The sequence below is a fragment of the Billgrantia antri genome, from assembly GCF_017868935.1.
Lineage (GTDB): Bacteria > Pseudomonadota > Gammaproteobacteria > Pseudomonadales > Halomonadaceae > Halomonas > Halomonas antri.
On the sequence record NZ_CP053383.1, the window covers coordinates 1,129,419 to 1,187,089 of the forward strand.

The 57,671-nt window shown below is 60.0% G+C and carries 52 protein-coding genes (2 of these 52 cut by a window edge); 46 read left to right on the top strand and 6 right to left on the bottom strand.

Annotated features, from left to right (window positions below):
- The 4 genes from HNO53_RS05465 to HNO53_RS05480 all read left to right on the top strand — a co-directional run.
- Nucleotides 1–64 carry the 3' end of a cation diffusion facilitator family transporter gene (locus HNO53_RS05465; RefSeq protein WP_209476834.1) on the top strand. Its footprint begins 851 nt before the window's first position, so only the last 64 of its 915 coding nucleotides appear in the window; its start codon lies off the left edge, out of view; it ends in the stop codon at nt 62–64.
- 101 nt (nt 65–165) lie between these two features.
- A complete protein-coding gene (locus HNO53_RS05470; protein ID WP_209476835.1) occupies nt 166–843 on the top strand; it encodes a DsbA family protein in 678 nt (225 codons plus the stop codon).
- A complete protein-coding gene (locus tag HNO53_RS05475) occupies nt 840–2,099 on the top strand; it encodes a M23 family metallopeptidase (protein WP_209476837.1) in 1,260 nt (419 codons plus the stop codon). The genes HNO53_RS05470 and HNO53_RS05475 overlap by 4 nt, the downstream gene beginning before the upstream one ends.
- Nucleotides 2,100–2,206: 107 nt before the next feature.
- Complete coding sequence (locus HNO53_RS05480) at nt 2,207–2,989, top strand: ZIP family metal transporter (protein ID WP_095622746.1); 783 nt, start codon at nt 2,207–2,209, stop codon at nt 2,987–2,989.
- A 21-nt stretch (nt 2,990–3,010) separates the two neighbouring features.
- On the opposite strand, the gene HNO53_RS05485 is transcribed toward HNO53_RS05480, so the two are convergent.
- Complete coding sequence (locus HNO53_RS05485) at nt 3,011–3,469, bottom strand: MerR family transcriptional regulator (RefSeq protein WP_089680911.1); 459 nt, start codon at nt 3,467–3,469, stop codon at nt 3,011–3,013.
- Between the two features lie 84 nt (nt 3,470–3,553).
- On the opposite strand from HNO53_RS05485, the gene HNO53_RS05490 reads away from it, so the two are divergent.
- From HNO53_RS05490 to HNO53_RS05660, 34 genes are all read left to right on the top strand, one after another.
- Nucleotides 3,554–5,749 (top strand): heavy metal translocating P-type ATPase, encoded by a 2,196-nt coding sequence (locus HNO53_RS05490; protein ID WP_095622745.1) that lies wholly within the window; start codon nt 3,554–3,556, stop codon nt 5,747–5,749.
- On the top strand, nt 5,746–6,249 hold the full coding sequence (gene lspA, locus HNO53_RS05495) for a signal peptidase II (protein WP_095622744.1): 504 nt from the start codon (nt 5,746–5,748) through the stop codon (nt 6,247–6,249). The genes HNO53_RS05490 and lspA overlap by 4 nt, the downstream gene beginning before the upstream one ends.
- Nucleotides 6,250–6,253: 4 nt before the next feature.
- Nucleotides 6,254–7,756: an apolipoprotein N-acyltransferase gene (gene lnt / locus HNO53_RS05500; protein ID WP_229359160.1), complete on the top strand. Its 1,503-nt coding sequence runs from the start codon at nt 6,254–6,256 to the stop codon at nt 7,754–7,756.
- A gap of 101 nt (nt 7,757–7,857) precedes the next feature.
- Nucleotides 7,858–8,859, top strand: a complete 1,002-nt coding sequence (locus HNO53_RS05505) for a L,D-transpeptidase family protein (protein WP_242597548.1) — start codon at nt 7,858–7,860, stop codon at nt 8,857–8,859.
- A gap of 147 nt (nt 8,860–9,006) precedes the next feature.
- Nucleotides 9,007–9,891 carry a cytochrome c oxidase assembly protein gene (locus tag HNO53_RS05510; RefSeq protein ID WP_229359159.1) on the top strand — a complete coding sequence of 295 codons (885 nt, stop codon included), beginning with the start codon at nt 9,007–9,009 and terminating at the stop codon, nt 9,889–9,891.
- A complete protein-coding gene (locus HNO53_RS05515; RefSeq protein WP_023007123.1) occupies nt 9,869–10,333 on the top strand; it encodes a copper chaperone PCu(A)C in 465 nt (154 codons plus the stop codon). Before HNO53_RS05510 ends, HNO53_RS05515 begins: the two co-directional genes overlap by 23 nt.
- Before the next feature lie 25 nt (nt 10,334–10,358).
- Nucleotides 10,359–10,922, top strand: coding sequence for an SCO family protein (locus HNO53_RS05520; protein ID WP_229359158.1), 564 nt, complete (start codon nt 10,359–10,361; stop codon nt 10,920–10,922).
- 56 nt (nt 10,923–10,978) lie between these two features.
- Nucleotides 10,979–11,929 carry an arsenic resistance protein gene (locus HNO53_RS05525; RefSeq protein ID WP_095622741.1) on the top strand — a complete coding sequence of 317 codons (951 nt, stop codon included), beginning with the start codon at nt 10,979–10,981 and terminating at the stop codon, nt 11,927–11,929.
- A 391-nt stretch (nt 11,930–12,320) separates the two neighbouring features.
- The gene (locus HNO53_RS05530; RefSeq protein ID WP_095622740.1) at nt 12,321–12,686 is read left to right on the top strand and encodes a hypothetical protein; all 366 of its coding nucleotides are present in this window, start codon (nt 12,321–12,323) and stop codon (nt 12,684–12,686) included.
- Between the two features lie 77 nt (nt 12,687–12,763).
- Nucleotides 12,764–13,303: a RadC family protein gene (gene radC, locus HNO53_RS05535; protein WP_095622739.1), complete on the top strand. Its 540-nt coding sequence runs from the start codon at nt 12,764–12,766 to the stop codon at nt 13,301–13,303.
- 92 nt (nt 13,304–13,395) lie between these two features.
- The gene (locus tag HNO53_RS05540) at nt 13,396–14,010 is read left to right on the top strand and encodes a DUF3275 family protein (RefSeq protein WP_095622738.1); all 615 of its coding nucleotides are present in this window, start codon (nt 13,396–13,398) and stop codon (nt 14,008–14,010) included.
- An 82-nt stretch (nt 14,011–14,092) separates the two neighbouring features.
- Entirely contained in the window at nt 14,093–14,686 is a 594-nt protein-coding gene (locus HNO53_RS05545; RefSeq protein WP_095622737.1) for a hypothetical protein, read from the top strand.
- Nucleotides 14,687–14,703: 17 nt separating this feature from the next.
- Nucleotides 14,704–16,257: a DUF6094 domain-containing protein gene (locus HNO53_RS05550; RefSeq protein ID WP_476695655.1), complete on the top strand. Its 1,554-nt coding sequence runs from the start codon at nt 14,704–14,706 to the stop codon at nt 16,255–16,257.
- A 93-nt stretch (nt 16,258–16,350) separates the two neighbouring features.
- Nucleotides 16,351–18,615 (top strand): DEAD/DEAH box helicase, encoded by a 2,265-nt coding sequence (locus HNO53_RS05560; RefSeq protein ID WP_209476839.1) that lies wholly within the window; start codon nt 16,351–16,353, stop codon nt 18,613–18,615.
- A gap of 320 nt (nt 18,616–18,935) precedes the next feature.
- Nucleotides 18,936–20,708, top strand: a complete 1,773-nt coding sequence (gene mobH / locus HNO53_RS05565) for a MobH family relaxase (RefSeq protein ID WP_209476840.1) — start codon at nt 18,936–18,938, stop codon at nt 20,706–20,708.
- Between the two features lie 211 nt (nt 20,709–20,919).
- On the top strand, nt 20,920–21,861 hold the full coding sequence (locus tag HNO53_RS05570) for a tyrosine-type recombinase/integrase (RefSeq protein WP_209476841.1): 942 nt from the start codon (nt 20,920–20,922) through the stop codon (nt 21,859–21,861).
- Between the two features lie 145 nt (nt 21,862–22,006).
- The gene (locus tag HNO53_RS05575) at nt 22,007–22,303 is read left to right on the top strand and encodes a hypothetical protein (RefSeq protein ID WP_209476842.1); all 297 of its coding nucleotides are present in this window, start codon (nt 22,007–22,009) and stop codon (nt 22,301–22,303) included.
- Nucleotides 22,304–22,310: 7 nt separating this feature from the next.
- Nucleotides 22,311–23,203 (top strand): IS5 family transposase gene (locus HNO53_RS05580; protein WP_242597549.1). Its coding sequence is split into 2 segments (ribosomal slippage): nt 22,311–22,664 and nt 22,667–23,203, totalling 891 coding nucleotides; the frame shifts between segments, so codons are not numbered across the junction.
- A 569-nt stretch (nt 23,204–23,772) separates the two neighbouring features.
- On the top strand, nt 23,773–25,050 hold the full coding sequence (ltrA, locus tag HNO53_RS05585; RefSeq protein WP_209476844.1) for a group II intron reverse transcriptase/maturase: 1,278 nt from the start codon (nt 23,773–23,775) through the stop codon (nt 25,048–25,050).
- Between the two features lie 247 nt (nt 25,051–25,297).
- Nucleotides 25,298–25,504 (top strand): cell envelope integrity TolA family protein, encoded by a 207-nt coding sequence (locus HNO53_RS21660; RefSeq protein ID WP_209476845.1) that lies wholly within the window; start codon nt 25,298–25,300, stop codon nt 25,502–25,504.
- A 618-nt stretch (nt 25,505–26,122) separates the two neighbouring features.
- Nucleotides 26,123–27,175: a tyrosine-type recombinase/integrase gene (locus HNO53_RS05595; RefSeq protein WP_209476847.1), complete on the top strand. Its 1,053-nt coding sequence runs from the start codon at nt 26,123–26,125 to the stop codon at nt 27,173–27,175.
- Between the two features lie 1,033 nt (nt 27,176–28,208).
- Nucleotides 28,209–28,643 (top strand): hypothetical protein, encoded by a 435-nt coding sequence (locus HNO53_RS05600; protein ID WP_209476849.1) that lies wholly within the window; start codon nt 28,209–28,211, stop codon nt 28,641–28,643.
- A 73-nt stretch (nt 28,644–28,716) separates the two neighbouring features.
- Entirely contained in the window at nt 28,717–29,040 is a 324-nt protein-coding gene (locus HNO53_RS05605) for a hypothetical protein (protein WP_209476851.1), read from the top strand.
- 2 nt (nt 29,041–29,042) lie between these two features.
- The gene (locus HNO53_RS05610) at nt 29,043–29,690 is read left to right on the top strand and encodes a TrbJ/VirB5 family protein (protein ID WP_209476853.1); all 648 of its coding nucleotides are present in this window, start codon (nt 29,043–29,045) and stop codon (nt 29,688–29,690) included.
- 9 nt (nt 29,691–29,699) lie between these two features.
- A complete protein-coding gene (locus HNO53_RS05615) occupies nt 29,700–29,963 on the top strand; it encodes an EexN family lipoprotein (RefSeq protein ID WP_209476854.1) in 264 nt (87 codons plus the stop codon).
- A gap of 9 nt (nt 29,964–29,972) precedes the next feature.
- Nucleotides 29,973–30,980 carry a TrbL/VirB6 family protein gene (locus tag HNO53_RS05620; protein WP_209476856.1) on the top strand — a complete coding sequence of 336 codons (1,008 nt, stop codon included), beginning with the start codon at nt 29,973–29,975 and terminating at the stop codon, nt 30,978–30,980.
- Nucleotides 30,981–31,268: 288 nt separating this feature from the next.
- Nucleotides 31,269–31,490, top strand: a complete 222-nt coding sequence (locus HNO53_RS05625; protein ID WP_209476858.1) for a hypothetical protein — start codon at nt 31,269–31,271, stop codon at nt 31,488–31,490.
- A gap of 310 nt (nt 31,491–31,800) precedes the next feature.
- Nucleotides 31,801–32,319 (top strand): plasmid mobilization relaxosome protein MobC, encoded by a 519-nt coding sequence (mobC, locus tag HNO53_RS05630; RefSeq protein ID WP_209476860.1) that lies wholly within the window; start codon nt 31,801–31,803, stop codon nt 32,317–32,319.
- Nucleotides 32,312–32,821, top strand: coding sequence for a relaxase/mobilization nuclease domain-containing protein (locus tag HNO53_RS05635; protein ID WP_209476862.1), 510 nt, complete (start codon nt 32,312–32,314; stop codon nt 32,819–32,821). The genes mobC and HNO53_RS05635 overlap by 8 nt, the downstream gene beginning before the upstream one ends.
- A complete protein-coding gene (locus HNO53_RS05640) occupies nt 32,814–33,812 on the top strand; it encodes a relaxase/mobilization nuclease domain-containing protein (RefSeq protein ID WP_209476864.1) in 999 nt (332 codons plus the stop codon). Before HNO53_RS05635 ends, HNO53_RS05640 begins: the two co-directional genes overlap by 8 nt.
- A 377-nt stretch (nt 33,813–34,189) precedes the next feature.
- Nucleotides 34,190–35,662, top strand: coding sequence for an RNA-binding domain-containing protein (locus HNO53_RS05645; RefSeq protein WP_209478529.1), 1,473 nt, complete (start codon nt 34,190–34,192; stop codon nt 35,660–35,662).
- A 25-nt stretch (nt 35,663–35,687) separates the two neighbouring features.
- Nucleotides 35,688–37,808: a site-specific DNA-methyltransferase gene (locus tag HNO53_RS05650; RefSeq protein WP_209476866.1), complete on the top strand. Its 2,121-nt coding sequence runs from the start codon at nt 35,688–35,690 to the stop codon at nt 37,806–37,808.
- A 3-nt stretch (nt 37,809–37,811) separates the two neighbouring features.
- Nucleotides 37,812–40,409, top strand: a complete 2,598-nt coding sequence (locus tag HNO53_RS05655; RefSeq protein WP_209476868.1) for a DEAD/DEAH box helicase — start codon at nt 37,812–37,814, stop codon at nt 40,407–40,409.
- 119 nt (nt 40,410–40,528) lie between these two features.
- Complete coding sequence (locus HNO53_RS05660; protein WP_209476870.1) at nt 40,529–43,135, top strand: AAA family ATPase; 2,607 nt, start codon at nt 40,529–40,531, stop codon at nt 43,133–43,135.
- 557 nt (nt 43,136–43,692) lie between these two features.
- Here HNO53_RS05660 and HNO53_RS05665 read toward each other — a convergent pair.
- A complete protein-coding gene (locus HNO53_RS05665; RefSeq protein WP_209476872.1) occupies nt 43,693–44,688 on the bottom strand; it encodes a bile acid:sodium symporter family protein in 996 nt (331 codons plus the stop codon).
- A gap of 77 nt (nt 44,689–44,765) precedes the next feature.
- Here HNO53_RS05665 and HNO53_RS05670 point away from each other — a divergent pair, with 77 nt between their 5' ends.
- On the top strand, nt 44,766–45,584 hold the full coding sequence (locus HNO53_RS05670) for an AraC family transcriptional regulator (protein WP_209476874.1): 819 nt from the start codon (nt 44,766–44,768) through the stop codon (nt 45,582–45,584).
- 103 nt (nt 45,585–45,687) lie between these two features.
- Here HNO53_RS05670 and HNO53_RS05675 read toward each other — a convergent pair whose 3' ends face one another.
- The 4 genes from HNO53_RS05675 to HNO53_RS05690 form a co-directional block, all read right to left on the bottom strand.
- Entirely contained in the window at nt 45,688–47,142 is a 1,455-nt protein-coding gene (locus HNO53_RS05675; RefSeq protein ID WP_209476876.1) for an aldehyde dehydrogenase family protein, read from the bottom strand.
- Complete coding sequence (locus tag HNO53_RS05680; RefSeq protein ID WP_209476878.1) at nt 47,139–48,770, bottom strand: 5-guanidino-2-oxopentanoate decarboxylase; 1,632 nt, start codon at nt 48,768–48,770, stop codon at nt 47,139–47,141. The genes HNO53_RS05675 and HNO53_RS05680 overlap by 4 nt, the downstream gene beginning before the upstream one ends.
- 35 nt (nt 48,771–48,805) lie before the next feature.
- Complete coding sequence (locus HNO53_RS05685) at nt 48,806–50,539, bottom strand: amidohydrolase (RefSeq protein WP_209476880.1); 1,734 nt, start codon at nt 50,537–50,539, stop codon at nt 48,806–48,808.
- A 107-nt stretch (nt 50,540–50,646) separates the two neighbouring features.
- Entirely contained in the window at nt 50,647–51,570 is a 924-nt protein-coding gene (locus HNO53_RS05690) for a LysR substrate-binding domain-containing protein (RefSeq protein WP_209476882.1), read from the bottom strand.
- A 93-nt stretch (nt 51,571–51,663) separates the two neighbouring features.
- Here HNO53_RS05690 and HNO53_RS05695 point away from each other — a divergent pair, with 93 nt between their 5' ends.
- The 7 genes in view from HNO53_RS05695 to HNO53_RS05725 are tightly spaced (at most 32 nt apart) and all read left to right on the top strand, a layout consistent with a single transcriptional unit that may run on beyond the window.
- Nucleotides 51,664–53,268 carry a zinc-binding metallopeptidase family protein gene (locus HNO53_RS05695; RefSeq protein ID WP_209476884.1) on the top strand — a complete coding sequence of 535 codons (1,605 nt, stop codon included), beginning with the start codon at nt 51,664–51,666 and terminating at the stop codon, nt 53,266–53,268.
- 32 nt (nt 53,269–53,300) lie between these two features.
- Nucleotides 53,301–54,344, top strand: coding sequence for a TRAP transporter substrate-binding protein DctP (gene dctP, locus HNO53_RS05700; protein WP_209476886.1), 1,044 nt, complete (start codon nt 53,301–53,303; stop codon nt 54,342–54,344).
- 14 nt (nt 54,345–54,358) lie between these two features.
- A complete protein-coding gene (locus tag HNO53_RS05705; protein WP_209476888.1) occupies nt 54,359–54,928 on the top strand; it encodes a TRAP transporter small permease subunit in 570 nt (189 codons plus the stop codon).
- On the top strand, nt 54,915–56,237 hold the full coding sequence (locus HNO53_RS05710) for a TRAP transporter large permease (RefSeq protein ID WP_240549096.1): 1,323 nt from the start codon (nt 54,915–54,917) through the stop codon (nt 56,235–56,237). Before HNO53_RS05705 ends, HNO53_RS05710 begins: the two co-directional genes overlap by 14 nt.
- Nucleotides 56,238–56,245: 8 nt before the next feature.
- Nucleotides 56,246–56,554, top strand: a complete 309-nt coding sequence (locus HNO53_RS05715) for a cupin domain-containing protein (protein WP_209476890.1) — start codon at nt 56,246–56,248, stop codon at nt 56,552–56,554.
- Nucleotide 56,555: 1 nt separating this feature from the next.
- Complete coding sequence (gene speB / locus HNO53_RS05720) at nt 56,556–57,506, top strand: agmatinase (RefSeq protein WP_209476892.1); 951 nt, start codon at nt 56,556–56,558, stop codon at nt 57,504–57,506.
- Nucleotides 57,507–57,522: 16 nt separating this feature from the next.
- Nucleotides 57,523–57,671 carry the 5' end (the start) of a CobW family GTP-binding protein gene (locus HNO53_RS05725; protein ID WP_209476894.1) on the top strand. It continues 784 nt past the right edge of the window, so 149 of the gene's 933 nt are visible here — the first part of the coding sequence; the start codon lies at nt 57,523–57,525; its stop codon lies off the right edge, out of view.

The window sequence follows — 57,671 nt, forward strand, 5'->3', positions numbered from 1 at the left end:
CAGCTTGGAATTCGAGCATATTGATCATGCGCACCAGGGAGCCAATCTTTATGGGCATGGATAACACGCCACTATTCGCCGACTTAGGCACCCAACAGCGGTTGAGATCCACTCAGCAGTCCTCTGGTCGTGCTTTCCGCTTAACCACTTGAATTGGAAAAGTAAATGTACAAAAAAGCGACGTTTATCCTGGCCGGTGCGTTGATGCTGATCGCCGTCATCGTGATCGTAGCGAGACCCTCGTTGTTGGGCATGGGCGCCGAGGCGGCCAACCAGGGTGGCGCTCAGGCCGAAAACTCTCTGGTGCGCTCACACTCGCCGATTCTGGGGCCGGAAGAAGCACCGGTGACCATCGTGGAGTTCTTCGACCCGGCCTGTGAGGCCTGCCGTGCCTTCTATCCGCTGACCAAGCGCATCCTGGAAGAGTACCCCGACCAGGTGCGGTTGGTGGTGCGCTACACGCCCTTCCACGGAGACGTGTCTGATACCGCCATTCGCGTGCTGGAAGTCGCCAGGCGCCAGGATGTCTTCCAGCCGGTGCTGGAGGCGTTGCTGGCCCGGCAGAGCCAATGGGCGGCTCATGGCAGCTTCGATGAGGCCGCTATTCTGGATATCGCCAGCGAGGCCGGTCTAGACAGGGCTTCAGCAGAGGAACAACTTGATTCCCCCGAGGTACAAGCGGTCATTGACCAGGACAAGGAAGACGTCAAGGCCAACCAGATCCGCCAGACGCCAACCTTTTTCGTCAATGGTGAGCTGTTGGCCCCCTTCGGCGTGCAGGAGCTAGTCGACGCCGTCAACCGTGAGGTGACCGAGGTCTCGGGCGAGGACGATGCGTCATGACACGGCACTGGTTGCTGCTAGGGTTGATGGGGTTGGGCCCTCTGCTGGCCGAAGCCCATTGGCAAGGGAGCGCCTCGCTATCACCGAGCGAACCGGCATCGGCCAGGGCACAAGCTCTCGCGCAGAAGGGGGCATCGCCCTTGGCCGTTCAGCCTCCCAAGAGCGTCGCCCAAGAGCTAACCGTGGCACCCGGGGATACCCTGAACGCACTGCTGCGGCAGCTTGGCGTGAATGCCGAGACGCGCACCCAAGCGTTGACATCGCTGGCGGAGAGGTTCGACCCAAGACGCTTGCGGCCTGGAGACCGTCTCACTGTCACCTCTCTGACGACCGGACAGCCGGTGTCGGTGGCCATCGAGCGTGACTCGGGTATTCAATACGTCGTTACGCTGGGGGAGCGGCCGTCGACGCGGATTGTCCCGCCTCGTCTCGACACCCTGACGCTGGGCCGTGAAGTGGACATCGAAACGTCACTCTATGCCGCCTTGGCGGCAGAGGGGATACCCACGCGTTTCGCCATGGACCTCGAGGTGCTGCTAGGCGGACTCATGGACACAGCCCGAGATATCTCGGGCGCGGAGCGCCTGCAGTTACTGTGGGAAGAGGATCGCCGAGAGGATGGCACGCGAGTCGGGCCTCCCCGTCTGACCTATATGGGATTGGCTGACCCGTCGGCACGACTGGAGATGGTATGGCCGACGGACCAGAGAGCCACCGTGATGCTCTTCAAGGACGGTAGCCTTGTGGAGACGAAGCGGTTCCCGGTGCTCGGCGCACGCCTGACGTCCGCCTTCGGCAATCGACGCCATCCCGTTTACGGTGGGGTACGTCGTCATGACGGCGTCGACCTTGCCGCCCCTCGCGGCACCCCAGTCATGGCGACGGCGCCGGGGCGGGTCTCCTTCGTCGGTCGCCGGGGAGGTTATGGTCGTGTCGTGGAGGTAGAGCACGAGATGGGCACTCTCAGTCGCTATACGCATCTCAGTCGCTTCGCCTCCGGCCTGTCGGTCGGGGACGCCATCAATGCCGGCGACACGCTGGGTGAAGTCGGGGCCTCCGGACTCACCACGGGGCCCAACCTGCACTACGAAGTGAGAGTGGGTGACCGTCCTGTCGATCCCCTGGAGGAGGGGCAGCGCATCATTCTGGGGGAGTCACCGACACCCCAGGATTATCGAAGCGTGCTCTTCGAGGCTCGTGGGCGTCTGCAAAAAGCCATCGGTACGTCCGGTCTGGTCGCCTTGGATAATCGATAGGCCGCCAGGCTGACTTGTTGTATGACACGCATCGGTGGCCATGTGATGGCTATCGTCGTGTGACTCAACATTCCCTGCAGTACCCATCCTCCAAAGTGGAAGGGTCTATGGACGGTGTCTCTCCAGTCACGCTGGGGTTTTTGGGTAGTCTTGCCGCCGGTTCGATGACCGCGATCGGAGCGCTTCCTATCCTGATCAGCAAGGCGCCCGATCGTGCCGTTCGCGACCTGGCACTCGGGTTCGCCGCCGGTGTCATGCTGGCAGCGTCCTTCTTTTCACTGATCATTCCCTCCCTGGAAGCTTCTGGACTGCGCTATGGCGGTAGCGTCTTGCCTGCCGCCATTGCCTGCGCGTCGATACTGATGGGGATGGGGCTGGTCGCCCTGCTGAATGAGCGACTCCCCCACGAGCATTTCGAGCAGGGACGTGAAGGGCCACAGGCGGCATCGCTGCGCCGAATCTGGTTGTTCATCATTGCCATCACGATCCACAACCTGCCAGAGGGTCTGGCGGTTGGCGTGGCCTTTGGCGCTGGGGGGCGTGAGGGTGGCCTTCCTCTCGCCATTGGTATCGGCCTGCAGAATGCACCGGAAGGCCTGGCGGTGGCGGTGGCACTGCTCGGTGAGGGCTATTCCCGCTGGCGGTCCTGGACCATTGCCTCTCTCACCGGACTGGTCGAGCCGTTAGGTGGCCTGCTGGGTGCGGGAGTCGTCAGCATGTCACAAGTGCTGCTCCCCTGGGGGCTGGCCTTCGCCGCCGGCGCCATGCTCTATGTCATCAGCCATGAGATCATTCCCGAGACCCACCGAAGCGGCCACCAGAACAAGGCAACGCTGGGGCTCTCGGTGGGATTGGTGCTCATGCTGTTTCTGGATGTCTCGCTGGGCTAGCATACCGATCCGTCCAGATGCCTATCCCAGGTCGTGAGCGCCTCCGTGGGCCTGGTCGCTGATACAAAGCTGATGATCGCTCAACACTTCGATGATCCGGCAGCTTTCGACCTTCCCCCCGGCACACTGGCTGACCATCCGTTTGAGCTCGTTACGCAGTGCGGAGAGCCGCTGCAACCGCGACTCGACCTCCTCCAGGTGGTGCTTGGCAATGGCGTCGACCTCCTGACACGGCATGTCGGGCTGGTCTGACATGGCCAGCAGTTCACGCACCGCTTCCACCGAGAAACCGAAGTCCCGGGCATGGCGGATGAAGGTCAACCGCCTGACCGCTTCCTCTCCGTAGCGGCGTTGACCGCCCTCGGTACGTGTCGCGTCGCTCACCAGCCCGATGCTCTCGTAGTAGCGAACCGTTTCGGGCTTGCAGCCGGCACGCCGGGCCAGTTCGCCAATGCCGATTGCATCGCTCGTCTTCGCCATCCTGAAGCCCTCCTGAATGGCTTGAATCTATAGTTGCTACAAGGTTTATCCTTCAGAAGATAACCCATCGCCAGGAGTGTCACCATGGAAAATTCGACATCCACGGCAACGTCAGTGGGCTTCACGCTACGAGTCGAAGGCATGGACTGTGGTGGCTGCGAGCGCAAGGTCGAAGCCGCGCTGGGCCGCCTGGAGGGCATCGAGGCGGTATCGGCCAGTTCGGTGACCGGGTCGGTCACCGTACACCCCCAACCACACTCGGCCCCGTCTCACCAGACGATCGAACGGATCCTTAACGAGCTTGGCTACCGGCTTGCCGCCGATACCGAGAAGGATGGGTCAGATACCCCCCCAGCGCCCTGGTGGCAGACCGCGAAAGGACGCCTGGTGCTCGTCACGGGGGGCCTGCTGGCTCTGGCCTTGGTCCTTCGCATGACCTGGCCGGTACTGGGAGGCTGGCCCTTCGTCGCCGCCACCCTGGTGGGTCTGGTGCCCATCGCACAGGGCGCCTGGGGCGCACTGAAGATGCGCAACCCCTTCACCATCGAGATGCTGATGAGCATCGCCGCCCTGGGCGCCCTGGCTATCGACGCCGCCGCCGAAGCGGCGGTGGTGGTCTTCCTGTTCGCCGTGGGCGAACTGCTGGAGGGCGTGGCCGCCTCACGGGCGCGACGCAGCATCTCGGCCCTGGCGGACCTGACGCCGTCCACGGCGAGGCTGATGGAGGATGGGGATACTCGTGAGGTCTCGGCCGCCTCGCTCACGCCTGGGCAGCGAGTCCTGGTGCGACCGGGCGACCGCGTGCCCTGCGATGGGCGTATTCTGACCGGCGAATCCGACCTGGATGAGTCACCGATCAACGGGGAGTCGGTGCCCCGCTCGCGTGCCCCGGGGGACGACGTCTTTGCCGGCACGGTCAACCTCGATGCCGCCCTGGAGGTGGAGGTAACCCGCGGCGCCGAGGACAACACCATCGCCCGGGTGATCCGCCTGGTGGAAGAGGCCCAGGCCGCCAAGGCGCCGGTGGCGCGCTTCATCGATCGCTTCGCGTTCTACTACATGCCGGCGGTGGTGGGGCTCGCCCTGCTGATGGCGGTGGTGCCGCCGCTGGTCTCGACCATGGCCTGGTCGGAATCGGTCTATCGCGCCCTGGCCTTGCTGTTGATCGCCTGCCCCTGTGCCCTGGTGATCTCGACCCCCGCGGCGATCGCTGCCGGCCTCTCGGCGGGCGCCCGGCGGGGCCTGCTGATCAAGGGCGGCGCGGTACTCGAACAGCTGGGCAAGCTGCGCACGGTGGCGTTGGACAAGACCGGCACCCTCACCGCCGGCACTCCCCGTGTCACCGACGTGGAGGACTGGGCCACCGGCCAGGGCGAAAACGAGATCCTGAGGCTGGCAGCCGCGATGGAACGTGATTCTAGCCATCCCATCGCCACGGCCATCCTCGCCCATGCGCAGCAACAGGGCCTGTCGCTTCCCCTGGCCAGCGAGAGCCGCGCCCTGTCGGGCTTGGGCGTCGCCGGCCGGGTCGAGGGGCGCGAGCTGGGCCTGGTCACGCCTCGCCACCTGGCCGAGCGAGTCACGCTGGATCATGACCTGAACGTCCGGATCGCCGAGCTGGAGGGTGCCGGCAAGAGTCTCGCCCTGCTGGTCGAGAGCGAGCGTCCCCTGGGACTGATCGCCGTTCGCGATGAGCCGCGTGAGGACGCCCAGGAGGGGCTCGCCGCCCTGTCACGTCTCGGCGTCGAGGCCGTCATGCTCAGTGGTGACAATGCGCGTACCGCCGCTGCCATCGGTGGCTCGCTGGGCATCGAGGCCCATGGCGAGCTGATGCCCGAGGACAAGGCCCGGCGCGTGCAGCAATGGCAGGCCACCGGACGCGGGCCGGTCGGCAAGGTGGGCGACGGGATCAACGATGCCCCGGCACTGGCGGCGGCCGATGTCGGCATCGCCATGGGCGGCGGCACCGACGTGGCACTGGAAACGGCGGATGCGGCCCTGCTCAAGAACCGCGTCACCGGCATCGCCGAGCTGATCGACCTGTCTAGGGCCACGCTGCGCAACGTCAAGACCAACGTCGCCCTGGCGCTGGGCCTGAAGGCTATCTTCCTGGTGACCACGGCGCTGGGCATCACCGGCATGTGGATCGCGGTGATGGCGGATACCGGTGCCACCGTGCTGGTGACCCTGAACGCCATGCGGCTGCTGGGCTATCGCTTCTCACCAGGGACCGCCATGAGCGGCTCGGCAAGCCCGCGCTACCAGGCAGCCACGTCATGAGAACGAAACGGATAGCGATGGCGCCGCAGAGCCGCTACTGGTTGGCACTGGCCGTTATGGTCGGCCTGGCCGACCAGGTCATCAAGGGACTGGTGCAGGCGCTGATGCCGTATGGCCAGACCATCCCGCTGACCCCATTCTTCAACTGGGGTCACTGGTGGAACACGGGGGCGGCCTTCAGCTTCCTCGCCGATTCAGGTGGCTGGCAGCGCTACCTCTTCCTGTGCCTGACAGGAATGGCGACTATCGTGCTGACGTTCCTGTTGTGCAGGCCCAGGCCCCGCCTGGAGGCGCTGGGGTACAGCTTGATGCTGGGTGGCGCGCTGGGTAATGGCATCGACCGCCTGGCGCGAGGGTATGTGGTGGACTACCTGGACATCTACTGGCGAGAGTGGCACTGGCCCGCCTTCAACCTGGCGGATATCGCCCTGTTTCTGGGGGTCATCGCCTTTGCGATGGCGGCCTTGCGTGAGCGGCCCTCCCCCAGATTGTCTGAGTGACGGCATGGATGCACAGAACCAGCCGGTCCGGGACATGACGCCTGTCGGACGGCTCTCTCCGGTCCTCGGTTGTTTGCTGGCCCTGACCGCCGGAGGGTTGACCACCCTCAGCGCCGCGCCCTTCGCGCAGTGGTGGCTGGGCCCGGTGGCGGTAGCCCTGGTCTATGTCGGCATCCATGCCCTGACACCCGCTCAAGCCGCCCTCCGCGGCTGGTGCTATGGCGTGGGCCTGTTCGGCTCGGGGACCTCCTGGGTCTTCGTCGCGATCCACGACTATGGCGATACGGGGGCGCTCCTGGCGCTCTTCCTCACCGGTCTGTTCGTGGCCAGCCTGGCGTTGTTCTATGCCGTGCCCTTCTGGCTCTATCGCCGCGTCACGGGCCCACGCCTGGCCTTCCTCAGCTTCGCCGGCGCCTGGGTACTCAGCGAGTGGCTGCGCACCTGGCTGTTTACCGGGTTTCCCTGGCTGCTGCTGGGCACGTCCCAAGTGGACTCGCCGCTGGCGGCCTGGGCCCCGGTGGGCGGCGTCTATTTCCTGTCGCTGATCACCGCCCTGACCGGCACCCTGGGCGTGGAGCTCCTGCGCCGCCGCTGGTGGGCCGCGGCGCCCATCGCCGCTCTCTGGCTGACTCCCCTGGCCCTGCCGTCCCAGTGGACCTCGCCGGCCGGCGAGCCGCTACGGGTCGCCCTGCTGCAGGGCAACCTGGCTCAGTCGATCAAGTGGACGCCCGAAGGCCAGCGCGAGGCGGTCAACATCTACACGTCGTTAGCACGAAAGCAGCCCGACGAGCTCGACCTGATGGTCTGGCCGGAAGCGGCCCTGCCGATGTTCGAGGAGAAAGCGCGGCCCATACTGGAGCGGGTACAGTCCAACCTGTCGCCCGACACCGCCCTGCTCACCGGCATCCTGCAGCGCGACGGCGGCGATAACTACAACGGCGTGATCGGCCTGGGTAACGCCGAGGGCCAGTATCGTAAGGTGCGTTTGGTGCCTTTCGGCGAGTACCTGCCGCTGAAGCGCCTGCTCGCCGACACCATCGCCTTCTTCGACTTGCCCATGCCGACCATGACCCCCGGGGCCGAGGCTCAGGGGCCGATCCACGCCGCCGGAACCACCATCGGTAACGCCATCTGCTACGAGATCATCTATGCCGATCGTGTCGCCGAGCAGGCGCGCGATGCCGAGCTGTTGCTGACGGTCTCCAACGACACCTGGTTCGGCCGCTCCATCGGCCCCCTGCAGCATCTGCAGATGGCCCGCCTGCGTGCGCTGGAGAACGGCCGGTACCTGATCCGCGCCACCAGCAACGGCGTGACCGCCATCGTCGATCCTCAGGGCCGTGTCACGGCCCGCGCACCGCAGTTCCAGGCGACGAGCCTTCGCGGCGAGGTGCTGCCCATGGTGGGAAACACGCCGTTCACCCGAACCGGTAGCTGGCCCACCTGGCTGTTGGCCACCTTACTGGTGCTGCCTGGATGGCGATTCAACACACGTCGGTCTGGATGATAAGGGTCCAGCCGAAAAGGGAGAGAATGATGGCGTTATCCGAATCCCACTCTGGCACAGCGAGGAAATCTCCATGGTGGCAACTCCGAACACGCACACTGGTGGGAGTGCTGGCAGGCTGGCTCGCGCTCATCGGCGTTGCTCAGGCCCAGGAGGAGAACAAGTGGCCCCGCGGTCACTATCCGCTGCCTGAGGAAGGCAATGTGATTGGCGACACCTACCGCATAACGGTGGAGGATCGAGAAGAAACCCTGCTCGATATCGCCAGGCGACACAACCTGGGGTACAGGGAGATCGTGCGCGCCAACCCGGACGTGAGCATCTGGATTCCCGGCGAGGGTACCGAGGTGACCATACCCGGGCGCTTCATCCTGCCCGCCGCAGAGCGCACTGGCATCGTCATCAACATCGCCGAGCTGCGCCTTTACTACTATCCCGAAGTGGATGACGACGAGACATCACGTGTCGAGACCTATCCTATCGGCATCGGTCGCGAGGGCTTCGATACCCCCCTCGGTGTGACCAAGACCACCATGAACATCAAGAACCCCGCCTGGTATCCACCCGAGTCGGTTCAGCGTGAAGCCAGGGCACGCGGTGAAGAGGCGCCCAGCGTGGTGCCCCCAGGCCCGGACAATCCGCTGGGAGACCATGCCATTATCCTTGGATTCGATGGCTACTTGATCCATGGGACCAACCAGCCGGATGGCATCGGCATGCGTGCCAGCCGTGGCTGTATTCGCATGTTCCCTGGGGACATCGAGTCGATCTTCGACCGCGTGCCCGCCGGCACCCAGGTCCGAATCGTCAACCAACCCATCAAGATCGGCTGGCATGAAGGGCAACCACTGGTTCAGGCATTCCCGCCTCTGGAGGGGGAGGGGAACAGCATTTCCACGTTGGTAGAGACCATCACCCGTCTCAACCAACACAAGGCCGAGGGCTGGAGCTTCGATTATGAACAGCTTCGCGGCCTGTTGGATGACCCCAGCGGTCGCATGGTAGCCCTGAATCCCAAGCCGGAGCCCGCGTCGGATCCGGATAAAACGCATGACACAGACTACCAGGGTATCTACGCAGAAATCGCGCTGAGCAGGCCATGACGACGACAACATGGCGAGTCTTGTCAGTCTCGTGACGCTGACGTCGGTCGCGGATGATCCAGGATCTATAGCGCTCTACATGACCATTGGCGTTGCGTTTATAGCCCCACCTTGCCGCATGGCGCGGTGGGCTTCTAGTCTCACCGTTTGCATGCCGATTCTGGGGAGGGACGGGCTATCGACCTCGACGTTGCTCTGGGCTACCTGCTGCCGTGGGAGTTCTCGCTGGCCTGGTCGGGGGCCTGCCTGCTGGCCATCGTGCTCTACCTGCGTGGCCTCCGGCAGCGCCGACGGCGAGGCGAGGCCACAGGCGCAGGTCGAGTCCTTGCCTACCTGCTGGGTGTCGCCACCATCTATGGCGTCACTCAGACCCATTACGACTACCTCGCCCAGTACATGTTCTTTACCCATCGGGCACAGCATCTGGTACTGCATCACGCCGGCCCCTTCCTGATTGCCCTGGCCGCCCCCCTGCCGGTACTGACAGACGGCTTGCCGACCCGAATCAGGCACTTTTCAGGATGGAGGCCGGTCGCGCGCCTGCTGCGCCCTGTATACCGGACGCTTCAACATCCACTGATCGCTCCCGTACTGTTCGTCGGGCTGATCTATTTCTGGTTGATTCCCGAGGTCCACTTCGATGCGATGCTGAGTACCGACCTGTATCAAGTGATGAACTGGAGCATGGCGCTGGATGGGTTGCTGTTCTGGTGGTTGATCTTGGATCGCCGCACGCCGCAGCAGGGCGGCCTCGGTTACGGCAAGCGCATCGCCATCCTGCTGGTGGTGATTCCGCCGCAGATCGTGCTGGGGGCCTATATCGTCTTCAGCCGGAGTGTCATTTTCGATGTCTATGAGGTATGCGGGCGCGCCTGGCCGCTGGACCCTCTGACTGACCAGCTCCTCGGTGGCCTGTTGACTTGGGTACCGGCCACGATGATGAGTGCCATCGGGGTTCTGATCATTCTCAGCTTTCTGTTCCGTGATGCCCGCAAGGAGGATGCCGCTGATGTCTCTCACGCCACACCCTAGTCTGCCGCGCCTGGCGAAACGCTGGTGCTCGATTTTCCTCCTGCTGATCGCGACGACCGGCACGCTGGCGGCTGCCGAACTGGAGGTCAGCGAGGCGCGGTTGCGGCTCCTGCCCGGGGACCTGCCCGCGGCAGGCTACTTCACCCTCACCAATACCAGCGAGAAGGGCGTCACCCTGACAGGAGCGGATAGCCCCGCTTTCGGTAATGTCATGATGCACCGCAGTGTCAATCAGGATGGCGTCACCCGCATGGAGCCCGTCGCCCAACTGGAGCTGGCGGCGGGGGAGCAGGTCGAATTCGCCCCTGGTGGCTACCATCTCATGCTCATGAAGCGGGTTCGCCCCCTCGTCGTTGGTGACGACGTCGAGGTGAATCTTCATTTCGCCGGCAATCAGCGACAGGGTGTCACGTTCCGCGCCGTGGCGCCGACAGCACAGTAGGGGGAGCAGGATGCGCCAATGCATCATGGCACTATTCGTGACGCTATGGATTGCAGGCTGCAGCAATCCAGACTGGCAGACCAAGGATATCTCGGGGCTGATGCCTTCCCTGGCGTTCGAACTCATCGACGAGAACGGGAGTACGGTGAGCGCCGATCAGTTCCTCGGCAAGACGACGCTGCTGTTCTTCGGCTTCACCCATTGCCCCGATGTCTGTCCGACCACCCTTTCGCGTCTCGACGCGGCCACCCAACGCATGGATGAGACCGCGCGCGATGAAATTCAGGTGCTCTTCGTCTCGGTGGATCCTCGCCGCGATGACGCCGAGACACTGGACAGCTACACCGACGCCTTCGGCCCCCAGTTCATCGGCCTTACGGGGGATAAAGCGGCACTCGATAAGCTGACACGCCGCTATCGAGTGACCTACGGGTATGGCGAAGAAGACAGCGACGGCAACTATGATGTGTCGCATTCCAGCGCTGTCTTCGCCTTCAATGCCCAGGGAGAGGCGCGCCTGCTGATCCGCGACAGCGACCCCATGGAGGCCGTGGTTGCCGACCTTGAAAGGTTGACCGGCGAGGCCTAGGGTGACTGGCTCTCTTCTGCAGCAGCTCAGTCCGCGACGAGGCTACCGTTCACATCATGCGCGCCACACTGGAGCAGCATCAGGTCTGGATCTATCTCACCGCGATCCTGGTCGGCCTGGCGATCGGCTGGGGATCGCCGGATACGACCCAGCGTTGGGAGATATGGCTCTGGCCACTGCTTGGCGTGCTTCTCTATACCACCTTCACCCAGGTGCCCCTGCTTCATCTGACCCGGGCATTTCGCGACTGGCGATTCATGATGGCGCTAATGGTGGGCAATTTCCTGCTGGTTCCGCTGGCCGTTGCTGCCTTATCGCTGCTGTTGCCAGAACAGCCTGCCATTCGACTCGGCGTGCTCCTGGTACTGTTGGTCCCCTGCACGGATTGGTTTATCAGTTTTGCCCATCTGGGTAGAGGAGATAGTGCGCGGGCGATTGCAGCCGCCCCGTTGCTGCTGCTGGTTCAACTGGTGATGCTGCCGCTGTATGTCTGGTGGTTGATGGGCGATCTGGCCATCGAACTGACAGCCGACAGCCACCTGCTGGCGGCCTTCTCTGGCCTGATTGTCACCCCCCTGATACTGGCCTGGCTGACCGAACGGGTGGCCGAGCGACACATCGTCATCGAGGAAGTCGTCGATGGGATGAGCTGGCTCCCCATCCCCCTGCTGGCACTGGTGGTGTTCTTGATTGCCGGCTCCCAGGTCAGCCTGGTGGTCGACAGCGGCATGCTACTGTGGCGGGTTGTAGCGGTTTTCGTGCTCTACCTGGTGGTCGCGGCGACCCTCGGCAAGCTGTTGAGCCAGGCGTTCCGGCTTCCTGCTGCCACGGGCCGCACGCTCACCTTCAGTCTCGGCACACGCAACTCCTTCGTCATGCTGCCACTGGCACTCTCCTTGCCTGAGGCCTGGAGCGCAGCGGTCGTGGTGATCGTTCTGCAGTCGCTGGTGGAACTGCTCGGGATGGTGGCCTTTCTGCGCTGGGTGCCGACTCTTCTGATCAAATAACGCTCAATATCGAATTGAAAATCAAATGATCATGGCAACAGCAAAGTCTTCCCTCGGCCGGACTTGACAGGGCTTGGTACCTGTTCTGGCCATCCAGTGCTTGACGATGGGCATCGGCGATGTAGCCTTAATCAGGCAAGCACCGCCGATGGCGGCCCGGTGGTCTCGACCGGCACCAACTGAGACAACCCCGGCATCCAGGCGTTTCAAGGGTGCGCCGCTTGGCGGTACGCCACCTCCCAAGGCCTCGCGCATCCCGAAACGAGGCCGCCCTCCCGGGGTGGATGCAGCACCTCTTCCTCGGCACTCATGTGCCATCACCCACCAGGGGATCCACTTTCCCCGGTGGGGAAGGTGTGTCCCCTGTGTGCATTACCGCAGGAGATACACCATGAAATCCTACGATATGTCGTCTCTGGCTCGTGACCACGGCTTTGTGGGCAAGGTGCGCATTAGCGAGCGTGTCATGGATGACTGCATGTATGTCGCAGAGCACGTGGTCTCGGAGCATGGGGTCTCTCCCATCGAACGATTCCAGCTGCTGCTGCAAAACGTGGCCAGCCAACTGTGCGGGTACCCGGCAGGGACCCAGGCGGTGCGGCTGACTCACCATCGCATCCCGCCCAGCGGGAACCCCCATCAGCCTCTGGCTCTCGAGCTCGAGGCCCTCGTGGTGCAGAACGACCGCCAGCACGGAGACTACCTGCTGGTGGCTCGCCACGACGAGCTGAACCACGCGCTGCTCGCCGCAGCGTAACCCTTCCTCACTATCCACCCCGACCGGGACATCGCTCCCGGAGGGGGCGGTCTCGGTCATGTCCGGAGGTTCTGGTCATGACACACACTTCAGCAGCTGCCCTCCCGGCAGATTCTCGCTACTCCCCATCCAACGCGTCTCAGCTGTTCGTGTGCGACAGCGACGGCAACTACCTGGCAGCCCCCGATGACCGCGTCATCGATGCGGCACGCCAGGTGGTGGAGCGCTTCGTTTCCAAGGGCATGAAGCTCAATACGCCCAATCGGGTACGTGAGTTTCTGTGGCTCAAGCTGGCCGGCTACGACCACGAGGTGTTCGGTGCCATCTTTATGGACACCCAGCACCGCGTGATCGAGTTCAGCGAGCTGTTCCACGGCACCCTCGACTCCGCCTCGGTCTATCCGCGGGAGGTGGTGAAGGCGGCGCTGCACCACAACGCTGGTGCAGTGATCTTCACCCACAACCACCCCAGCGGGGAGCCCGACCCGAGCGATGCGGACCGACGCATCACCCAGCGCCTTAAAGAGGCACTGGGTCTGATCGAAGTTCGCGTGCTCGACCACATCGTGGTCGGCGGTTCGGACTCGGTCTCCTTCGCCGAGCGGGGCTACCTCTGACACCTCGGGCCCTTGCCCGAGGCCGCTTGGACGGGGCCGGCACTGCTGGCCCCGTCCACTCTTCTTGCATCCTGTCGAACAGGAGTCTGGTGATGATCAAGATTCCCGGACGGCTCACCGTCCGCACCATTCATGGGCGCAACGGCCCCTTCAATGTGGGCCGGCTGGCGGCCTCGATCGGCGAGTTCGTCATCAAGGACCCACAGCTGGATCAGTTCAGCGAAGGGGTGTTTGAGGGCGAGTTTTTGCTGCTCGAGATTCGACCGGCGAGCTACTTCGCCGGTGGCCGGCTGGTCGTGGAGGTCCGCGCCAAGGTCGGCGAGATGCTGCTGACCGAGGACGGCATGCTGGTGACCCAGCATGGCCCACGCTTCGACTCCGCGGAGATGGATCCGCTGGAGGAGGAGGCCGCTCCCGCGCCTCCTGCCCCATCCATGTCTGGACCGGGCGAGCCGATGGCGCCACCTGCGCCGCCGCCTCAGGTTGATGCTGGTGAGGGACCAGGGCCGCAAGCCCCGGAGACCCACGCCGCTGGCCAGGAAGCCAATCCCGACGCCGAGCTCTTCGGCCTGCTCTGGCCCCTGGGGCAGAGCGTCAAGCTCGACCCCACCGTGGACCGAGCGCTGTTCCGCCGTCAGGTGAGTCGATTGAAGGAACTGGGCTACCAGTTCCAGGCACCGACGCAGACCTGGCAAGCCGCTGCCTGAGGCAGCCACTCCCCACCGGGGCATCTCGATGCCCTGGGCTCGGGATGTCCCCATCGATCTTCGCTAACCGATGGAGACCCTCATGCCCGAGCTCTACACCCTCGATGAGTGCCTGGACCTGTACGCCGACGCGTTCTGCCTTGGCCGGCAGCGTGAGTGCCTGTTTCTCTCCCTGTGGGGGCGGGATACGGCGCTCCAGGAGCTGCTGGCCAGGCTGACGCTACCAGCGGCAGACAATGGTCTGGATACCCTGCACCTCTGCCAGGGCGAGACTCGCCACCCCATGGTCTTTGGCGACATGGACCGCTACTCCCGGCGCTCCGCCCGGCTGCGGCAGACGCGCTTCGGCACCCTAGTGCACGTGTGGCTCTTCGACCAGCGTTGCATTACACCGGATCGCGCCAACCTGCACAGCATCGCCCTGCTCGACGACGAGGAGGGTACCTACCCGGTGGATGACCAGCTGTGGCCTCGTGTGCGGGAGCTCTGCCCGCTGCCCCTGCTGGATCACTGGCGGGCGCCGGTGATGACGCTGCTGCATGCCCAGCATGCGGTGCTGCCGGCCCCGTTCTCACAGGGGCCGATCCAGGCCTGGGAGATCTCACTCGATGAGAACGACCTGGCCCCACGCCTCAGCGGCATGATCCGCGCCGGCGTGCTCACCCCCGAGCCCTGAGCTCTTGCTCCACCGCGGTGCGGCCGTTCTGGCCGCGCCTACCACACCCAACCGACAGGAGGTGTCGCATGGCACTGATGTTTCAGCGCATTGCGCGCAACTTCGCCAGGAATGGCTACTTCCCCACGGACGAGGCGTCGCTCGAGCGGGTGCTTCAGGCGCTCAGCCCGGCGAGCGCCGGCCGGATGCGAGTGCTCGATCCCTGTGCGGGGGAGGGCGCTGCCATCGCCGAGCTGGCCCATCACCTGGGGCGCGAACGCGTTCAGGCCTGCGGGGTGGAGTATCACGCCGAGCGGGCTGCCTCGATGGATCGCCTGGTGGATAGAGGCCTACAGGGCGACCTGATGGACACGGTGATCTCACCGCGCAGCATGGGCTGCCTGTGGCTCAACCCGCCCTATGGCGACCTGCTGGCCGACCACGCCGGCTACGAGAGCTATCAGGGCAAGGGGCGCAGGCGCCTCGAGAAGCTGTTCTACCAGCGCACCGTTGGCACCCTGCAATATGGGGGCGTGATGGTGCTGATCGTCCCCGACTATGCCCTGGACAGGGAGCTGACCGGCTGGCTGGTCAACCACTTCACCGAGCTGAGGGTCTTCCGCGCTGCCGTGGATGACTTCCAGCAGGTGGTGATCCTGGGTCGTCGGGTGCGACGCCGTGAGGCGGAGCGCAGCCAGGAGGCCAAGGCCATGCGCGCCCAGCTGCTGCGCGTAGGAGGCAAGGAGGTCACGCCCGAGGTGATCCCGGAGGTGTGGCCCTTCGAGCCCTACGTGGTACCGGCGGCTCAGGGCGAGCTGCGCCACTTCTACCGCGTGTCGCTCGACGCCGAGCAGCTGGCCGATGAAGTCGGGCGGCTGCAGGGGCTCTGGCCCGAGGTGGGCGGCGCGTTCGGGAAGACCGGCCAAGCGCCGCGTCCCCCGGTGCGCCGACTCTCCTCCTGGCATCTGGCCCTGTCGCTGGCGGCAGGGGCGATCTCCGGCGTGGTCACTGCGCCCAACGGCCGCTGCCTGGTGGTCAAGGGCAACACCCACAAGGATAAGGTCGCCAAGACCGAGTTCACCGAGCGGGAGGATGGTTCCATCACCGAGACCCGCGTGCTCACCGACCGCTTCGTGCCGGTGATCCGCGCCTGGGAGATGACGCCGAACTCGCCGCACTGTGGACAGCTGCTGACCATTACCTCGACGCCGGCGGGCAATGATGGCGAGCCGGAAGAGGGTGATCAGACGGCCGATGCCGAGGCAGGCGATGCGCCAGAGCCGCTCAACCGGGTCGCTGAACGTGCCGCGAGGCCGGATCCACGCCGCTTCGACGTAGGGCGTGTGGTGATGACTCGGGCCGTGAACGAGCTGGTGGAGCGGGGCGAGGTCTCGCCCATGGCGCTGCTCCGACGACACGTCACCGGCGACTGGGGTGACGTGCCCGAGGAGGACCGCCAGAGCAACGAGCAGGCCCTGATGCACGGTGACAGGCTGCTCTCGTCCTACCGGATCGGTGAGTCGCTCACCGTCTGGATCATCACCGAGGCGGATCGCAGCGCTACCACGCTGCTGCTGCCAGACGACTACTGACCGGCGCCCCGGGCGCCATTCCCCACGGCGGGCCTTTCCAACCCGCCAGGGGAGGGGAGTGTCCGCCGTTTTCTTGTGCACAAGGAGACGGACATGAACAACATCACTCAGCTGCCGGCGCCGGCCGGCATGGCGCAGTCTGGCGAGGTTTTCGGGCCTCAGGTAGACCTCAACGCCTTCGTGGAGGAGTTTGGCGATGGCCTTTTGGCCTCGCTCAACCGCTCTCATCCCCCGGTCTATGACGGCGAGGCCAACCCTCGTCGCCAGGCCGTCATGGCGGCCCTCAAGCGGGCGCCTTTCCCCGAGCAGGCCGAGGTGGTCCAAGCCATCTCGGCGCTGCTGCTCGACCGGGACGAGCCGGCGGGCATTATCAACGCCGAGATGGGCACCGGAAAGACCATGATGGCCATTGCCGCCGCGGCGGTCTGTCACGGCGAGGGCTATCGGCGCTTCCTGGTGATCGCGCCGCCCCACCTGGTCTACAAGTGGCGGCGGGAGATCCTGGAGACCGTCGATCAGGCCAGGGTCTGGGTGCTGAACGGCCCGGACACCCTGGTCAAGCTGCTCAAGCTCCGTGAGGCCCTGGGCCAGCCGTCCGATGGGCGGCCGGAGTTCTTCATCCTGGGGCGAGTGCGCATGCGCATGGGCTTCCACTGGCGACCCGCCGCGGCGCGCAAGCGCGTGCCGGGTGGCGAGCTGGCGGCCTGCCCCCAGTGCGGTGGCACGGTGATCGACAGCGACAACGAGGTGGTATCGCTGTCGCAGTTTCTCCGCGAGGAACGGCGCCACAAGTGCCGGCACTGTCACGGCCCTCTCTGGACGCTGATGCGGCCACAGCGGGCGACGGGCAGCCTGCAACGCGACCTGGTGCTCAAGGCGCTGCGCAAGCTGCCTACCATCGGCAAGGTCTCCTCGGAGCGCCTGGTGCAGCAGTTTGGCGAGGAGTTCCTGGCCACGCTGCTGGGCGACAACATCCACGAGTTCATCAACCTCATGGATGAGAATGGCGAGCTGGTGTTCTCCGACCGGCAGGCGGCCCGTATGGAGCGGGCCATGGCCACGATGGAGTTCGGATTCGGTGAAGGCGGCTATCAGCCGACCGAGTTCATCAAGCGGCAGCTGCCGGATCACACCTTCGATCTGCTGATCGTGGATGAAGGCCATGAGTACAAGAACGCCGGGTCGGCCCAGGGCCAGGCCATGGGCGTGCTGGCAGCCAAGGCGCGCAAGTCGCTGCTGCTGACCGGCACCCTGATGGGCGGCTATGCCGACGACCTGTTCCACCTGCTGTTCCGCATCCTCACGCCGAAGATGCTCGAGGACGGGTATCGCCCCAACGGGCGCGGATCGATGGGGCCTGCGGCCATGTCGTTCCTGCGTGACCACGGGGTGTTGAAGGACATCTACACCGAGCGCGACGGCGATTCGCACAAGACAGCGCGAGGCAAGAAGCTGTCGGTGCGCACCGTCAAGGCCCCGGGCTTCGGTCCCAAGGGGATCATGCGCTACGTGCTGCCCTTCACCGTCTTCCTCAAGCTCAAGGACATCGGTGGCAACGTGCTGCCGCCCTACGATGAAGACTTCATCGAGGTGCCGATGGACGACGAGCAGGCCTTTGCCTACCGGCGGCTCGAGGGTCAACTGACCGCCGAGCTCAGACAGGCGCTGGCACGCAAGGACACCACCCTGCTGGGCGTGGTGCTCAATGCGCTGCTGGCTTGGCCGGACTGCTGCTTCCGACCGGAGACGGTCAAGCATCCGCGCTCGGGCAGCCTGCTGGCGTTCGTGAAGAGCCTCTACGGCGAGCAACAGCCGATGCCCAAGGAGCGCGAGCTGGTGGCGATCTGCCGGCGAGAGAAGGCGGAGGGTCGCAAGGTGCTGGTCTACACGACCTACACCGGCAAGCGCGATACCAGCAGCCGACTCAAAGCGGTGCTTACCCAGGCCGGCTTCAAGGTCGCGGTGCTGCGCTCGAGCGTGGAGACCCAGCGGCGCGAGGACTGGATTGCCGATCAGGTCGACCGCGGTGTCGACGTGCTGATCACCAATCCGGACCTGGTGAAGACCGGGCTCGACCTGCTGGGTTTCCCCACCATCGTCTTCATGCAGACGGGCTGGAACGTCTACACCCTGCAGCAGGCCGCCCGCCGCTCCTGGCGGATCGGCCAGCGGCAGCCGGTGAAGGTGCTCTACCTCGGCTATGCCGGATCGTCGCAGATCGCCTGCCTGTCGCTGATGGCCAAGAAGATCGCCGTGGCTCAGAGCACGTCGGGAGACGTGCCCGAGTCGGGCCTGGATGCCCTCAATACGGATGGAGATTCCGTGGAGATGGCCCTGGCCAGGCAGCTGGTCACCTGACCGATACCCAACCCATGCCCCCTCTTCGGAGGGGGCTTTTCTTCACGCTCACCAAGCTGATGCCTGTAAATTCTAGACCTTGGTTGTAAGATATAGGCGACAAACAATTAAGATATATCTCATTAAGAATATGGTGATTTTCTTAGTGATGTAACTTGTCTGATAAGTAAAATCATTCTCGCTTGGGTTGCATCCCATAGCTATTGCACCAGGGCAAGGAGTGCCTTGGGGTAAAGCCTTCTCATCGCATTTAACGTTTCTTCTGGTGCCCGTCAGGGACTACCGCTGTGATGCATGGATTGCATCCAGAGGAGCGAAATTTGCTGATCCTCAATTTTCTACGCGGGCGCCGTGGCTCGACTGACGCTGGCAGCGTGCAGGGTGACGCCGATTGGGAAACCCCGCGCACCGGTGCGGAACTGCTGGCTACCCCATATCGGCAACAGCTGCTCAAGGCGATTCAAGAAAGCACCTCGCTGACACAGCCCGTGTTCGATGCTTACGTCAAAGAGCCGGTGCAGCGATATGCCGAGCGGATTCAGCTGTTGCCTGCCTCGGAGTCTCACCACCACAGTTACCCGGGCGGAATGCTGGACCATGGGCTCGAGACCTGTGTGTTTGGACTGAGGCTGCGCCGGCAACACCTGCTGCCACCCAAGGAGTCTCCTGAAAAGCAGTCTTCCACAGGGGAGCTGTGGAGTGTGGCAGTGATCTATGCCTGCCTGCTGCATGACATTGCCAAGGCCATCGTCGACATCGATATCCATCTGAAATCTGGTCGAAGGTGGTGCCTTTGGGAAGGTGTGATTCCCGACAGGTATCGTGTTCGCTATGTCAAAGGGCGCGATTACTTCCTGCACTCTGCTACCAATCTGCTGCTGTGCAAGGAAGTAGTGGGTAACTCTGGTCTCGAGTGGCTGAGAAGCCAGCCGGACCTGTTTGGCCTGGTGATGTATACCGTAAGCGGTCACTCAGAACGATCCGGGGTTATCGGTGAAATTGTCAGTCAGGCTGACAGGGCCAGCGTGGCCAAGTCGCTGGGCGGCAAGGTCTCCAATATCGACAAGCCCCCCCGGGAGTCCCTGCAGAGCAAGCTGAAAGGTGCCATTTGCCACATCGTTACAGAAAAGATCCGGCTCAATGAAAAAGGCGCTCAGGGGTTTGTCACGTCTGAGGCGCTGTGGCTGGTGACGCCGCTGGTGCCACGAGAAATCAAGAGCTATCTGCTTTCTCATGGCATCGAGGGTGTGCCAACCAATGAGTCTCGCCTCTATGACGAAATGCAGTCCCATGGCCTGATTATGGAGAACCCGGAAGGGCGCTCTGTCTGGAAGTGCGTAGTCGAGATGGGGGAGTGGCGAACAGACCTTTTCATGCTCAAGGTTCACAAGTCTCTCGTTTGGAACGGTGATGAGGAGCCAGAGGTTTTCTCGGGGAATGTCGAGGCCATTGAAGGTGATGGAAATAAGCCGGCGGATAGGAAAGAGATTAAAGAACCGGAACCAGATGACGTACCTGCGTCTGTGGAAACATTAAGTGAGCTGACTGACTCGAGTAGCGTCGAGAAAATCCAGGATGATTTGAAAGCCTCCATTCTTGATATCGCCACAGGCGGCGATGAGAAAGCAGAGCCAAGTTTAGAGGAGCAGCCAGGGCAAGGCCCTGCTGAGAGTGACGAAGGGGTTGCGCATCATGCATCTTCTGGACAGACATCACCCGGGAAAGACTTTCTAGCCTGGCTGCGAGACGGGCTGAAAACTCACAAGATATTAATGAACGACTCGAAGGCGTTGGTTCATGCAGTAGACGGTACACTGTTTATAGTGAGCCCTAAGGTATTCAAGCGCTACTGCCAGGAGGTGAACAGAGAAGAGAAGGAGTGGAAAGAAGTTCAGGATTCATTCCAGAAGCTGAAGCTTCACAAGAAGAACAAGGATGGCGGAAGTTTTCACAAGGTGAAGGTGATCGGTCCAAACAAGAAGTCGAGCACCCTGTCTGGGTATCTTGTGGGTAAGGATGACCTGATGGAGCGGGGTAAAGAGGTGTTTGATAACCCCTTTATTGACCTGATTGATGGGAAACCTGAAGAATGAAAATATTTACCTTTGACGACTTGTTGCAATCCTATTTTTCTAAGCGCTGGCTGACGGAGAGGAGTCGTATTCCCTATAGCTTGCCGGTGAAGCGGTTCCGGTGGTTTTTAGGGCAGTCTGGCTGATAGCAGGAGTGTTCCATGACTATGCCAGTGAGCCTAGAAACTCACAATTCAGGCAATCCTTTCCTTTTTGACTCTGAGGGCAACCTATGAGCGCTTTAAGCTTGGATGAGCTTTTGGCAGTTTTTCTTAAGGATCGCTGGCTTCGTCCGGCAACTCAGAAAACATATGCAAGCAGGTTGGGTATTTTCAAGTCTTACATAGGTGATGATCTTCTTGCTTGCGAAGTCACCCGTGATCATGTTTTGGAGTGGAGGGAGCACTCCATAGGTAATGTTTTCGAGAGGAAGATATCTGAAATCACTTGGAATAACTATGTGAGGCATTTGAGGGCAATCTATAAGCATGGGATAGATCACGGCTATCTCCCTGTCATGAAAAACCCGTTTTCCGGGGTTGGGGTTTCTGTGTACAAGAAGAAAAAGAAAGTGCTTACTCAGGGGCAAATAAAGCTTGCTAGGGAATGCCTGATGCTATCGGAAAAGCTGGAGCAGGTTAGGGCTAAGCCAGAAAGGATACATCCGGCATGGTTTTGGAGGGTTGTTTTTGAGACTTTCTATCACACAGGAATGCGGCTTAGGCAGCTTCTTTATCTTACTCCTGGGGATGTGAATATTAGGGATGGATATATCGTGGCCTCATCTGAAGGGGCAAAGAACAGGGTGGAGCATACGATACCTATCTCGACTGCATTAGAGCCGCATTTAAAAATGCTTATGAACTCGGCTAGAGTGATGGGATTCGAGAGAGGAGAGCAGCTATTCAATGTTAACCGTTTTAGCGAAAGGCACCGATCTGAAAAAATGAACACCTGGCAAGTTGAGCGGTTCTTCGACTTGCTTTCAGAGGCCTGTGGTTGCCGAATTACCCCACATCGATTTCGGCATACTCTTGGGACTGAGTTAATGAGGGAGCCTGATAGGAATCTTCATATCACTAAAGCCCTTCTGGGGCATTCTAGTGTAAAAACAACGCTGGAATATGTGCATACAGATGTTGAAATGTTGAGACCGCACCTGGAGAACAGGTAAATTAGCAGACATTTATGTTAACCCGGCAGTTTTTCATGTGTGCCTCAGGTCCCGTAACCATGGGACATGCAGGGCGTTTTTTGGCAACCTGTTAGATTGCCGGGTTAGTACTACAGTCGTAACTATTGTAGTAATCGTTCACGTATTGCCGTCCGGGCTTGCTGCTGTCGACAGTGGCACTGCCAAGCCCGGTACTGGTGCTTTCGTCGCCAATCCGACCAATGGCGTGATGGCGGATATGAAGCAAGAGGCTCTTCAGCAAGCCCCGCAGGCCACGGCATCTGAAGCGATGCTATTGCGCTTGGAAGACAGCCTTGCAAAGGCACAGGGTGAGCTGAGTGTCATCCGGCGCCAGTTGGAGGCAGCTTCCGCCCAAGACGAAGCATTAGGCTTTGTCCGAAAAGTCGAATTTGCTAATGTCATCTATGCCGCAGCAGCATAGGTGAGGTATGGCAGGACGCTACGAGATCTCCGACAACGGATGGGCCCTCATCGAAGACATCGTGTCGCCACCGCAATCCATGGGGCGGCCCCGCCGAGATGACCGCCAGGTGTTGAACGGCATCTTCTGGATCCTTTGCTCTGGCGCCAAATGGCGCGACTTGCCGGAGCGCTATGGGCCATGGAAGACGGTCTATGACCGATTCCGGCAATGGCGTGATGATGGCACCTTCGAGGCCATCCTGGCTCGGCTCCAGCTGCGACTCCGCGAGGATGGCCTGATGGATCTTGATACCTGGATGATCGACTCGACCTCCATCCGGGCGACGCGAGCCGCCTCGGGAGGCGGCAAAAAGGGGGGCACCAAGAGCCCGTAGACCATGCGCTGGGGCGAAGCCGAGGCGGCCTGACGACCAAGATCCACATGGTCTGCGATCGCCACGGCTGGCCACTGACATTCACCGTGTCGCCGGGACAGGATGCTGATACGCGCCACTTCATCCCCACCATGGAGCGTGTGCGCCTGCCCAGCCCCATGGGGCGACCGCGCAAACGTTGCCAGCACATCGTGGCGGATAAAGGCTATGACAGCGACGATCTTCGCCGTTACTGCGACCGTCATCGAATGAAGCCGATCTTTGCCAAGCGAAAGATGCATCGAAAGCCGCGCCCCGGTGCCCCGAGGGGCTTTGACAAGCCTCGTTATCGAGAAAGGAACATCATCGAGCGCTGCTTCGGCTGGGTCAAAGAGCTGCGCCGGGTCTGCACTCGCTACGACAAGTTGGCCAGCAGCTTCAAGGCCATGGTATGCCTGGCGTGCATAGACCGCTGCCTGCGAGCGGACTTTTCAGAGTGCGCCAGGAGAAGCCTGGTCGCCAAGGACACCGACCAACGGAGGTGAAAAGGGCATATTGAAACCCAGTGGGTGAAAGTCCCACCCGGCCAAGGCTAGCCACCAGCCGGTAGCGAGTCTTGCGCAGCATCGAGTAATCGCTGTTGTGAAGCGTAGATAGCGAGTGGATAGGCCGTGTGATTGAGCCCCGAAATAGTCATGGTCGCGATCGCCGACACTCTTCTGAAAGTGGAAGGCAATACGAACCCGCTGTGTGGCTTGGCGGGGAGGGTCGCCGGGGTCGGAGAGCAGGGCATGTCCACATAGGGGTTTCCCAGGAACCTGGGAGGCCCGCCTTTCTCCCCTGAAGGGTATGGCACAGGCGAGGGGCTGCCTGCTGCGAAAGCTCCCGGTCCGGTGCTGTCGCGCCTGACGGTACTGGAAGCGAATCACAGGCGCTTAAGGGGTACGGCCAGGTGAGCACAAGAAGCCGGTCGGACGGAAGGGCGGGAGTCGGAGTCGCTCATAGTACCTAAGAAGGCGGGGAACCGGCTCGACGGGACCCGCTGGAGGGAAGGGGCGGCCAATCATCAGAACCGCGAGAGGGAAACATGACAGGTGCACAGGAACCTGGTGTCATGTACACGAAACAATTGCGGATAGCTGCGCTGGCAGAGCGCTTCCCGCAGCGTGCCTTCACGTCACTGGCGCATAACATCGATGCCCAGTGGCTGAAGACGGCCTACCTGATGACGCGCCGAGACGGCGCTGTCGGGATCGATGGCCAGACGGCGGACGACTTCGTGCGCGACTTCGAGGCCAACATCCAGCGGTTGCTGGAGGAGGCCAAGAGCGGTCGCTACCGGGCACCGCCGGTGCGGCGCGTCCATATTCCCAAGGGAGATGGACGCACCACACGGCCGATCGGCATCCCCACCTTCGAAGACAAGGCCCTGCAACGCGCCGTGGTGGCCCTGCTGGAACCCCTCTACGAGCATGACTTTCGGGATGGCTCGTATGGCTTCCGACCGGGACGCTCGGCGCACCAGGCGATCAAGACGGTGTGGGACGGGCTGTCGTCGATGGGAGGTGGCTGGGTCATCGACCTGGACATCCAGGCCTTCTTCGACACGATTGACCATCAGCACCTGCGTGCGTTTTTGCAGCAACGAGTGAAGGACGGTGTCATCCTGCGCCTGATCGGCAAGTGGCTCAAGGCCGGTGTAATGGAGGCCGGGCAGTGGCAGAGAGGTAAGGTCGGAAGCCCGCAAGGGGGTGTGATTTCCCCGATGTTGGCGAACGTCTACCTCCACTACGTGCTGGACGAGTGGTTTGAGAAGGACGTCAAGCCGCGCCTGCGAGGACGGGCATTCTCGGTGAGGTTTGCCGATGACGCCGTGCTTGCCTTCAGCAATGAAGCCGATGCCCGCAAGGTGTTGGAGGTGCTGCCGAAGCGCTTCGCGCGCTTTGGGCTCACCCTGCACCCAGCCAAGACCCGGCTGGTGCGGTTCCGACCACACCGCGAGCAACGGGCCGAGACCTTCGACTTCTTGGGCTTTACCCACTACTGGGGAAAATCTCGGCGCGGTCGCTGGATCATCAAGCAGAAAACGGCCAAGGACCGATTCAAACGGGCACTGAGGCATATTTCGCTTTGGTGTCGGGCGAACAGGCACCTGCCACTTCAAGTCCAGCATCGCCATCTATGTCGGAAGGTACAAGGGCACTTTGCCTATTACGGTATCTGCAACAATGGCAGAGCGCTCCAGGTGTTCCGGTTCCGGGTAATCTGGTACTGGATAAAGTGGTTGAGTCGACGCTCCCAGAAAGGGGGGATTACGTGGGAGAAGGCAGGTCAACTGCTGGATCGTCTTCCCTTGCCGCGTGCAAGGGTAGTGCACCGATGGTCCTTTTAGCGAATCTGATGATTGAGGAGCCGGATGCGTTAATTGCGCACGTCCGGATCTGAGGGGGGGCGGGACGAGTAATCTCCCGGTCTACCCGACCAAAGCCTAGTAGACGTTAGCCAGAGCTCTGCCCGTCAGAAAAAGGTAGCCGATATCGTTCAGGGGCAGGATCGCGCCGACAGCTTCATCAACCTAGTGCGGCGCTCGGTCCAGCAGGCTCGGGTGATCCCACCAGGTACTGAGTCAGGAGCCGGGGTTGAGGTGGCCGTACGTCTGGGACCAACAGGCGAGCTTTACTCTTGCGTCAATCACGCAAAGCAGTGGTAATGCGGATGTCGACCGCTCAGTCCTTCTGGCTGTAGAAGCGGCAGCGCCATTTCCTAAGATCCGACAGCTCCCCGCCGGCATTCAGCAGGACTACCGGCAATTCAACCTGCGTTTCGCACCTGGAGACCCAGGGTAGGCGAGGGCTGTATCCCCGCGCAAAGCCATCGGTATGCTCTTTTCTACTGGGTTGCTGTTCAGCTGTGGCGATGCCCCCCTTTAGCCCGTAGAGCATGGCAAGCTGTGGGACGCAGCCATGGGCGGTCGTCTGGGCAGCAGCCCGGTGGGGGCTTCCAACTGAGCCACGGCCGTGGGCGTCAGGTGTTTGAGCAGATTGCGATGCCGTACCCACTTCCTCATGCTGGCAGCAACACCTTCATTCAACGAGAAAATTGAGCCGTACCAAGAGGCTTGGTGTGGCGCATTATCCATCCCATGGCTGGGTTGACCTGCACGCATTGCCAAGCTATAACGGGCAGTGGAAGCAATAGAAGCAATGTGGCTAAGGCGTTTTGCCTCTTTCAGAACCCTCCACGCTGCAGTGCCGGTCAGGCTCGACAGGGGGTAGACCCTCCAAGCTTTGCCTTTGTGTGACCTACAGGTAGCTTGGTAGGACTCATAATCCCTTGGTCGCTGGTTCGAGTCCAGCTGGGCCCACCATTCAAATCAGCTACTTAAGAATTTTCTTTGGTGAGTCCCATAGTCCAAGGGTACAGTTTCGGTACAGTGCCGATCCTTCAGCCCCCTGGAGTTTTTCATGGCCACCATCGTCAAGACCCCCTCTGGTAGCTGGAAAGCCGTCATCCGCAAGACCGGCTGGCCCACCACCGCCAAGACCTTCCGCACCAAACGCGATGCCCAGGATTGGGCGCGCCGCACCGAAGACGAAATGGTGCGCGGTGTCTATATCCAGCGCAGCGCCTCGGAGCGCATGACACTTGAAGCTGCCCTCAAGCGCTATCTCGCCGACGTTACCCCCACCAAGAAGCCCAGCACCCAGAAGAGCGAGCGCCACAAGGCCAACACGCTGATTGAGCACCTGGGCAAATACTCCCTTGCAGCTCTGACGCCAGACCTGGTTGCCAACTACCGCGATGACCGGTTGAACAGCCTCGGGCAGCGGGGAAAGCCCATCAGCCCTAACACGGTGCGCCTGGAGCTCGCCTTGCTCGGCCACCTCTACACTGTGGCCATCCAGGAGTGGGGGCTGGGCCTGACCTACAACCCCGTTCAGAACATCCGCAAGCCCAGCCCGGGGGAAGGGCGCGACCGGCGCCTGAGCCCCGACGAGGAGAAGCGGCTTTTCGCCGTGCTGCGACAGCACAGCAACCCCATGCTGGCCTGGGTCGCCAGAATCGCCCTGGAGACGGGCATGCGCTCGTCAGAGATCCTGACCCTCACTCGCTCCCAGGTCGACGTGAAACGCCGCGTGGTACGCCTCACCGACACCAAAAACAACGAAGCCCGCCTGGTGCCGCTGACCCAGGCGGCCACCGAGGTATTCAAGCAGGCGCTGCACAACCCGGTGCGACCGTTCGACTGCGACCTGGTGTTCTTCGGTGAACCTGGCAGGGACGGCAAGCGCAGCCCCTATGCCTACACCAAGCTCTGGAACCAGGCGAAGAAGAAGGCCGGACTCGATGACTTCCGCTTTCACGACCTACGCCATGAGGCGGTCAGCCGGTTGGTAGAAGCGGGGCTATCCGACCAGGAGGTCGCCGCGATCAGTGGTCACAAGTCAATGCAGATGCTGAGGAGGTATACGCACCTGCGGGCGGAAGATCTGGTCGCGAAGCTAGACCGAATTTAAAGCAACTTGCCAAACCTCACACGTGCATGGGTGGCAATAGTAATACGTGTGCTATTACTACCATTGTGCCGCCCATCAAACTCCCTTCCCTCCTGATTAGACCTCACCCATTCTCAGTCCGAAAATAAGGGGGGTTGTATCATATTCTGTACTGTATTCCGTATCGTATTTTGTATCGTACAGAATATTAAATATGAAATAATTGGCTGGGTACCATCAAGGATAAGCTGGTGGCGAGCCCAGCCAAGAAATGGGCGGGTGGAAGGCAGGTATGTAGCCTGTGCAATAATAAGAATAATAAGCATATTATTATTCTTATTCGCCTATGGTTTGAGGCTGGGGGTGGCGGCGCTAAAATATTTGTGTAGGTTTATTATTTTTTGTTAACTATTTGATTGGAATTGCTTTTAAGTAATTAAAACAAGAATGGGTTGATCAAAGTGATATATCTTGAAAATCAAGTTGTGTCATGTTGATTGATGATTGTAACTTGCTTGGTTGAGCTTTTTCTTGGATTGGTTAGCATCAATTTCGTCAATGTTCGATTGATGGGTGCTAACCATGACTGTAGATGACTATCTTGTCGGGCGATTCGGCCTTCTAATGAGCATAACTGACCTGGCGGACCTGCTTGGTCGCTCACCAGATGGCGTGCGGGTTTCTCTTTATTCAGATACTGAGGTCTCTCGAAAGCTGAAGCCGACGATGGTGAAGGTGGGGCGCCGTGTCTATTTCCGGACGCTCCAAGTAAAAGACGCCCTGGATTTGGAGCCTTCTGAATATGGCGCGTGTTAGTCCGTCGGTAGTGCAGAAAATCCTGGGTAGGGTAGTCGCCTATCATGCCGCGTTCACGCTCCTTCCCGGCGTTTCAGTTCCTGGTGCAGTCTTCCTTAGCCAAGCATTTTACTGGACACGTAACACCAAGGCGGAGGAAAGAGGTGGGTGGTTTTACAAAAATCAGCGTGGCAGAGATAGTTGGGAATCAGAGACTGGACTTTCTCCAAAGCAGCAGGCTAACGCTAGGAAATCGCTAGTGGAAATTGGCGTATTGGAAGAGGAAAGGAGAGATGTTCCTGCAAAAATGTGGTATCGGGTGAACTGCGAGCGCTTGCTTGAGCTTCTGGCGGAGCAACTCGACGAAGAGCCTTCTGGAAGTGGTTGTAATTCCCAGTTTTTCCCTTTGGTAGATTCTACTGTCCCTTCTGGCCAATCTGGTGATCAGGATGGTCAAACCTTGATTCTACCAAAGGGCAAATCTATTACAGAGAATACAACACAGAGTACATCAAGAAATAATGGCGGGGTGGCCAAAGCTGAGAACTATCCTGGGCGCGAATCAAAATTAACGCGGGCCGAGATGGCTGAGTTGCTGGGCCAGCAAAGAGCAGACCTCATAGCCAGAAATTACGGCAGCGATAAGGTTGGAGCTCCTGCGGTAGAAGAAATGCGCAGAACCCTCCGCACATAAGATTCGAGCGGCGCGGAACGGGGGTGATGGCCCCGACCGCGCCTAACCACGACTGCCTGCATAGGAGGCATCCATGGCTAACAAACAGGGTATCACACCCACCTTCACCGACAGTGGCCTGTCACGGCTGTACCGATCACACGCGGTCGAAGAGCACGCCATCCAGAGTGAGATTCGAACCCTGGTGATCATAGCCGGTTACGCTTGCGATTTTCTCACCGAAGGGTTGGAAGCCCTTCCCGAAGACTTCTTCACCTGCATCGAGGAGATGAAAGAGGTGATGGAATCCATCGACCTGAAAAGCCTGGATTTTGAAAAACGGTCGCTCACTCTCCAGAGGACGAAACGGCGTCTGGAGGCCAAGGCGACCCGCCAGAATCGTCAAAAGGAGGTCTGATCATGAGCAACAAAATTTCGTGCGCACGAAAAATCGCTGGTTTCACCCTCGCGGCCACCATCGGTTTATCGCAGCCTGCCATGGCTGGCGGGATTCCCGTCATCGACACGTCGAACCTGGCCCAGCAGATCCTGCAAGTAGAGCACATGCTGAGCCAGCTCGAACAACTGCAAGACCAGCTCGAAACGGCCAATAGGCAACTGGACAGCATGAGTGGTTCCCGTGGCTTGGCTGGCGTCATCGACTCGGCCTATGACACTGCCGTGAACGTCGATCCTAACCAGGTGCTAAGCGCTGCCGGTGTTAGGAGCGCGAACGAACACGGCCTGTCCGGTGACGTGGCGGACCTGTACGACAGCGGCAACCAGAACACGGCGACCTGGCTTGGCCAGTCCCAAAAGTCCCTAGAGCAGGCTCAGGAGCGTTTCAGCGAGCTGACCGGCTTGGTGGCCGAGGTCAACAACAGCCCGGATCAGAAAGACGTTCTCGACCTCCAGGCCCGCATCGGCACCGAGGAAGTCTTGCTGCAAAACGAGATGGCCAAGCTGACCATGCTCCGGTCGCAAGCCGAGGCCAACAGGGCAATGCACAACCAGCGCGTGCAGCAGATGGCCATCGAGTCATCCGGCGAGCCCCGCGACATCTGGTAAGGAGGCCCCATGAGTATCAGGAAATTTTCGTGCGCACGAAATCTTGTGATCGTCGCTCTGGCCAGCGTCGTGCTGACAGGTTGCCTTGACGACACCCCGGAAACCGGGCCGGTGCAGACTGTGGACTGGTATCAGGCTCACGACGACGAACGCCAGGCGATCCTGGGTATGTGCGCCAACAACCCCGGCGAGTTGAAAGACGACTCGAATTGCATCAATGCCAGGGAAGCCGAGCGACTGCTGTCCAGTGGCGAACCTCGCGATATCTGGTAAGGAGGCCTTATGGATCTCTTTCAAGGGGCCTTCGAGCTCGTCGAAAATGCCCTTGACACCTATATATCCAGCACTGTTGGGGATGTGGTCGCCTACATCACACCGATCTTTACCAGCATGATGATCCTTTGGATTGCCGTCTGGGGTTACATGATGATGTTTGGAAAGGTCAGTGAGCCCTTGCAGGAAGGTGTTTTTCGCATCATCCGTATCGGCTTCATCATGACCCTGGGCCTGACAGTCGGCACTTATATGGATGTTGTCGTTGATGTGTTGGCCCACGGCCCGGAGGAAATCGCGGCTGTTATAACCGGCACACCTGCCGACAGCATGGCCAGCATCATGGACGAACTCTTTTCTCGGGTATTCGAGATAGCGGACCGGGCCTGGGACAAGGCTGGCGTGATGAACGGTAATTTTGGATTGTACCTGATTGCCCTAGCCATCCTTGCCGCGGGTGGCGCCGTGGCCTTTATCGTGGCGTTCCTTATCTTGCTGAGCAAGATTATGACTACGCTGCTGCTGGGCATCGGCCCACTGTTCATCATTGGCCTTCTATTCAACACCACGCAGCGGTGGTTCGAGAGCTGGCTGGGTCAAGTGATGAATTTCGGGATGATCCTGGTCCTTGCCGCCGCTGGCGGACGACTGGCTCTCGAATTCTGTGAATTGTTCCTGGACAGGATGACGGCAGGCGGCGGAGACCTGACCACCATGTGGGATGCTGCTGTCTTTGTAGTGTTCTTCGGACTGTGTTTCTTGTTCCTCAAGCAGGTGCCTGCCATGGCGTCGGCCCTGGGCGGCGGTATCGCGCTTGCAACGCAAGGTGCCCTCGGCTCGGCCATGAACGCAATGCGGCCTTCTACGATCCGGCGTCAATATCGCGGTGTCCAGCGTGACGCTCGCCTAGCTGGTGCGGCAGCGGCGGCTCCAGCAAAAGGCGTTTACAAGGCCGGCAGGGCTGCCCGGCGGGCCTATCAGAAGCGCTTCAGCGCCAACACGATTACGGGAGGTTGAAACGATGGGAACTGAGTGGATTGGTACCTTGTGCGTCCGCTGGGCGCGAGTGAAGCGAGGCGGTGAGCTGGGACTCTCGGGCCTGTTACTGGTGGTGGGTATCCTGCTGTCCGTGGCGTTGCTCCCCGAACTGCCTGGTTTGGTCAGCGGCACCCTTGCTGGCGATGGCGAGACTGCTCGTACCCTGTTTGTCTGTGTGGCAGGTATTGCCGTGTGCATGCTGCAGTGGCGATGGCGCGCAGCGATATATCCCGGGCTCCGGCGTGCTACATCACAGGAGGAGACGCCATGAGCTACCGCCGTTTGACACCCAAAGAGATCGAGGACCTGCGGGCTGAGATGCGTGACGCCGGCCATTGGATGAAAGCTGAAATGGCTAGGCGTCGGCGCGAGCGTGCTGAAACCGAAGCTTCACCACCGGGAGCCGGATCAACCGAAAGTGTTCAAAGTCCCTCCCCTATGTCTAATGGCGAAGCCTCTGGCTCAGCCCTAGGCGACGAGCAGGTTTGAGACAGGTCCGTCCGTATTACTAATGGCGAAGCCCTTGGGATCGAGGATGGCAACGCAGCCAATAGCACATGCAGCTTTTCGTGCGCACGAAATTTCTGAATGTTCCAAAGGTGTTCAAGGGTCCGTGCGTATTACTAATGGCGAAGCCTAACGCGTATACCTGTGGTTGCTAGCCTCGCCCGAGGAGTCGCCATTTTTCTTACGTACGAAAAGAAAGTATGGGTTTAGGGCTAGGGCAGGATTCGGCAAGTGCTGGCGTATGCCGGCAAACTTGCCTAGCCCACCTCTCAGCGGTGGAGAAAACTGGACTATGCCGAGAGTTGAAGCACGCCTGACAGAAATCGAGAAGAACGCCTGGACGCAGTTCTGCAAGGCTAACGGTCTGCGTGAGTCGGACATGCTACGGCGGATGATTCAGCGCGTTGCCGGAAGAGCAGTATCGTCGGACGACCAGGAGATCGAAACTAGATCCCGAAAACTTACCATCCGCCTATCGCCCACCCAGGAACGCTGGCTAGCACAACGCGCCCGAGAGGAGGGCTATCCCAACCGAACCAGTTGGGTCATGGCGCTGGTCCTGGCTGAGTTGTATCAAGAGCCCGTGCTGACGGACGCCGAGGTGGCCGCCTTGCGGGAGTCAAACCGGGAATTGCGTGCCATAGGTAAAAACCTGAACCAGGTCACTAGGGTTTTAAATATCGAATTCAGAGAGAGTGACAAGCTTAAGCGGGAGGCCATCGAGGCGCTGGCCGATCGAATTGATCAGCACAAGGACCAAGTGGCCAATCTTCTGTCCAGGAACATGAATCGGTGGAGGAGTGATGGATAAGCCGGAAGTCGTCGTGCGGATCGTCAGTAATGCCTACGATGCGGTTCAAGTAGAGAGTGATTTACTTCGCATCAGTAAGAATGGAGCCGTAGAGATTGAGGACGAAAGCGGTCAGTTCTCCTTCACTGAAGATATGGTCCGTGACTTGGCTAAAGACTGGTCGAGGTTTCAAGGTCGGCAGCGCAAGAACACCCGTTATACCACTAATATCGTTCTGTCGATGCCGGCCGGAACCGAGCCGCAGGCGCTAAAAAAGGCTTCCCAAGCGTTCGCCAAGCGGCAGTTTGGTCAGAACTATCAGTATGTCATGGCCTTGCACACGGACACCGACAACCCACATGTCCAACTCACGGTACGGAACCTTGGCCATGATGGGTGCCGGCTGCATGTGAAGAAGGGCGACCCGCAGGATTGGCGGGAGGCCTTCGCTGTCGAGTTGGAACGCGTCGGGATTGAAGCGAAAGCGACGCTGAGAGCTACTCGAGGGAGGAAGGATGGGTAGCCTGGTTGACGACACAATTACTGACCTGCTGGAAGGCCCGGTCAAGAACAAGGGTAGACAATCCGGCAACCGTGCGCGTGTCCGGCGAATTGTGAACTATGCGCCCGAGGTCATGGTGAAGATCACCGGTAATGCCAAGGGAGCCGATCATGTCCAATCCCACTTGGACTACATCAGCCGCAATGGCAACCTGGAGCTTGAGGACGAACATGGCGATGTGATCAAAGGGAAAGACGAGGTTCGCGCCCTGGCCAAGGATTGGGCGCAGGACCAGGGCAAACGCCGGAAGAACACCCGCGACACGACCAACATCATCATGTCCATGCCGGCCGGCACTGAGCCGCGTGACGTGAAGAATGCCGTCCGAGCATTCGCCAAACGACAGTTTGGCCAGAATCATCAGTATGTCATGGCGCTACACACCGACACGGACAGCCCCCACGTCCACCTGACGGTGAAGAGCCTGGGCTATGACGGCCGTCGGTTGAACGTGAAGAAGGGCGACCCGCAGAAGTGGCGAGAGACCTTCGCCACTGAGCTGGAGCGCCGAGGGGTAGAGGCCGAGGCCACACCGCGTGCCACCCGTGGCGTGATCAAGAAGGGCGTTAGCCAAGTGGTGCACCACATTCGCGAGAAAGGCCAGACGCCACAGGTGGACCAGGCGAAGGTCCGGGAGGTCCTTGAAGACTTCCGCGACCAGCGGACCGGAAAAGCCCCGAAGCCGCGGCCCTGGGAGGATCACATCAAGGAGCGCCAGACCTACGTCCGCAAGGCTTGGCTGACGGCGGCCAAGGACTTGGCGCAGAGCCGCGATCCCTACGACCAGGAGCTGGCCAAGCGCATCGTGGATTTTGTGGGCTCCATGCCGCCGATGAAGGCTGAGCGTCATGAGCTCCAGGAGAAGGTCGCGGGGCGGCTGCAGCGTGCTCAAACGCCTCTGGTAACAGGGAAGGGCAGGGCCGGGGCACAGGATCATCAAGACGAACGGTAAAATGATGAGGCGACAACACAACGCGAGCTCTCCCCACCGCGCCGCAAACTCCGGGGACCGGAACTGCTGCCGCATGGGCCAGGGCTTCCAAGCACCCTGGGCCTCCTATACAACGAGACCGCTGAGAGGGGCCTACTGGGCTGGCTGCCCAGATTGACGCGTCTTAGCTGCTGGGCGCCCGCTTATGCTGGTGGGAGCGCATCGGCTTCCTCTTGCGCTGGAGAATCGGGCTGCGGTAGGGCGCCTATGCCGTGTATGATTCCCTTGGTTACTCATAATTAGCATTTAATACGTGGGGGAAGCATCGTGGACACTGGACGTCATGTACAGGGGCTGGCCGTTGTCGGCCTTCTGGCTGTCTACGAGAGCGTGTGACGATGGACGTAAGCGCTCTGCAAGCTGTCCTAGCGCGTGGCGAAGATAGTCGCCATCAGTTCAAGGCAGACTTCACCAACGTCAACTCGCTGGCGTCGGAGCTAGCTGCCTTGGCCAACGGCGCCGGCGGGAGGCTCTTCATTGGTGTCACCGATGATGGTCACATTGCTGGCTTGAGCCGGCAGGATGTGGGCCGGCTCAACCAACTGATCTCCAATGCGGCCAGCCAGCATGTGCGCCCCCCGCTCAACCCCACGAGCCACAATGTCCAGACTGAGACCGGGCTGGTGGTCGTGGTGGAGGTGACCGAAGGCATCAACAAGCCCTACGTGGATTTGCAGGGCCGCATCTGGGTCAAGAACGGCGCCGACAAGCGTCATGTGACCGCACGTGAGGAAATGCAGCGCCTGTTCCAGCAATCCGGGTTGCTCCAGGCCGACCAAGTGCCGGTGCGTGACGCCAGTGCGGACGACATCGACGAGCGCGCCTTTGCCCGTTATTTTGAGCGCCGCTACGGCCAGAGCATGGAGCAGGCCGGCCTACCGCCCATGCAACTATTGGAAAACATCGACCTGGCCCGCGACGGCGTCCCCAACCTAGCCGGCATGTTGTTGTTCGGCAAACAGCCACAGCGTCGCCTGCAGGTATGCGAGATCACTGCTGTGGCCTTCCCTGGTACTGTGTTGCATGACAAGCAGTACTTGGACAGCGAGAACATCGATGGCTCGCTGGAGGAGCAGTACCGGCGTGCTATGGCCTTCATCAAGCGCAACCTGCACCACGTGCAGAGGGACCAGGGGTTTAACACCCTAGGGCAACTGGAGATTCCTGAGGATGCTTTCGAGGAGTTGCTGGTCAATGCCCTGATACACCGCAATTTCCTGGTGAGTGCCACCATACGTTTGTTTGTCTTCGCCGACCGGGTGGAGATCATCAGTCCTGGCCACCTACCAGACACCCTCACTCCGGAACAGATTCGAGCTGGTCGTTCCAACCGCCGCAACAAGGTGCTGGCTGGCCATGCCGCCCATATCCTCCCTTACCGGGGCATGGGCACCGGCATCCCTCGCGCTTTGCATGCCTGGCCGAAGATCGATTTGATCGACGAGCGTGACGGCAACCAGTTCCGGGCTGTGGTATGGCGGCCGCAGATAGTACAGCGGTCTGAAGACACGCAAGATCCAGCGATGGGACAAGTACCGGACAAGTACCGGGCAAGTACTGGACAAGTCACCGAGCAAGAGGCTGTGGTGCTACAAACGGCGGTAAGCCCGGTATCGCGCGCAGTTCTGCAAGAGGCAGCGGGACTTAGCCACCGAGAGCACTTTGCTAATACGGTTCTCAAGCCATTGCTAGAGCGTGGCCTGCTGGAAATGACTATCCCTGACAAGCCGCGTAGCAGTAAGCAGCGCTACAGGTTGACAGATAAAGGACGCCAGGTGCTGGCAGAGGCCAAAGGTAATATTGGCATCTAAGGTTTTGATAAAAAGAGGATTCATAGTGTCGCGACTGACGGATTTGATCGCGCGGGCGAAAGCGAAAGACTCTGCTCTTGGGGAAGAACTCGATAGAGAGTTCAAGGTGCTGGCATCGCGACGAGCTTTTGGCTTGAATTTTGAACGTCATCGGCCAGAAAGCGTGGAGCTGCCTGGAAGGCCGATCCGCAAGGGCGATAAGGTTCGAATCCTGCCGCCGCGCGGGACTACAGATAAGGAAGAGCAGCGGCTCTGGAAGGTCCTACGCATTAGCAAGGACAATGGTGTCCGCCGAGCTCATATCGCCCTGATCGATACTGAAGAACCCGAAATTACAGAAGTAGCTGCAGAAGATCTGGTTGTAGTGGCCGAATTTCGTGACTACATATATCCAGGGCTTGTGAGCACGGGAAAAGTGGAGCGGGGAGATAACAAGCCTTATCATACAGTGATAAATGGTGAGAACTTTCATGCATTGGAAGCGCTTACCTATACGCATCGCGGAAAGATAGATGCGATCTATATCGATCCGCCATATAACTCTGGTGCCCAGGATTGGAAGTACAACAATAACTATGTCGAAAAGGAAGATCTATACCGTCATTCAAAGTGGTTAGCAATGATGGAGCGACGACTTAATGTCGCAAAAGAGTTGCTCAGAAAAGATAGATCTGTGTTGATTGTAACAATCGACGAAAAAGAATATCTTCGCTTAGGGTTACTTTTGGAGCAAGTGTTTCCTGAAGCTAATATTCAAATGGTTTCTTCTGTCATCAATCCGAAGGGAACAGGGCGACTAAATGAGTTCTCCAGGACGGACGAATATATTTTTTTTGCATTCTTTGGTGACGCTGGGGTTCCAAATAATAGTGGTGATGGAAAGGCAGTGGAGGTGCGATGGCGCTATCTTCGTCGTACGGATGTCGAGTCTGCTAGGGGAACAAAAAAAGGAGGACCCTCACAATTCTACCCAATATACGTTGACGATGAGACTGGTAAAATAGCAGAAATTGGAAAGCCGCTGCCGCACGGTGTGGAGCGGAGTGCCTCTCCTAATATTTTAGGCTGCACAAAAGTTTTTCCTATCAGAGAAAACGATGGTATGGAAATGAACTGGGGTCTAACCGGCCCCAGTCTGAAAAAAGCTCTTGAGAATGGATTTGTTCGGGTTTCAAAGAATCCAGGATCAGAGTTGCAGCCATATGTTTTTTCCTACTTAACTGCGCCAAATGTAAAAAAAATCGAACAAGGTGTTCTGCAAAAAAACGGCCAGAGGGAGGATGGGTCATGGATTGTCATAGATCCTCAAGGGAAATCCTCTCGCCCCACTACTGTATGGCAGCATAAGAGCCATGAGGCAGGTGCCAATGGAACCAGTCTACTCAGGGCTCTGCTGCCTGGAAGAAAATTTCCCTTCCCTAAGAGTCTTTACGCTGTAGAGGACTGCCTTAGATACTTCATCAAAGATATTCCTGATGCTGTTGTCCTCGACTTCTTTAGCGGATCAGGCACTACAGCACACGCGGTGATGCGGCTTAACCGCCAAGATGGTGGTCGACGCCAGTGTATTTCAGTTACAAATAATGAAGTTGCTGCAGATGAGCAACGAGCATTGCGAGAATCCGGCCTTCGACCTGGCGATTCGGAGTGGGAAAAATGGGGTATTTGCGACTATATCACGAAGCCTCGCATCAAAGCTGCAATTACCGGACACACGGCCGATGGAGAGCCGCTCAAGGGCGATTACAAGTTTACCGATGAATTCCCGATGGTTGAAGGCTTCGAGGAAAACGCTGAATTCTTCACGCTGACCTACGAAACCCCTGTTGCTGTCAGCCACAACCTAGCCTTCCAGCGCATTGCACCCATTCTCTGGATGAGAGCTGGATCTGAAGGGCGGCGGATAGACAAACTGCCTAAACAGGGGTGGGAGGTCGCAGACACTTATGGCTTGCTCGTCGACCTTGATCGGGCGACTGAGTTTTGCAAGGCCGTTGAGACAGGGGCCGGGATTCGCATTGCCTACATCGTTACCGATGATGATCGCCGCTTCCAATCTGTCGTACGTCACCTTCCCGATGTGGTGGAGCCTGTACGCCTTTACGAATCCTATGTTTCTAATTTCCGCTTTTCGATGGGTCGATAATCAATGAAGTTTACGCTCAAAGACTATCAAGATGAAGCCGTCGCGGACGTGCTTACCAATTTTAAGAAAGCCGCAAAGCGCTGGCATGAAGACCAGGATAAACACGCGTTCTCGCTGACGGCTACTACAGGTGCAGGTAAAACAGTCATGGCTGCGGCAGTTTTTGAAGCGCTTATCCACGGCGATGACACCTTCGACTTTGAGCCTGACCCAGGGGCAGTTGTCATCTGGTTCAGCGATGATCCATCACTAAACGAGCAGTCACGCTTTCGGTTGCTAGAAGCATCGGACCGGCTCTCCATTTCCGACCTTGTCGTCGTACAGAATACGTTCAACCGTGACAAGCTAGAGGCGGGAAAAATCTATTTTCTGAATACGCAGAAGCTCAGTAAATCAAGTTTGCTAGTGCGCGGACATGACCCTGACGAAGATGGAATTGAGAAAAGTGGTCAGTTGGCCATGATGCCGGATCTACGCTCGTTCACGATTTGGGATACCATCCAGAATACAATTGAGGATTCTAAACTTACCCTCTATCTCGTCCTCGATGAAGCTCACCGTGGGATGAGGGCTTCGGGTAGTTCTAATAACTCGGGAGAAAGACCAACTATCGTCAGGCGGCTCATCAATGGGTCAGGAGCTGTGCCAGGAATCCCTATTGTCTGGGGTATTTCAGCGACCGTTGAACGTTTTAATGATGCGATAGCAGGCATGCAGGATCGGGCGACGTTGCCTAACGTAGTGGTGGACTCTAGCAAGGTTCAGGCATCGGGGTTGTTGAAAGATACTATCATTCTCGATGTGCCAAGTGAAATGGGACAGTTTGACACTGTTCTTGTTCGCAGAGGTACGGATAAGCTGAAGGAAATAACCGGTGCTTGGAGAGCATATGCGGAGCAGCAGGATGATGCTGATATTGTGCTGCCTATGATGGTACTTCAAGTGCCAAACTCTCCTGATCATAATGAGATTGGCCGAGTGCTTGATGCTATCTATGAACGCTGGCCAGAGCTGCAGGAAGATGCAGTTGCCCATGTGTTCGGAGAGCACTCTTCACAGCAATTTGGTGGCTATTCTGTACCTTATATTTCACCCGAGAGAGTACAGGAGTCAACTTGGGTGCGCGTATTGATAGCGAAAGATGCTATTAGTACAGGTTGGGACTGCCCCCGTGCAGAAGTGATGGTCTCGTTCCGTCCCGCGAAAGATAGGACACATATTACGCAGCTGCTTGGACGAATGGTACGCACGCCACTCGCACGGCGTATTCCTGGTAATGAGAGACTTAATGCTGTGGACTGCCTACTCCCATTCTTTGACGAAAAGTCGGTTAAGGATGTGGCCCAAGCACTCATGTCTGGTGGCGATGGAGGTGAGGAGCTTCCCGGCCGTAGGGTTCTTGTCAACCCCGAGGAGATGAAACCAAACACCAATATTCCTGAGAAGGTATGGGATAAGTTGCTTTCTTTGCCTTCTCAGTCCCTGCCAAAGCGGCAGGCACGTCCTGTGAAGAGATTGACATCACTGGCCCATGAGCTTTCGGCTGACGGACTTCTACCCGAAGCAGGAAAAATGGCGCACGCAGAAATGCATAAGGTACTGAATGGCGCGAGAGAGCGGTATAAGGAAGAGATTACTAATGCTCGAAAGGCAGTTCTCACAGTTGAAGGGAGAAGTCTTAGAGCTGACTTCGGGTCGCGCGAGATGTCGTTCGATGATTTCCTAGAAGCTGCGGACTACGCAGTGATTGAGGACGCATACCGTAAGGCAGGTCGAGTTATTAGCCCCGATCTTGCAACGACATACAGTGACTTTCTTGCAAGGACAGAGGGAGACCCAGATGAGCTCGAAGAGTCACTGGTTGAAGCACATGCCACAGTCGCTGCACTGGGACTTGTCCCCGAAGTGCGAGACTATCTTGAAACTGAGGCTGAGAAGCTCGCTATACAGTGGTTGACTAAATATCGCATAGAGATCAAGGGGCTATCTGATGATCGCCAAGAGGTGTATCGGCAAATTCGTGAGTGGAGTGCTGATCCTTTGGATGTAGATCTTGCTCGACCGACATCTTGGATGCAGCCAACCACGATCCGTGAAGCTGATGGAAGCGAGAAGCTCTTGCCCTGTTACGAAAAGCATCTTCTCTGCTCGGATGATGGCCTTTTCCCCGAGCACTTTACATCCTCTTGGGAGGTCGATGTGCTTCAGACAGAGTTGCAGAGAGACGGAGTAGTGGCCTGGTTTCGAAATCCGTCTCGCGCGAGCCATGATTCGCTTGGCGTTACCTATGAAGATGGAGTTGAGACTAGGGTTTTGCGCCCGGATTTTATCTTTTTCTCACAATATGAGGATGGGACGGTCGTAGCCGACATCGTGGATCCACATGGAACTCAGTTCAGTGATGCTATCCCAAAACTGAAGGGGCTGGCACGATACGCTGAAGTCTACGGAAGTGTGTTCCGGCGGGTCGATGCGGTAGCAAAGATTGGCGATACATTCAGAGTACTAGATCTAAAAGAACCAATGGTTCGCTCGGCAGTGGAATCTGCCACTTCTATCAAAGAACTGTACGAAAGTGGAGCAGCTAACGATTATAGCTAACGAATGAGCTGCGCACTGCCTAACGACTTGTCTTTTGTGCAAGTGACATGGCCAATAATTGTGTCAGATAAGGTCGTGTAGGATGCGGCAGTAGGAAGGCGAATTAGAGGGGGTGATCAGTGTCAATTCTTCAAGAAATTCATACATGGTCTCAGACTTTGCCGCTGTGGCAGCAGGACGCAATCGCTAGACTATATGCGAATCGGACATTGAAGCCGAGCGACTACGACGATCTCTATGCATTGGCGAAGGCTGAAGCGGGGATTCCTGATCCTGAGAAAAGGATGCCCAAAGTCTTGGCTGCGGCTCAGGTTGCAACACCACCCATTCCAACACGTCTAGTTCAGCTTTTGTCCATTAAGCAGATTTCAAACATCAACGCATTAGCCGAGGACGGAGCACTTCCAATAGCTCCGTTGGGCTTGACCGTGATCTATGGAGAGAATGGTGCTGGAAAGTCGGGCTATTCGCGGGTGCTCAAAAGAGCCTGTCGCGCACGAGACCAGAGTGAACCGATTCTCCCCAATGCGAGGCTTGATCCCAAACATACAGGACGAGCTTCTGCTGTATTCGAGACATTAATTGATGGTCAGCCAACAGATCTTCCATGGCAAGATGGGAAGACTGCTCCTGAGCCTCTTTCCGAGATTTCTATTTTTGATACGCACTGTGCTCGGGCGTACATCGATAATCAAGGTGATTTCGCATACGTACCCTATGGTCTGGACATCTTGGCTGGGCTGGTCACTGTTTGTAACGAGCTCAAAGAGAGAGCAGCTAGAGAAAAGTCAGATAACACACCCAATGGTGCAGCCTATGCGCCGTTATCACAGATGCCCACTGAAGTGGGCCAGGCGCTACTTGATATTCCTAGGAAAACCAAGGCATCTGATATAGAAGAACTTTCAAAATTGACTGAAGCTGACCTTGAGAGGCTAGATACCCTCAATAGAGCACTAGCTGAATCGGATCCCAAAAAGAAAGCTCAATACATGCGTCAGAAGGCGATTCGTATTGACAATCTGATTGGTAGGATACGGTCTGCGCTGGGCATTGTTAGTGAATATAAGATTCATGAACTCCAGACGTTGGTGAATGCATCAAATGCAGCAAAACAAGCTGCCGAAATTGCAGCCAAAGATTTCAAAGAAACTCCCGGCCATCTTCCAGGTACAGGTGGGGAAGAATGGAAGTTGCTGTTCGAGGCAGCTAGGTCGTTTTCAGCTATTTCACATGGAAACAACAACTTCCCTGATTTACCACCAGAAGCACTTTGCCCTCTATGTCAAAATGAATTAGGTCATTCTGGAGTCGCCCATTTACAGAGGTTTGACGATTTCATACAACAGGCTGCTGAGAAGGCGGCTCGAGGCGCTCGTGAGAAGGCCGCTTCAGCCTTTCTAGTGATCAAACAAGCTAGTTTGAATTTAGGCATTGATGAATCCTTGGGGCAAGAACTAACGGAAATTGATGAAGCATTATCGAGGGCATGCATTTGTTTGCAACCATCCCTAGAAAAACGACAGCAAGATACTTTAAAGGCATCCGCAGGGCAGATTGAATGGAATGATGTAGAAGCCATACCAACCGATCCGACAGATGATCTATTAAAAGTGGTCCATACGCTCAATGAGTCAGCGAAGGCTCTTGAGGAAAGCATGGATGAAAAGGCTAAGGCGGCCATGGTGGCTGAACAGTCGGAGCTTGAGTCGCGTCGTAGACTAAGAGAAATTAAGCCAGCGGTTCTTGATGCGATTTCGAGGTATGAGCTGTGTGCGAAGCTGCAGAAATGCATTGATGGTATGGCAACAGCAGGAATTTCTCGTAAGTCTACGGCTTTATCAAAGACCATGGCCACCCAGGAGCTTGCAGAGGTATTGAATGTCGAATTGAAAAAGCTGAAGGTACATGATCTTCAAGTTTCAATGAGGCCAGAGTCTCCAGGAGGAAGGACTAAGTTTAAATTAATGCTCCAGCTGCCAGGTGGTGGGACACCTTCAGCCATTCTTAGTGAGGGAGAGCAGAGAGCGATCGCAATCGCTTCATTCCTTGCAGAAGTCAAGTTAAGCAAAGGGCAAGGAGGTGTCGTATTTGACGACCCGGTCTCATCTCTCGACCATCGCCGCCGTTGGGAGGTGGCAGAACGGCTAGCCAATGAAGCCTTGCAACGACAAGTTATTGTACTTACACATGATATCTATTTTCTGTGTATCATGGAGCAAAAAGCTAGGGATGTCGGTGCTCATCTAATTAAGCAATATATTCGTCGTACATCTGCCGGCTATGGAGTCCATTCAAATGTCCTGCCATTCGATACTCTTACTACAAAAGATAGAATTGGTCGGCTAAGGCAAATGCTTGTCGATGTTGAGAAATCTCATAAGTCTGGAGATGAAGACGATCATCGCCGACTCACACATGGGGCATACCGATTGCTACGAATGGCTTGGGAAAGGTCTATTGAAGAAGTTCTTTTCAATGGCTCTATACAGAGGTTCGGTGAAGGTGTCTCAACGCAGAGGCTTAAGTCTGTTGTGGTTGAAGATGGCGATTACAAGAAAATCGAAGGGGGAATGACAAAGTGCTCTAAGTTTGAGCATGATCCCGCTTCTACAATCCACTTGCCGGTTCCCGACCCTGACGAACTCCGTGAAGATATCGAAAAATTAGAGGCTTGGCGTAAAGAGGTTGAAAAAAGAAAAAATATTGTTGCTGCTAATCGATGATTATAAAGATGTGGAAATAGACCTTTGCCAGTTATGTGAGGCTTCTCTGAACAGGATGCTTAGAGTCAAGAAATGGATGAAATAGGGGGCTCAGAACGATCAATATGGGCGCTTCGGGCTCGCACGGCAGGGCATACTTATCCGTGAAGTGGACCACAGGTTACTCCTGTGGATCTGATCATACTCGACGCAGTTCCGGGTAACTGACTAATACGAGGGCCTGTCGTGACCTTAAAAATCTCACTCATGCCTGTGAAATAGCCGAGTTGGCTCTATGTCCCGTGGGTGGGTAACTGATCAAGATCAGTACACCACCGGTACACACACCAGCTTCGTGTGCTATCCTTAACCTTCGCTAAGTTACTGATTCCAAAGAACTGTACCTTTCGCTCGATTACGGTCACATTTCCTTGTGTGTCAGTAACTTATTGTTTTAAAAGCGAACTCATAATCCCTTGGTCGCAGGTTCGAGTCCTGCTGGGCCCATCACCCTTTTCAAATATTCCTACACCCGATCTCCTGTCCCTGTGTTGATGGTTTGATTCCGTCCACCCAGCCTAGCTGACAGGAATACCGCTAGCCTGACGTTGATGCGCATACCGAGAGGCAAGAACGGCACACACCATCAGTTGGATTTGGTGAAAGATCATGAGTGGTAGCAGGGCGGGGCCCAAGGCGCTTCCTGAAAACAGGATCTGTGCCAGGGGGACTCCCGTGGCCATGCTCTTCTTGGAGGCGCAGAACACGATGGTGATCTCGTCTTCGCGGGGGAAGCCCAGTGATCGAGCTAGCCAGGTGGTGATACTGAGCACCAGCGCCAGGAGCAGGCAGCAAACCACGCTCAAGGTTGCCAGCGCTGACAGTGACACCATGCGCCACAGCCCGTCCACGACTGAAGCACTGAAAGCGGTATAAACAATCAGCAAGATCGAACTCTGGTCGACTCTTCCCAACCAGGTGCGATGCCGGTCGACCCACGCGCCGAGCCATGGGCGAGATAGATGGCCTGCCACGAAGGGTAATAGCAGTTGTGCGCTGATCTTGAGTGCCGCTTCCGCTGCTGAAAAGCGCTCCCCTACACCCTGGGTATCGAGTATCCACACCATCAGCAGTGGAGTTAGCAGAATGCCGATCAAACTGGAGGCGGAGGCGCTGCAGATGGCTGCCGGCACGTTTCCGCGGGCCAGGGAGGTGAAGGCAATTGCCGACTGCACCGTGCCGGGCAGCACGCACAGGTAGATAAGACCGCGTGTCAGGGCTTCGCCCAGCAGCGGTTCCAGCACCGGTATTGTTGCCCAGCCGATGAGGGGGAAGGCGACAAAGGTGAAGAGAAAAACCAGTAGGTGTAATCGCCAGTGCACGACACCGGCGATAATGGCGTGGCGTGAAAGCTTGGCGCCATGCATGAAGAACAGCAAGGCAATGGCCAGGGCGGTCAGTGTCTCGAAGAACCCAACCCCCGCTCCGTGTGCCGGCATCAGCGTGGCGGTTACTACCACGAGCAAGAGTATCAGCGTGAAGTCATCAAACACGAGTCTCAGACGTTGCAGCATCACCGAAACAACTCCATGAAAATATTTTCCAAATTAGTATAAGGTGATGCATAATGTGAGTATTTCGGAAAAAAGACGTGAAGCATCGCCAAACGGACACGCCGGCTGCTGTGGTAGCGCCAGAAGAACCCAGCCGCCTTGCGGAACTGGTCGAATTGCCCCGCCCCCTTTATGGCAGCACGCACTCCTTGCCGAACCGGGCCATTGTGGAGCCCCACGACCATCCTTGGGCGCAGCTGTCCCACGCGCTGCGTGGCACGCTGCGCGTCGAAACCGAGACAGGTCATTTCCTGGCGCCACCCGGGCGGGCAGTGTGGGTGCCGGCGGGCATGCGGCATGCCGTTACCTGTTCGCCCGGTACCCTCATGCGCAGCCTCTATATCGAGCCTGCTGCCATGCTTAGGCCACGCCCCGAGTGCGAGGTGATCGTGGTCAGTCCATTGCTGCGGGAGTTGATCCAGGCATTCAGTGAGCTACCTGTACGCTACGATGACGCGGGAGCCGATGGGCGACTGGTCGGGGTCTTGTTGGATCGGCTTGCTGTCGCCGAACAAGCCGGCTTGATGTTGCCTTGGCCCGAAGATCCCCGGCTTGGGAATATCTGTCGCCAGTTGCAGGAGAAACCAGCGGATCGCTCGTCAATCGAGGACCACGCTCGCCGGCTCGGGGTATCGGGACGCACATTGAGCCGCTGGTTCCTGCATCAAACCGGCTTTACGTTTCGCCAGTGGCGTCAGCGGTGCCGTGTGCTTGCCTCCATACCGGCACTGGAGCGGGGCGAGAGAGTCACCGATGCCGCTCTGGGTAGTGGGTATGAGAGCATGTCGGCCTTTATTGCTGCCTTCCAAGAACAATTGGGCGCCACGCCCAAGGACTTCTTTTCCTCCGATACCTAAGATAAGGCGGACTTGCCGATATCTGAGCATGCACTGGTGAGGCCCGTCAGCGGTTGGTTCGAGGCGCACTGGACGAAGGCCTCGGCCCTTCGACCGAATGCGTTCAAGCATCGTCCGCGGGTCCTACCAGATGCTTCACCTCCAAATAGGCGGCCAGGCCCCATGGGCCCAGTTCCCGGCCGATGCCACTGCGCTTGAAGCCACCCCAGCCGGTCTGGGGCAGCACCAGCTGTTCGCTGTTGTACCAGATGCTGCCGGCCTTGAGCTGTCGGCCGATGCGTCGGGCCCGCTCTGGATCCCCGCTGATCACGGTGGCGGCCAGGCCGAAGTCGGTGTCGTTGGCGAGGGTGATGGCCTCTGCTTCGTCGGCCACGCTGCGGGCGCAGAGTACCGGGCCGAATATCTCCTCTCTCCATAGTCGGCTGGTCGTGGGCACGTCACGGTAGAGCGTGGGTGCCAGGAAGTAGCCGCGTTCGGGCAGGGTGCGGTGGCGTGCGTCGCGCACCGCCAGCAGCCCTTCACGTTCGGCGGTGGCGAGGTAGGCCTGCACCGCGTCGCGCTGCCGTGCGCTGGTCAGCGGGCCCATGTTGGTACCCTCGGCCAGCGGGTCGCCCAGTTCGAGAGCGTCGATGCGCTTTGCCAAGGCAGCGTAGAGCGGCTCCGCCACGTCCTGGTGAACCAGCAGCCGCGACGTCGCCGAGCAGATCTGCCCCGCGTTGTAGTAGATGCCCGCCATCACCCAGTCCGCGGCCTGTTCGGGGTCGGCATCTTTCAGCACCAGCACGGGCGATTTCCCGCCGAGTTCCAGCGATACCCTGGCGGTACGATCGGCCGCGGCATGCATCACCGCTTCGCCTACCCGGTTGCTGCCGGTAAAGGAGATCTTGTCGATATCGGGATGGGCGCACAGCGGTATGCCGATACCCTGGCCGTCGCCGAAGAGTAGGTTGAGAACGCCCGCCGGCAGTTCTATCTCGAGGGCGATCTCGGCGATGGCCCGTTCGGGCAGCGGCGTCACTTCCGAGGGCTTGAGCACCACGGTGCAGCCCGCGGCGAGTGCCGGGGCGACTTTCCAGGCGCTGGTCACCAGCGGGAAGTTCCACGGCGTGATGAGCCCGACGACGCCGACGGGGTCGTGATAGCAGCGCGCCTCGACGCCTTCCATGTCGAGTCGCACTGGCTCGCCCTGGCGGGCGTCCAGAGCGCGTGCCTGCCGGGCGTAGTAGCGATAGCAGGCGATGGCGTCGTCGAGGTCGATGTACGCTTCCGCCAGCACCTTGCCGTTATTGCTCGACGACACTCGTGCCAGCTCATCCCGCCGGCGCGTCAGCGCCTCGGCGAACGCCTCGAGATACCGGCCGCGCTCGGTACCACTGAGCGACTGCCAGGCGGGGAGGGCGCGCTTGGCCGCGTCCACGGCGGCATCCACGTCGCGGGGGTGGCCGGTTGTCACCTCGGCTATCAGCTCTTCCGTATAGGGGTTGGTCACGGCCAGACGGCGTTCGCTTGCCGAGGCGACCCATCGGTTGTCGATGAACTGGTGTTCCAGGTGGGTCATACGGGCTCCTTGGCCGCGGTTGCGTTGTCCCCGCACCAGGCCATCCAGGCATTGGCATCGACCTCGATGAGTAAAGGCCCGTCGGAGGGGCGGCTCTCGAGTGCCCTGGCCAGTTCGGGGGGCGAGTCGACCCGGGTGGCGAGGCAGCCGAACCCGCCGGCGAGCTTGATGAAGTCGGGTGCCTGGATGTCGACGCCCAGGCGCTCGACGCCGTGAGCGTCCATGTAGCGCCGAATCTCCTCGTAGCCGTGGTTGTGCCACAGCAGGATCACCACCGGCAGGCGGTATTCGACGGCGGTGGCCAGTTCGGAAAGGGTGAACATGACCCCGCCGTCTCCGACCAGGGCGATCACCGGCAGCTGCGGCTGGCCGAGCTGAGCGCCCAGCGCCGCCGGCAGGCCGTACCCCAGCGTGCCGTAGCCGGTGGAGGCGTTGAAGAAGTGGCGGGGGGCCGGCAGCGCCAGCAGATGGTTGGCGGCATAGACCGGCGCCGTGGAGTCGCCTACCCAGATGGCCTCCGGCAGTACCTCGCGCAGCGTCTCGCACAGCGGCACGAAGGGCGCGAGGGTAGGGTCCTGGGCCAGGTTCAGTGCCTCGCGCGTCATGCTGGCGCGGGCGGTGCCCTGCTTGTCCAGCGGGGTCGGGAAATGCGCGAGCAGTCCCGTGATGGCCTGCGCCGCATCACCGACCAGGCCCAGCGACAGCGCTTGGTTGCGCACCAGCTGCTGGGCGTCCAGGTCGATGCGTATCAGCCGGCCGGTGAGGGCGAAGCCGTCGTCGAAGACCACGTCGTAGTCGGTCTCGCCCAGCTCGGTACCAATGGCCAGGATCACGTCGGCCTCGCGGGCCAGCTTGCGTACGGCCGGCAGCCCTGTGTTGGCGCCCAGGTCGAGCGGGTGCGCATCGCCCAGCAGGCCCTTGGCGTTGATGGTGGTCGCCGTCGGTGCGTCGAGGCGGGTGACCAGCTCTCTCGCCGCCTCGGGGGCCTTGACGCAGCCGCCACCGAGCAGCACCAGCGGGCGTTGGGCGTCGTGCAGCCACTGCGCCGCCTGGGCCAGTCCGTCGGGGTCGGGTGCCGCTGGGTAGATTGTCGGTGCGCTCCACTCCCGCGGCGGGCTGACGGGGGCGTCGAAGAGGTCGATGGGAATCTCGATATGCACCGGCCCCGGGCGTTGGCCCTGGAAAACGGCGAAGGCCCGAGCCAGCACTTCGGGCAGACCGTCGGGATCGAGCAGGGTGTGGCTGAAGCGTGCCACGCCGGCCACCAGGTTGCGCTGGCTCTCCAGCTCGTGCAGTCGGCCCTGGCCGCGGCCCAGGGTGTCCCGGCGGTTGACGCTGGAGATCACCAGCATGGGCACCGAGTCGGCCAGGGCCTGACCCATGGCCGTGGCGATGTTGGTCATGCCGGGCCCGGTGATGATCAGGCAGACGCCGGGCCGGCCCGTCGCCCGGGCGTAACCGTCGGCCATGAAGCCGGCGCCTTGCTCGTGGCGCGGCGTGACGTGGCGCACGCCGCTCGCCTCGAGTCCGCGATAGAGCTCCACGGTATGCACTCCGGGGATGCCGAACAGCGTATCGACGCCGTAGCGGTCGCGCAGCAGGCGAATGAGTAGTTCAGCACAGGTCATGTCATGACTCCGTAAAGCGGCATTGTCGTGGCGTATCACGAGGCCAGGGTGGGAGGTTGGCCCTGCCAGGTGGCCTCCAGATCGAAATCGATCAGCGTGCGGTCGCGGTCGTAGACCGGCTGGCCCTGCAGAAAGCTCAGCTCGACCTGGGTGCGGTGCAAGTTGCCGCGTACCTCCCGCGTGAATGGATTGTGGTCCAGCACGATGAGATCGGCCGACTTGTTCACTTCGAGCGAGCCGGTTTCGTGCTCCAGGCCCATGGCGTAGGCGCCGTTGAGCGTGGCGACACGTAGCGCTTCCTCCAGGCCGATCGGCGTGCCGAAGCGCTCCTCACCCGGTTCCCAGGGGTTCTGGCGCGTTACCAACGTCTCCAGGGCCAACCAGGGGTCGATGGAGGCGACCGGGAAATCGGTGCCGAAGACCGCCACGCCTCCCGCATCCAGCACGCCGCGCAGATTGTAGGCACGCGACAGGCGCTCCGGCCCATAGCCGGCCCGGGCCCCCGAGGTGAAGCGTGAGGGATACCAGGCCGCCGGGGAGAACTCGGCGATGACATCCAGCTCGGCGAAGCGGGCGAGGTTGGCGTCGTGCAGGATGGTGCTATGGGCGCATTGATGACGCACGCCGCTGGATCCGTTGATGCGCCGGGTGGTCGCCACCGCATCCAGGAACAGGTCGGAGGCGCCGTCGCCGGTGCAGTGGGCGATGACCCGAATGCCGCGACGATCCATGTCGACCAGCATGTCGCGCAGGTGTTCGGGGGTCAGGTTGATCTTGCCGCGCCAGTCGTCGCCGCTCTCCCACGGCGTGAGCAGGAAGGAGGAACGCGGCTCCACGGTGCCGTCGAAGTGGAACTTGACGGCGTTGGCGTTCAGGCGGCTGCTGGCGTAGTAGTGGCGTTCGCCGCACAGCAGCTCCCAGCGCCGCTTGACCGGGAATATGTCGTCCTGCCAGCTGATGGCTGCCTCCACCCGCAGGCTGAGCTTGCCGGCATCGTCGAGCTGCTTGAGAGCGGCCAGCCGCTGTTCGCACACGTGCACGTACTTGGTCGCCGTAACGCCGCGGCTGGTCTGGAAGTGCAGGCCCTCCTGATAGGCCTTGCGCAGCACCTCTACCGGCGTAGGCGGCATGGCGGCGTGGATCATGGCATAGGCACCATCGATCATCAGGCCGGTGGGCTCGCCGGTCAGCGGGTCGCGCTCCATGTAGCCATTGCGAGGGTCCGAAGTGTGGCGGTCGATACCGGCCAGGGCCAGCGCCTTGCTGTTGGCCATCATGGTGCCCCACATGCGGTCGAGGATGGCCACGGGGCGGTCGGGCATGAAGCTGTCCAGCCATTCCCGTCCTGGCGTCAGCCCGGCCTGGCGAAAGGTGTAGCGTACGAAGTAGGCGCCATGGATCCAGCCGTCGCCGGGGTGGCTGGCGGCATAGTCGAGAATGGCCTGCTTGACCTGCTCGGGGGTGGGGTCCTCGATGCCGATCTTGAGCGAATCGTCGTACTTGGCGGCCAGCCCCAGGTCGGGGTGGGTATGCATGTCGTGCAGGCCGGGCATGACGAAGCGACCGCCCAGCGGGATCACGCGGGTATCGGGGCCGATCCACTCCTGCATGGCGCTGTCGTCTCCCACGGCGCACAGTCGACCGCCGGCCATGGCCAGCGCCTCGGCCCAGGGGCGTGCGGGATCGAGCGTATAGATCTTGCCCCCTTGCAGCACGATATCGGCGTGGCGTGGGGCGGGCGCATGGCTGGAGCGCCAGGGATCGAACATGGCATTCACCTCTAATTGTTGTGCAAGATTCACCATAAACCAGGAAAAAAGGCCATGAGGTGTTAATTTCTTGCGCCTGAGGTGAACGTTCTTGCCGCTTCAATCGCTCAACTGGACACGGCTGAAGCGCCGAGCAAGCTCTCCAGCAGTTTCTTCAGCCAATCGCTGAAGGCCTGCACGTTGGGGTCCTCCAGCCGGCTATGCGGCGTGACCAGATAGTAGGCTCGGTCGCTGGGGATCTTCTCGCCGAAGGGCCGAACCAGCTGGCCGTGACGCAGGCTGTCGCCACACACCACGTCGTCGCCGATGGCGACTCCCTGGCCGGACAGGGCCGCCTGCAGCACCAGCAGAATGTTCGAGAAGTACAGCCCCGATTCCACCTTGATCTGGTGCTTTCCGCCGCAGCCAGCCAGCCACAGCTGCCAATCGTGGGCATCGTGCAGGTGCAGCAGGGTGGCGCGATCCAGGTCGCGAGGGTGGGTGATATCGAGTTCGTTGAGCAGGGTCGGGCTGCACACGGGATGGTACATCGGCTGTGCCAGCAGCTCGGCATGGTGGTCGGTATGCACGCCGTCGCTGAAGACCACGAAGAGATCGAAGTTGGGCTGATTGATCGTCTCGTCTTCGCGGTTGGTGCTCAGATGAAGGCGAATGGTGGGATAGGCACGATAGAAATCGTTGATATGGCGGCTGATGACGCTGGCGGCGAAGCCCGGCGGCATGCACACGTGCAAGTGGCCGTTGTACTCCTGGTCCGGCAGGTTGGCATGAATGCGCTCGAGGCTCTGGAGCACCTCGCGTACCTCGCCGGCATACAGCTGCCCCGCCGGGGTCAGGATCACCCCACGTCCACGACGCTCGTAAAGGCGCAGGTTGAGCTGGCTTTCCAGCAGTCGCAGCTGGTGACTGATGGCGCTGCGGGTAAGGCTGAGATAGTCGGCGGCATCGGTCAGGCTGCCGAGCCTGGCCAGGGCCTCGAAAGCGCGCAAGGCCTGTAGCGAGGGGAGATGGTTCGCTTTTTGTTGAGCCATTTTGACCAATCAGATGATTATTTTTGACTTTTGATGAGTTGAGTTTGCTCTATAGTGGATTTCAAAGCAACAACACTCCCGAGAGGAGCCTGAATGACCACGCAGACTCAACGTGATGCTCTCACCCGGCGCGTCGAAGCGCTGATGCCCAAGCTTTCCGAATGGAACCAGACCATCTGGCACTATGCCGAAACCGCCTGGCGGGAATACCGCTCGGCGCGTTTCTACGTCGACCTGCTGCGCGAGCATGGCTTCGAGGTGGAAGAGGGCTCGGGCGGCATGCCCACGGCCTTCTGCGCCACCTGGCGCAACGGCGAAGGCCCCACGCTCGGCGGCTATGCCGAGTACGATGCGGTGCCGGGCAATTGCCAGGCGGCCGACGTGGTGAAACGTCCCCGCGACAACCTGAGCCCCTGGGCCGGCGGCCATACCGACCCGCACTCCGCGCTGGGCATTGGCTCGCTGGGGGGCTTTCTTGCCATGCAGGCCCTGATGAAGGAGCAGGGCATCGGTGGCACGCTGAAGTTCTTCGGCGAGCCGGCCGAGAAGGTGCGCGGTTCGAAGCCGATCCATGCGGCCCGTGGCTACTACGACGACCTGGACGCGGCGATCAGCTTCCATCCTTTCTATATGCTGCCGCTGTGCAATACCACGCGCTGGGACACCCATTGCGGTGCTGCCTACGGGGTCATCTATACCTTCCTGTGCGACAGCCCCGAGACCTGGATGACCCGCGGCAGCCACTCGCCCATCGCGGCTTCGCATGCCAGTGCTCGCGCCCCCGGCGCCAACGACGCCGTCACCCAGATGTATACCAACGCCAAGGCCCTGCGCGAGCACGTGCTGGCCAGCGGCCTGAACTGGTCGATGAACGAGGCGATCCTGAATGCCGGCCAGGCGACCGCCGACAACCTCGCGGCACAGATGTCGCAGATCCAGTACTTCATTCGTGTCTCGTCGGTGGAACAGGCCGAACACGTGGTCAGGGGGCTCGACCATATCGCCGAATCCGTGGCCAAGCTGACCCACTGCCGGGTCGAGCGCCACTGGGTCGCCAAGTCGCGCCCCGGGCTGCCGAACCATGCCCTGGCCGAGCTGACCTACGCCAACCTCGAGCGGGTCGGCGCGCCGCGGTTGGGCGACGAGGCGATCGAGCTGGCCCGCCAGATCCAGGCCAACCTGGGCATGAAGCCGATGGAGAAGCCCTTCCTGGCCGATATCGAGACCCTGCGCAAGCCGCAGGATGCGGAGCGCGAACTGCGCCAGATACTCCCGCCCAACCAGACCCATTTCACCTCCGACGACTACACCGAATACAGCTGGCATGCGCCGACCGTGCGCCTCTACATCGGGCGCCCGGCGCTGGCGCCCCGCGACGATGGCGGTGCCTACCCGGACTGGGTGATGAACGCCTTGGGCGGATTGGCGCCGTGCATCGACCCCATGATCGAGACGGCGGCGAAAACGGTGGGGCTGACATTGCTCGACCTGTTCCAGCAGCCGGAGGCGCTGAGCGCGGCGCAGGCCGAGTTCGAACGGCGTACCGGCGGCGGCATCGGCGGGGATCAATGGCTGGCTCCGCTATGCGACTACGAGCCGCCGATTCACTTCCGCTGGCCCGAATACATCACCACGCCACGTGGTGAGAACGACTGGGTGATTCCGGCACCCAACGAGTGCTCCCAGGCACCCCGGTAGGCTTCACGCTTCCCACTCAGCAGGAGAACACCATGGATAACAACAAGTTCACCAATCGACCCGTTAGCACTTCTCTCAAGGCCGGCCTGGCATGCCTGGCCCTGGCGGGAAGCGCCATGGCCTTTCCGGTCGCCGCACTAGCCCAGGACGATGTCATCGAGATCCGCATGCAGCGCTATACCGGCACCGAAGAGGACGAGATCTTCCAGCGTCTTCAAGACATGCTGCTTGAGGCCAGCGATGGCCGCATCAAGCTGAATATCTTCCGTGGCGGCGAGCTGGTACCCAACGACCAGATGTACTCGGCACTGCGCAGCGGCACCCTTCAGGCCATCTACGGCTACGGCGGCTACTGGGGTGGGCAGATGGATACTGCGGTACTCGAGTCGGGCATTCCCATGGCCTGGACCGATCTCGACGAAGCCAAGGAGCTGTGGAACGAGCGTGGTCTCGGCGAACTGCTGGCCGAAAACTATGCCGAGCAGGGCGTGCATTACACCGTGCCGGTGTTCGGCGGCAAGTTCGATCTGCTCACCAAGGAGCCGGTCGAATCCCTGGCCGACATGAGCGAGCTCAAGATCCGCGCGACCCCGTCCGTCTCGGCGGTACTCAACCACTTCGACATTCCCACGGTCTACATCCCGCCGCAGGAGTTCTACATCGCACTGAGCACCAACGCCATCGACGGCCTGATCTATGGCGGCCCCTACGACTACTCGGTGCTCAAGCTCAATGAGGTGGCCACCAGCTACACCGAGATGAACATGCTCTACCCGGGCTTCGTCGACAACGTGCTGGTCAACCAGAACGTCTGGAATCGTATGCCGGAGGATCTCCAGGAGACGTTCATGGACGTCACCGCCGAGTGGGCCGACTACCGTCACCAGAAGTTCGTCGAGTGGAACGAGGAGGCGGCCCACCTGTTCGAGATTACCACCCTGCCCGAAAGCGACGTGGTGGCAATGACCGAGGCGGCTCAGGAAGTGTGGGATGCCGAGGCCGAGAAATCGCCGCGTGCCGCCGAGGCCATCGAGATGATCCGCGACATGGCACGTGACAAGGGTCGCCTCGAGTGACCGGGAGTCCAGCGATGCATCTGCTTCATGCCTGGATCCGCTGGCAGGACCGCCTGAGCGAGTGGCTCGGGCGGTTCGTTGCCTGGCTTGGCTTCGCCCTGGTTTGCATACTGGTGTACGAGGTGGCGGCGCGGCAATTGATGCGTTCGCCCACCAACTGGGCGCATGAGGCCTCGACCCTGACCTATGGCGTCTATGCCATTCTGGCCGGGGCCTACACCGAGAAATGGCACGGCCATGTGCGGATCGATATCTTCTACCAGCGCCTCTCGACGAAGGGGCAGGCGCTGGTTTCCTTTCTCATCGGCGTGCTCACGCTGATCCTGCTGACGCTGCTGCTGGAGAGCGCCTACGACTTCGCCATGCAGTCGGTGGCCATGCAGGAGCGCTCCTTCCGCAGCACCTGGGCACCGATCATCTGGCCGGTAAAGGTGATGATTCCGTTGGCCGTGCTGCTGATCATGCTGCAGATGCTGGCCAATACCCTGCGCCACCTCTGCACCCTGCTGGGGCATCCCCTGGAGACCGATTCCTCGATCGGTCAGGACACCGACAGCCGGGGAGATTCCAATGGTAAGCATTGACCCCATCTTGCTGACGCTGCTGATGTTCGGCGCCATGCTGACCCTGATGTTCTTCGGGGTGCCGCTGGCCTGGACCCTGATGGGAGTGGGCGTCGGCTTCGGCTACTGGATCTGGGGGCCAGACAGCCTCGGCATCATGATGCCCTCGATCTTCGGCCTGATGAACGAGTTCATTCTGGTGGCCCTGCCGCTGTTCATCCTGATGGGGATGATCCTGGAGCGATCGGGTATTGCCGACGACCTCTTCCAGATGATCTACAAGATCATGGGCGGTGTGCGCGGCGGGCTGGGCATGGGAACCGTGGTGATCTGCGCCCTGATTGCCGCCATGGTGGGCATTACCGGTGCCGCTACCGTGAGCCTGGGGCTGATCGCGCTGCCCGCCATGCTCAAGCGCGGCTACAGCAAGCAGCTCTCGGCGGGCGCCATCATGGCAGGCGGCGCACTGGGCTTCTTGATTCCGCCCTCGCTGGTCATGATCCTCTACGCCTTCCTGACCCGCGAATCGGTGGGCAAGCTGTTCGCCGCGGGCGTCATGCCCGGCCTGATGCTGGCCGCCATCTACATGCTCTACATCGGCATTCGCTGTTACCGCAACCCGACGCTGGGGCCGCCCATCGAGGCCTCCGAGCGGATCGGCTTCTGGCAGAAGGTGGTTGCGCTGAAGGCCATGATCCTGCCCGGCCTGCTGATAGCCGTGGTGCTCGGGACCATGGCCGCCGGCGTCGCCTCGCCCACCGAGGCCTCGGCCCTGGGCGCCTTCGGTGCCATGCTCTGCGCCCTGGCCCACGGCAAGCTCAACGTCACCATGCTCAACAGTGCACTTTTCAGCACCGCGCGCATCATGGGCATGCTGATGTGGATCATGATCGGTGCTGTGATCTTCTCGAAGATCTATATCGCGCTGGGGGCCGGCCAGGCGATCGTGGGCCAGATCATGGCCGCCGAACTGAGCCCTTACCTCGTGCTCAGCGTGATTCTGCTCAGCTATCTGGTGCTGGGCATGTTCCTCGACGACTCGGCCATCCTGTTCATTACCGTGCCGCTCTACGTGCCGATCATCAAGGCGCTGGGCTTCGACCCGATCTGGTTCGCCACGCTGTTCGTGCTGGCGATGCAGAGCGCCTACCTGACACCGCCCTTCGGCTACAACCTGTTCTACATGCGCTCGGTGGCGCCTCCCGAGGTGACGACCGGCGACCTGTATCGTTCGGTGGTGCCGTTCCTGGCCATGCAGGTACTCGGCATCGTGCTGCTGGTGCTGTTTCCGCAGATCGCCCTGTGGCTGCCCGAGCTCATCTTCGATTAGGAGGTTTCATGAGCCACCAACCATTACCGGCCGAACCGACACGACAGCTCGAGGATGACAAGGTCATCGTGACGCGCTGGGATTTTGCGCCCGGTGCGGAAACCGGCTGGCACCGTCATCCCCATGACTACGTCGTGGTACCGCTGGTGGATGGCGTTATGCGCCTGCAGACCCCCGAGGGCGACCACGAGAGCGAGGTCAAGGCCGGCGTTTCCTATCGCCGCCAGGCCGGGGTCGAGCACAACGTCATCAATGCGGGCGAAGGTCAGTTCGCCTTCGTCGAGATCGAACTCAAGGCGAGCCGGGAGGAGAAGTAACATGGCGACGTTCAATCAACCGTTGGGCGGCAACGAGATGCCCCGGTTCGGCGGGCCCGCGACCATGATGCGCTTGCCCGCTCATGACAGTGCCAAGGGGCTCGATGTGGCCTTCATCGGCGTGCCGATGGACATCGCCACGTCGAATCGTCCCGGCACTCGGCTGGGTCCGCGTCAGATTCGCGACGAATCTCGCATGCTGCGGCCCTACAACATGGCCACGCGGGCCGCACCGTTCGACAGCCTGCAGGTGGGTGACATTGGCGACGTGCCGATCAACACCTTTCATCTGCCCAAGACGGTCGAGATCATCGAGCGCTACTACAGCAAGGTGCTGCAGCACGCCTGTATACCGCTTACGCTGGGGGGCGATCATCTCATCACCCTGCCGATACTGCGCGCGATGGCGAAGAAGCACGGGCCGGTGGGCCTGATCCACATCGATGCCCATGCCGACGTGAACGAGCACATGTTCGGCGAGCCGCTGGCGCACGGTACGCCATTTCGGCGTGCCCAGGAGGAGGGGCTGCTGGCCCAGGGCAAGGTGGTGCAGATCGGTCTGCGCGGCACCGGCTATGCGGCCGAGGATTTCGACTGGTGTCGTCAGCAGGGCTTTCGCGTCGTCACGGCCGAGGAGTGCTGGTACCGCTCGCTGGCGCCGCTGATGGAAGAGGTGCATGAACGGATGGGCGATACCCCCGTCTACATCACCTTCGATATCGACGGCCTCGATCCGTCCGTGGCGCCGGGTACGGGCACCGTGGAGATGGGTGGGCTGACTTCCGCCCAGGGCCTCGAGATCGTGCGCGGTGCGGCGGGGCTGAATATCGTCGGTGGCGATCTGGTCGAAGTCTCCCCGCCCTACGATCCCAGCGGCAACACCGCCCTGATGGGTGCCACGCTGCTGTACGAGATGCTCTGCGTGCTGCCCGGCGTCCTGCGTCGTGATTGAAGAGCGCACGCAGGCCATGACCGCCGAGCTCGGCGTCACTGTGGTGGCCGGCTTCCTGGGGGCCGGCAAGACGACCCTGGTGAATCACCTGCTGCAGCATGCCGACGGTCGTCGGCTCGGGGTCATGGTCAACGACTTCGGCGCGCTCAATATCGACGAGGCGCT

Excerpts from the sequence above, each read along its gene's own strand:
- HNO53_RS05470 (WP_209476835.1), top strand. The coding sequence starts at position 166 with ATGTACAAAAAAGCGACGTTTATCCTGGCCGGTGCGTTGATGCTGATC.
- HNO53_RS05475 (WP_209476837.1), top strand. The coding sequence starts at position 840 with ATGACACGGCACTGGTTGCTGCTAGGGTTGATGGGGTTGGGCCCTCTG.
- HNO53_RS05480 (WP_095622746.1), top strand. The coding sequence starts at position 2,207 with ATGGACGGTGTCTCTCCAGTCACGCTGGGGTTTTTGGGTAGTCTTGCC.
- HNO53_RS05485 (WP_089680911.1), bottom strand. The coding sequence starts at position 3,469 with ATGGCGAAGACGAGCGATGCAATCGGCATTGGCGAACTGGCCCGGCGT.
- HNO53_RS05490 (WP_095622745.1), top strand. The coding sequence starts at position 3,554 with ATGGAAAATTCGACATCCACGGCAACGTCAGTGGGCTTCACGCTACGA.
- lspA (WP_095622744.1), top strand. The coding sequence starts at position 5,746 with ATGAGAACGAAACGGATAGCGATGGCGCCGCAGAGCCGCTACTGGTTG.
- lnt (WP_229359160.1), top strand. The coding sequence starts at position 6,254 with ATGGATGCACAGAACCAGCCGGTCCGGGACATGACGCCTGTCGGACGG.
- HNO53_RS05515 (WP_023007123.1), top strand. The coding sequence starts at position 9,869 with ATGTCTCTCACGCCACACCCTAGTCTGCCGCGCCTGGCGAAACGCTGG.
- HNO53_RS05520 (WP_229359158.1), top strand. The coding sequence starts at position 10,359 with ATGGCACTATTCGTGACGCTATGGATTGCAGGCTGCAGCAATCCAGAC.
- HNO53_RS05525 (WP_095622741.1), top strand. The coding sequence starts at position 10,979 with ATGCGCGCCACACTGGAGCAGCATCAGGTCTGGATCTATCTCACCGCG.
- HNO53_RS05530 (WP_095622740.1), top strand. The coding sequence starts at position 12,321 with ATGAAATCCTACGATATGTCGTCTCTGGCTCGTGACCACGGCTTTGTG.
- radC (WP_095622739.1), top strand. The coding sequence starts at position 12,764 with ATGACACACACTTCAGCAGCTGCCCTCCCGGCAGATTCTCGCTACTCC.
- HNO53_RS05540 (WP_095622738.1), top strand. The coding sequence starts at position 13,396 with ATGATCAAGATTCCCGGACGGCTCACCGTCCGCACCATTCATGGGCGC.
- HNO53_RS05545 (WP_095622737.1), top strand. The coding sequence starts at position 14,093 with ATGCCCGAGCTCTACACCCTCGATGAGTGCCTGGACCTGTACGCCGAC.
- HNO53_RS05560 (WP_209476839.1), top strand. The coding sequence starts at position 16,351 with ATGAACAACATCACTCAGCTGCCGGCGCCGGCCGGCATGGCGCAGTCT.
- HNO53_RS05570 (WP_209476841.1), top strand. The coding sequence starts at position 20,920 with ATGAGCGCTTTAAGCTTGGATGAGCTTTTGGCAGTTTTTCTTAAGGAT.
- ltrA (WP_209476844.1), top strand. The coding sequence starts at position 23,773 with ATGTACACGAAACAATTGCGGATAGCTGCGCTGGCAGAGCGCTTCCCG.
- HNO53_RS05595 (WP_209476847.1), top strand. The coding sequence starts at position 26,123 with ATGGCCACCATCGTCAAGACCCCCTCTGGTAGCTGGAAAGCCGTCATC.
- HNO53_RS05605 (WP_209476851.1), top strand. The coding sequence starts at position 28,717 with ATGGCTAACAAACAGGGTATCACACCCACCTTCACCGACAGTGGCCTG.
- HNO53_RS05610 (WP_209476853.1), top strand. The coding sequence starts at position 29,043 with ATGAGCAACAAAATTTCGTGCGCACGAAAAATCGCTGGTTTCACCCTC.
- HNO53_RS05615 (WP_209476854.1), top strand. The coding sequence starts at position 29,700 with ATGAGTATCAGGAAATTTTCGTGCGCACGAAATCTTGTGATCGTCGCT.
- HNO53_RS05620 (WP_209476856.1), top strand. The coding sequence starts at position 29,973 with ATGGATCTCTTTCAAGGGGCCTTCGAGCTCGTCGAAAATGCCCTTGAC.
- HNO53_RS05625 (WP_209476858.1), top strand. The coding sequence starts at position 31,269 with ATGAGCTACCGCCGTTTGACACCCAAAGAGATCGAGGACCTGCGGGCT.
- mobC (WP_209476860.1), top strand. The coding sequence starts at position 31,801 with ATGCCGAGAGTTGAAGCACGCCTGACAGAAATCGAGAAGAACGCCTGG.
- HNO53_RS05635 (WP_209476862.1), top strand. The coding sequence starts at position 32,312 with ATGGATAAGCCGGAAGTCGTCGTGCGGATCGTCAGTAATGCCTACGAT.
- HNO53_RS05640 (WP_209476864.1), top strand. The coding sequence starts at position 32,814 with ATGGGTAGCCTGGTTGACGACACAATTACTGACCTGCTGGAAGGCCCG.
- HNO53_RS05645 (WP_209478529.1), top strand. The coding sequence starts at position 34,190 with ATGGACGTAAGCGCTCTGCAAGCTGTCCTAGCGCGTGGCGAAGATAGT.
- HNO53_RS05655 (WP_209476868.1), top strand. The coding sequence starts at position 37,812 with ATGAAGTTTACGCTCAAAGACTATCAAGATGAAGCCGTCGCGGACGTG.
- HNO53_RS05665 (WP_209476872.1), bottom strand. The coding sequence starts at position 44,688 with ATGCTGCAACGTCTGAGACTCGTGTTTGATGACTTCACGCTGATACTC.
- HNO53_RS05675 (WP_209476876.1), bottom strand. The coding sequence starts at position 47,142 with ATGACCCACCTGGAACACCAGTTCATCGACAACCGATGGGTCGCCTCG.
- HNO53_RS05680 (WP_209476878.1), bottom strand. The coding sequence starts at position 48,770 with ATGACCTGTGCTGAACTACTCATTCGCCTGCTGCGCGACCGCTACGGC.
- HNO53_RS05685 (WP_209476880.1), bottom strand. The coding sequence starts at position 50,539 with ATGTTCGATCCCTGGCGCTCCAGCCATGCGCCCGCCCCACGCCACGCC.
- HNO53_RS05690 (WP_209476882.1), bottom strand. The coding sequence starts at position 51,570 with ATGGCTCAACAAAAAGCGAACCATCTCCCCTCGCTACAGGCCTTGCGC.
- HNO53_RS05695 (WP_209476884.1), top strand. The coding sequence starts at position 51,664 with ATGACCACGCAGACTCAACGTGATGCTCTCACCCGGCGCGTCGAAGCG.
- dctP (WP_209476886.1), top strand. The coding sequence starts at position 53,301 with ATGGATAACAACAAGTTCACCAATCGACCCGTTAGCACTTCTCTCAAG.
- HNO53_RS05705 (WP_209476888.1), top strand. The coding sequence starts at position 54,359 with ATGCATCTGCTTCATGCCTGGATCCGCTGGCAGGACCGCCTGAGCGAG.
- HNO53_RS05710 (WP_240549096.1), top strand. The coding sequence starts at position 54,915 with ATGGTAAGCATTGACCCCATCTTGCTGACGCTGCTGATGTTCGGCGCC.
- HNO53_RS05715 (WP_209476890.1), top strand. The coding sequence starts at position 56,246 with ATGAGCCACCAACCATTACCGGCCGAACCGACACGACAGCTCGAGGAT.
- speB (WP_209476892.1), top strand. The coding sequence starts at position 56,556 with ATGGCGACGTTCAATCAACCGTTGGGCGGCAACGAGATGCCCCGGTTC.